This window comes from Bacillus sp. Hm123 (assembly GCF_051842975.2).
Taxonomy (GTDB): domain Bacteria; phylum Bacillota; class Bacilli; order Bacillales; family Domibacillaceae; genus Bacillus_CE.
In genome coordinates, this window is record NZ_CM200277.1 from 3,317,854 (window position 1) to 3,375,524 (window position 57,671).

General features: G+C 41.4%; 61 protein-coding genes and 1 pseudogene (2 of these 62 only partly in view). 7 read left to right on the forward strand and 55 right to left on the reverse strand.

Going from position 1 to position 57,671, the window contains the following annotated elements; translation table 11 throughout:
• On the forward strand, positions 1–893 hold the 3' portion of the coding sequence (murJ, locus tag ACSVDJ_RS17305) for a murein biosynthesis integral membrane protein MurJ (RefSeq protein ID WP_439167552.1). Its footprint begins 622 nt before the window's first position; the window shows 893 of its 1,515 coding nt (coding positions 623–1,515); its start codon lies off the left edge, out of view; it ends in the stop codon at positions 891–893.
• A gap of 161 nt (positions 894–1,054) precedes the next feature.
• Here the strand turns inward: murJ and ACSVDJ_RS17310 are convergent, their stop codons facing one another.
• The 6 genes from ACSVDJ_RS17310 to ACSVDJ_RS17335 all read right to left on the reverse strand — a co-directional run bounded on the left by ACSVDJ_RS17310 (position 1,055) and on the right by ACSVDJ_RS17335 (position 11,882).
• On the reverse strand, positions 1,055–2,998 hold the full coding sequence (locus ACSVDJ_RS17310; RefSeq protein WP_439167554.1) for an S-layer homology domain-containing protein: 1,944 nt from the start codon (positions 2,996–2,998) through the stop codon (positions 1,055–1,057).
• A 232-nt stretch (positions 2,999–3,230) separates the two neighbouring features.
• Positions 3,231–5,252 (reverse strand): S-layer homology domain-containing protein, encoded by a 2,022-nt coding sequence (locus ACSVDJ_RS17315; RefSeq protein ID WP_439167556.1) that lies wholly within the window; start codon positions 5,250–5,252, stop codon positions 3,231–3,233.
• 136 nt (positions 5,253–5,388) lie between these two features.
• Entirely contained in the window at positions 5,389–6,378 is a 990-nt protein-coding gene (locus ACSVDJ_RS17320; RefSeq protein WP_439167558.1) for a C40 family peptidase, read from the reverse strand.
• A 299-nt stretch (positions 6,379–6,677) separates the two neighbouring features.
• Positions 6,678–8,600 (reverse strand): S8 family peptidase, encoded by a 1,923-nt coding sequence (locus ACSVDJ_RS17325; RefSeq protein WP_439167927.1) that lies wholly within the window; start codon positions 8,598–8,600, stop codon positions 6,678–6,680.
• A gap of 111 nt (positions 8,601–8,711) precedes the next feature.
• The gene (locus ACSVDJ_RS17330) at positions 8,712–10,157 is read right to left on the reverse strand and encodes an N-acetylmuramoyl-L-alanine amidase (protein WP_439167559.1); all 1,446 of its coding nucleotides are present in this window, start codon (positions 10,155–10,157) and stop codon (positions 8,712–8,714) included.
• A 270-nt stretch (positions 10,158–10,427) separates the two neighbouring features.
• Positions 10,428–11,882, reverse strand: coding sequence for an N-acetylmuramoyl-L-alanine amidase (locus ACSVDJ_RS17335; RefSeq protein WP_439167560.1), 1,455 nt, complete (start codon positions 11,880–11,882; stop codon positions 10,428–10,430).
• A gap of 273 nt (positions 11,883–12,155) precedes the next feature.
• Between ACSVDJ_RS17335 and ACSVDJ_RS17340 the strand changes: the two genes are divergently transcribed.
• Together ACSVDJ_RS17340 and ACSVDJ_RS17345 are read left to right on the forward strand one after the other, a co-directional pair.
• Positions 12,156–13,775, forward strand: coding sequence for a hypothetical protein (locus ACSVDJ_RS17340; RefSeq protein ID WP_439167562.1), 1,620 nt, complete (start codon positions 12,156–12,158; stop codon positions 13,773–13,775).
• Positions 13,768–16,560 carry a DEAD/DEAH box helicase gene (locus ACSVDJ_RS17345; protein WP_439167564.1) on the forward strand — a complete coding sequence of 931 codons (2,793 nt, stop codon included), beginning with the start codon at positions 13,768–13,770 and terminating at the stop codon, positions 16,558–16,560. Before ACSVDJ_RS17340 ends, ACSVDJ_RS17345 begins: the two co-directional genes overlap by 8 nt.
• 115 nt (positions 16,561–16,675) lie before the next feature.
• On the opposite strand, the gene ACSVDJ_RS17350 is transcribed toward ACSVDJ_RS17345, so the two are convergent.
• Positions 16,676–16,834: a hypothetical protein gene (locus ACSVDJ_RS17350; RefSeq protein WP_439167565.1), complete on the reverse strand. Its 159-nt coding sequence runs from the start codon at positions 16,832–16,834 to the stop codon at positions 16,676–16,678.
• 14 nt (positions 16,835–16,848) lie between these two features.
• A complete protein-coding gene (locus ACSVDJ_RS17355; RefSeq protein ID WP_439167929.1) occupies positions 16,849–17,217 on the reverse strand; it encodes a single-stranded DNA-binding protein in 369 nt (122 codons plus the stop codon).
• Between the two features lie 254 nt (positions 17,218–17,471).
• Here ACSVDJ_RS17355 and ACSVDJ_RS17360 point away from each other — a divergent pair, with 254 nt between their 5' ends.
• On the forward strand, positions 17,472–17,771 hold the full coding sequence (locus ACSVDJ_RS17360; protein ID WP_439167566.1) for a YwpF family protein: 300 nt from the start codon (positions 17,472–17,474) through the stop codon (positions 17,769–17,771).
• Between the two features lie 217 nt (positions 17,772–17,988).
• Here ACSVDJ_RS17360 and ACSVDJ_RS17365 read toward each other — a convergent pair whose 3' ends face one another.
• From ACSVDJ_RS17365 to spoIIQ, 9 genes are all read right to left on the reverse strand, one after another.
• Entirely contained in the window at positions 17,989–18,384 is a 396-nt protein-coding gene (locus ACSVDJ_RS17365; protein ID WP_439167567.1) for a hypothetical protein, read from the reverse strand.
• 131 nt (positions 18,385–18,515) lie between these two features.
• Positions 18,516–18,827: a hypothetical protein gene (locus tag ACSVDJ_RS17370; RefSeq protein WP_439167568.1), complete on the reverse strand. Its 312-nt coding sequence runs from the start codon at positions 18,825–18,827 to the stop codon at positions 18,516–18,518.
• A 94-nt stretch (positions 18,828–18,921) separates the two neighbouring features.
• Positions 18,922–19,344, reverse strand: a complete 423-nt coding sequence (fabZ, locus tag ACSVDJ_RS17375; protein WP_095480873.1) for a 3-hydroxyacyl-ACP dehydratase FabZ — start codon at positions 19,342–19,344, stop codon at positions 18,922–18,924.
• A gap of 13 nt (positions 19,345–19,357) precedes the next feature.
• The gene (locus tag ACSVDJ_RS17380; RefSeq protein WP_439167570.1) at positions 19,358–19,564 is read right to left on the reverse strand and encodes a DNA-directed RNA polymerase subunit beta; all 207 of its coding nucleotides are present in this window, start codon (positions 19,562–19,564) and stop codon (positions 19,358–19,360) included.
• A 15-nt stretch (positions 19,565–19,579) separates the two neighbouring features.
• Entirely contained in the window at positions 19,580–20,392 is an 813-nt protein-coding gene (locus ACSVDJ_RS17385; protein ID WP_439167571.1) for a flagellar hook-basal body protein, read from the reverse strand.
• Positions 20,393–20,409: 17 nt separating this feature from the next.
• Entirely contained in the window at positions 20,410–21,246 is an 837-nt protein-coding gene (locus tag ACSVDJ_RS17390; RefSeq protein ID WP_439167572.1) for a flagellar hook-basal body protein, read from the reverse strand.
• A 143-nt stretch (positions 21,247–21,389) separates the two neighbouring features.
• Complete coding sequence (gene mbl / locus ACSVDJ_RS17395) at positions 21,390–22,391, reverse strand: cell shape-determining protein Mbl (RefSeq protein ID WP_439167573.1); 1,002 nt, start codon at positions 22,389–22,391, stop codon at positions 21,390–21,392.
• A gap of 274 nt (positions 22,392–22,665) precedes the next feature.
• Positions 22,666–22,926 (reverse strand): sporulation transcriptional regulator SpoIIID, encoded by a 261-nt coding sequence (spoIIID, locus tag ACSVDJ_RS17400; protein WP_141212772.1) that lies wholly within the window; start codon positions 22,924–22,926, stop codon positions 22,666–22,668.
• 323 nt (positions 22,927–23,249) lie between these two features.
• Positions 23,250–24,083, reverse strand: a complete 834-nt coding sequence (gene spoIIQ / locus ACSVDJ_RS17405; RefSeq protein ID WP_518619531.1) for a stage II sporulation protein SpoIIQ — start codon at positions 24,081–24,083, stop codon at positions 23,250–23,252.
• Between the two features lie 158 nt (positions 24,084–24,241).
• Between spoIIQ and ACSVDJ_RS17410 the strand changes: the two genes are divergently transcribed.
• Entirely contained in the window at positions 24,242–24,676 is a 435-nt protein-coding gene (locus ACSVDJ_RS17410; RefSeq protein WP_439167575.1) for a VanZ family protein, read from the forward strand.
• A gap of 31 nt (positions 24,677–24,707) precedes the next feature.
• Here the strand turns inward: ACSVDJ_RS17410 and spoIID are convergent, their stop codons facing one another.
• The 28 genes and pseudogenes from spoIID to prfA all read right to left on the reverse strand — a co-directional run bounded on the left by spoIID (position 24,708) and on the right by prfA (position 47,292).
• Positions 24,708–25,715, reverse strand: a complete 1,008-nt coding sequence (gene spoIID, locus ACSVDJ_RS17415) for a stage II sporulation protein D (RefSeq protein ID WP_439167577.1) — start codon at positions 25,713–25,715, stop codon at positions 24,708–24,710.
• Between the two features lie 168 nt (positions 25,716–25,883).
• Positions 25,884–27,182 (reverse strand): UDP-N-acetylglucosamine 1-carboxyvinyltransferase, encoded by a 1,299-nt coding sequence (murA, locus tag ACSVDJ_RS17420; protein WP_439167578.1) that lies wholly within the window; start codon positions 27,180–27,182, stop codon positions 25,884–25,886.
• A gap of 29 nt (positions 27,183–27,211) precedes the next feature.
• Positions 27,212–27,931: a YwmB family TATA-box binding protein gene (locus tag ACSVDJ_RS17425; protein WP_439167580.1), complete on the reverse strand. Its 720-nt coding sequence runs from the start codon at positions 27,929–27,931 to the stop codon at positions 27,212–27,214.
• Positions 27,932–28,135: 204 nt separating this feature from the next.
• On the reverse strand, positions 28,136–28,372 hold the full coding sequence (locus ACSVDJ_RS17430; RefSeq protein WP_094833635.1) for a DUF1146 family protein: 237 nt from the start codon (positions 28,370–28,372) through the stop codon (positions 28,136–28,138).
• A gap of 91 nt (positions 28,373–28,463) precedes the next feature.
• A complete protein-coding gene (locus ACSVDJ_RS17435; protein WP_439167582.1) occupies positions 28,464–28,871 on the reverse strand; it encodes a F0F1 ATP synthase subunit epsilon in 408 nt (135 codons plus the stop codon).
• A gap of 22 nt (positions 28,872–28,893) precedes the next feature.
• Complete coding sequence (gene atpD / locus ACSVDJ_RS17440; RefSeq protein WP_439167584.1) at positions 28,894–30,312, reverse strand: F0F1 ATP synthase subunit beta; 1,419 nt, start codon at positions 30,310–30,312, stop codon at positions 28,894–28,896.
• Positions 30,313–30,338: 26 nt separating this feature from the next.
• Entirely contained in the window at positions 30,339–31,196 is an 858-nt protein-coding gene (locus tag ACSVDJ_RS17445) for a F0F1 ATP synthase subunit gamma (protein ID WP_439167586.1), read from the reverse strand.
• Positions 31,197–31,283: 87 nt separating this feature from the next.
• Positions 31,284–32,792, reverse strand: a complete 1,509-nt coding sequence (gene atpA, locus ACSVDJ_RS17450; protein ID WP_439167588.1) for a F0F1 ATP synthase subunit alpha — start codon at positions 32,790–32,792, stop codon at positions 31,284–31,286.
• 80 nt (positions 32,793–32,872) lie between these two features.
• Positions 32,873–33,412, reverse strand: coding sequence for a F0F1 ATP synthase subunit delta (locus ACSVDJ_RS17455; protein WP_439167589.1), 540 nt, complete (start codon positions 33,410–33,412; stop codon positions 32,873–32,875).
• Positions 33,409–33,927, reverse strand: a complete 519-nt coding sequence (locus ACSVDJ_RS17460; RefSeq protein WP_439167931.1) for a F0F1 ATP synthase subunit B — start codon at positions 33,925–33,927, stop codon at positions 33,409–33,411. Before ACSVDJ_RS17460 ends, ACSVDJ_RS17455 begins: the two co-directional genes overlap by 4 nt.
• Before the next feature lie 292 nt (positions 33,928–34,219).
• Positions 34,220–34,432 carry a F0F1 ATP synthase subunit C gene (gene atpE / locus ACSVDJ_RS17465; RefSeq protein ID WP_439167933.1) on the reverse strand — a complete coding sequence of 71 codons (213 nt, stop codon included), beginning with the start codon at positions 34,430–34,432 and terminating at the stop codon, positions 34,220–34,222.
• A gap of 90 nt (positions 34,433–34,522) precedes the next feature.
• Positions 34,523–35,251, reverse strand: coding sequence for a F0F1 ATP synthase subunit A (gene atpB / locus ACSVDJ_RS17470; RefSeq protein WP_439167591.1), 729 nt, complete (start codon positions 35,249–35,251; stop codon positions 34,523–34,525).
• A gap of 6 nt (positions 35,252–35,257) precedes the next feature.
• Complete coding sequence (locus ACSVDJ_RS17475; protein WP_439167592.1) at positions 35,258–35,644, reverse strand: ATP synthase subunit I; 387 nt, start codon at positions 35,642–35,644, stop codon at positions 35,258–35,260.
• 6 nt (positions 35,645–35,650) lie between these two features.
• Positions 35,651–35,869 (reverse strand): AtpZ/AtpI family protein, encoded by a 219-nt coding sequence (locus ACSVDJ_RS17480; RefSeq protein WP_439167593.1) that lies wholly within the window; start codon positions 35,867–35,869, stop codon positions 35,651–35,653.
• Positions 35,870–36,117: 248 nt separating this feature from the next.
• The gene (locus ACSVDJ_RS17485) at positions 36,118–36,327 is read right to left on the reverse strand and encodes a hypothetical protein (RefSeq protein WP_439167595.1); all 210 of its coding nucleotides are present in this window, start codon (positions 36,325–36,327) and stop codon (positions 36,118–36,120) included.
• A 62-nt stretch (positions 36,328–36,389) separates the two neighbouring features.
• Positions 36,390–37,529, reverse strand: a complete 1,140-nt coding sequence (wecB, locus tag ACSVDJ_RS17490) for a non-hydrolyzing UDP-N-acetylglucosamine 2-epimerase (RefSeq protein ID WP_439167596.1) — start codon at positions 37,527–37,529, stop codon at positions 36,390–36,392.
• Positions 37,530–37,552: 23 nt separating this feature from the next.
• Positions 37,553–38,182 carry a uracil phosphoribosyltransferase gene (gene upp, locus ACSVDJ_RS17495; protein WP_439167598.1) on the reverse strand — a complete coding sequence of 210 codons (630 nt, stop codon included), beginning with the start codon at positions 38,180–38,182 and terminating at the stop codon, positions 37,553–37,555.
• A gap of 157 nt (positions 38,183–38,339) precedes the next feature.
• Positions 38,340–39,575 (reverse strand): serine hydroxymethyltransferase, encoded by a 1,236-nt coding sequence (glyA, locus tag ACSVDJ_RS17500; RefSeq protein WP_439167600.1) that lies wholly within the window; start codon positions 39,573–39,575, stop codon positions 38,340–38,342.
• Positions 39,576–39,741: 166 nt separating this feature from the next.
• On the reverse strand, positions 39,742–40,314 hold the full coding sequence (locus tag ACSVDJ_RS17505) for a TIGR01440 family protein (protein WP_439167601.1): 573 nt from the start codon (positions 40,312–40,314) through the stop codon (positions 39,742–39,744).
• A 19-nt stretch (positions 40,315–40,333) separates the two neighbouring features.
• Complete coding sequence (gene rpiB / locus ACSVDJ_RS17510) at positions 40,334–40,771, reverse strand: ribose 5-phosphate isomerase B (RefSeq protein ID WP_439167603.1); 438 nt, start codon at positions 40,769–40,771, stop codon at positions 40,334–40,336.
• 79 nt (positions 40,772–40,850) lie between these two features.
• Positions 40,851–41,798, reverse strand: coding sequence for a methyl-accepting chemotaxis protein (locus ACSVDJ_RS17515; RefSeq protein ID WP_439167935.1), 948 nt, complete (start codon positions 41,796–41,798; stop codon positions 40,851–40,853).
• A pseudogene (locus tag ACSVDJ_RS17520) lies at positions 41,790–42,140 on the reverse strand (HAMP domain-containing protein); the annotation flags it as partial. The gene ACSVDJ_RS17515 and the pseudogene ACSVDJ_RS17520, both read right to left, overlap by 9 nt.
• A gap of 23 nt (positions 42,141–42,163) precedes the next feature.
• The gene (locus ACSVDJ_RS17525; protein ID WP_439167605.1) at positions 42,164–42,604 is read right to left on the reverse strand and encodes a low molecular weight protein arginine phosphatase; all 441 of its coding nucleotides are present in this window, start codon (positions 42,602–42,604) and stop codon (positions 42,164–42,166) included.
• 85 nt (positions 42,605–42,689) lie between these two features.
• Positions 42,690–43,232, reverse strand: a complete 543-nt coding sequence (locus ACSVDJ_RS17530; protein ID WP_439167608.1) for a manganese efflux pump MntP — start codon at positions 43,230–43,232, stop codon at positions 42,690–42,692.
• Positions 43,233–43,380: 148 nt separating this feature from the next.
• Positions 43,381–44,433: an L-threonylcarbamoyladenylate synthase gene (locus ACSVDJ_RS17535; RefSeq protein WP_439167610.1), complete on the reverse strand. Its 1,053-nt coding sequence runs from the start codon at positions 44,431–44,433 to the stop codon at positions 43,381–43,383.
• 193 nt (positions 44,434–44,626) lie between these two features.
• On the reverse strand, positions 44,627–45,298 hold the full coding sequence (gene spoIIR, locus ACSVDJ_RS17540; protein WP_439167613.1) for a stage II sporulation protein R: 672 nt from the start codon (positions 45,296–45,298) through the stop codon (positions 44,627–44,629).
• A gap of 60 nt (positions 45,299–45,358) precedes the next feature.
• Positions 45,359–46,216, reverse strand: a complete 858-nt coding sequence (gene prmC / locus ACSVDJ_RS17545) for a peptide chain release factor N(5)-glutamine methyltransferase (protein WP_439167614.1) — start codon at positions 46,214–46,216, stop codon at positions 45,359–45,361.
• Between the two features lie 5 nt (positions 46,217–46,221).
• Positions 46,222–47,292 (reverse strand): peptide chain release factor 1, encoded by a 1,071-nt coding sequence (gene prfA / locus ACSVDJ_RS17550; protein ID WP_439167616.1) that lies wholly within the window; start codon positions 47,290–47,292, stop codon positions 46,222–46,224.
• A 26-nt stretch (positions 47,293–47,318) separates the two neighbouring features.
• Between prfA and ACSVDJ_RS17555 the strand changes: the two genes are divergently transcribed.
• Positions 47,319–47,555, forward strand: a complete 237-nt coding sequence (locus ACSVDJ_RS17555) for a hypothetical protein (RefSeq protein ID WP_439167617.1) — start codon at positions 47,319–47,321, stop codon at positions 47,553–47,555.
• A 50-nt stretch (positions 47,556–47,605) separates the two neighbouring features.
• On the opposite strand, the gene ACSVDJ_RS17560 is transcribed toward ACSVDJ_RS17555, so the two are convergent.
• The 9 genes from ACSVDJ_RS17560 to ACSVDJ_RS17600 all read right to left on the reverse strand — a co-directional run bounded on the left by ACSVDJ_RS17560 (position 47,606) and on the right by ACSVDJ_RS17600 (position 55,303).
• On the reverse strand, positions 47,606–48,028 hold the full coding sequence (locus ACSVDJ_RS17560; protein ID WP_439167619.1) for a hypothetical protein: 423 nt from the start codon (positions 48,026–48,028) through the stop codon (positions 47,606–47,608).
• Positions 48,029–48,087: 59 nt separating this feature from the next.
• On the reverse strand, positions 48,088–48,687 hold the full coding sequence (locus ACSVDJ_RS17565) for a thymidine kinase (RefSeq protein WP_439167621.1): 600 nt from the start codon (positions 48,685–48,687) through the stop codon (positions 48,088–48,090).
• 84 nt (positions 48,688–48,771) lie between these two features.
• Complete coding sequence (gene rpmE, locus ACSVDJ_RS17570; RefSeq protein ID WP_439167623.1) at positions 48,772–48,978, reverse strand: 50S ribosomal protein L31; 207 nt, start codon at positions 48,976–48,978, stop codon at positions 48,772–48,774.
• A 136-nt stretch (positions 48,979–49,114) separates the two neighbouring features.
• Positions 49,115–50,398: a transcription termination factor Rho gene (gene rho / locus ACSVDJ_RS17575; RefSeq protein ID WP_439167625.1), complete on the reverse strand. Its 1,284-nt coding sequence runs from the start codon at positions 50,396–50,398 to the stop codon at positions 49,115–49,117.
• Positions 50,399–50,606: 208 nt separating this feature from the next.
• Entirely contained in the window at positions 50,607–51,572 is a 966-nt protein-coding gene (gene glpX, locus ACSVDJ_RS17580) for a class II fructose-bisphosphatase (RefSeq protein ID WP_439167627.1), read from the reverse strand.
• A gap of 100 nt (positions 51,573–51,672) precedes the next feature.
• Positions 51,673–52,956: a UDP-N-acetylglucosamine 1-carboxyvinyltransferase gene (gene murA / locus ACSVDJ_RS17585; RefSeq protein WP_439167628.1), complete on the reverse strand. Its 1,284-nt coding sequence runs from the start codon at positions 52,954–52,956 to the stop codon at positions 51,673–51,675.
• A gap of 124 nt (positions 52,957–53,080) precedes the next feature.
• Positions 53,081–53,728 carry a fructose-6-phosphate aldolase gene (fsa, locus tag ACSVDJ_RS17590; protein ID WP_439167629.1) on the reverse strand — a complete coding sequence of 216 codons (648 nt, stop codon included), beginning with the start codon at positions 53,726–53,728 and terminating at the stop codon, positions 53,081–53,083.
• Positions 53,729–53,828: 100 nt separating this feature from the next.
• Positions 53,829–54,692: a class II fructose-bisphosphate aldolase gene (locus ACSVDJ_RS17595; RefSeq protein ID WP_439167631.1), complete on the reverse strand. Its 864-nt coding sequence runs from the start codon at positions 54,690–54,692 to the stop codon at positions 53,829–53,831.
• 248 nt (positions 54,693–54,940) lie between these two features.
• Positions 54,941–55,303 (reverse strand): response regulator, encoded by a 363-nt coding sequence (locus tag ACSVDJ_RS17600; RefSeq protein ID WP_094833606.1) that lies wholly within the window; start codon positions 55,301–55,303, stop codon positions 54,941–54,943.
• 164 nt (positions 55,304–55,467) lie between these two features.
• Here ACSVDJ_RS17600 and ACSVDJ_RS17605 point away from each other — a divergent pair, with 164 nt between their 5' ends.
• Positions 55,468–55,992 (forward strand): DUF2529 family protein, encoded by a 525-nt coding sequence (locus tag ACSVDJ_RS17605; protein ID WP_439167937.1) that lies wholly within the window; start codon positions 55,468–55,470, stop codon positions 55,990–55,992.
• Between the two features lie 94 nt (positions 55,993–56,086).
• Here ACSVDJ_RS17605 and pyrG read toward each other — a convergent pair whose 3' ends face one another.
• Positions 56,087–57,671, reverse strand: partial view of a CTP synthase gene (pyrG, locus tag ACSVDJ_RS17610; RefSeq protein WP_439167632.1) — the 3' portion only. It continues 14 nt past the right edge of the window; only the last 1,585 of its 1,599 coding nucleotides appear in the window; its start codon lies off the right edge, out of view — the gene reads right to left on this strand; it ends in the stop codon at positions 56,087–56,089.

A 57,671-nucleotide genomic window follows, 5' to 3' on the forward strand; every position in this document is an offset into this window, starting at 1 on the left:
AATGGCAGCCGACACTTAAAGTAGAAGAAGAATTCCGGCGCTCCTTTCTTGTGTTGCTCGTGCCTTCGCTATTAAATGCCGGAGTTGGACAAATTAATATGTTTGTCAATAAAGCCTTTGCGGTGAGTACGGTTCCGGGGGCGGTCACTTATTTAAACAATGCGAGCTTGATTACGAGCATTCCGCATACGATTTATGGAACGACGATTGCCGTCGTGATTTTCACGCTATTGTCTGAACAAGTGAACAATAAGAAGAAGTTTCAAGATACGTTTTTCATGGGGATACAAATTTCTTTAGTGACGCTCGCTCCGATTGCGGCCGGCTTGTTCCTCGTTGGAGAAGAAGCGATTTCCTTTATTTTCGAGCGCGGGAAGTTCGGTGCGGATGACACGCATAATACGTATTTAGCACTAGTGTATTATTTGCCGATCGTTGTCGCGCAAGGTCTGCAGTACATCGTCTCGAAATCGATGTACGCTCAAGGGAAAACGAAGATTGTGTTCCGCATTAGTGTTACGACGATTGCATTGAATTTCTTTTTGAACTGGCTATTTGTCGAGCCGTTCGGCTACCCTGGCCTGGCGCTGACAGGCTCGTTTGTTTCCGTTTATTATTTAATCGTGAGTACGATTTTTGTTTATAAAGACTTCGAGAAAAAAGAAGCGACACGCTTATTTGGCTTAATCGCCCGAGTGACAGTTGTTACTGCGGTGATGGTCGGACCGCTTTATTTGTTAAAAGCGTATACGCCAATTTCTGAGCTGTATTCGCTTTGGCAACTAATGATCATCGTGCCGCTTGGAGTTGTGCTGTATATTGCTGGTTTGTTTGTATTTTATAAAGAAGGCTTCCGCCAGCTGTTGTCGATGGTGAAGCGGAAAGTTAAATAGTAGTGTGCGGTACTGGGTCGCATGACTAATTCGACATCGTTCTCGCCCAATTCGACACAATTCATGCCCAATTTAGCCTACGCCACGCCCAAAAACATGGCGTAGGTGACTAATTCTCCCCAAAAAAGCCTTTAAAGCGACCGCTTTAAAGGCTTTTTGACTTACTTTGCAATTGGTAATGGCGTTAAGTAGCGAGAATTGATATAGCCCTCGTTGTATCTCAAGTCGTCTGAGATAATTTTTTGCCAAGTTCTTGATTGACCAAGGTACGCAACTGGCATACCTTTTGACTTGTATTTATATCGAAGCGTGCCGTTTGGTGTCGCACGAACATTAAGTTCAGCGGCATTAGTTACACCTAGTTGATATTTGCCGAAGTCTTTACGTCCGAGCGCTTTGTCGATGCGGTACATATGTCCGCCGACTTTGGCGCCCCACCATGCATCAGAAGCGTATTTCACATTGATGCCGTTCGCTTTTGTTCCTGGTGCACTACCGTAAGCACGCCACGTATTCGGCATTAAGTAGCCACCCCGCCAATCGATATTCGCATTCATATATTGATCAGCCAATGCATACACACTTTCTGCTGGCGATTTAAATTTCGCCCCTTGATCCGGTGTGCTATCGTACACGGCGATGCCAAATAAGTTGTTGATAGTTTGTGCGTGTTTACTCATACCATAATCACTTTCATGATTGGCCATCGCTAGTATCATCAGCGCATTAACTCGCTTTTCTGCCTCTACTTTTTTCAATGTCTTACCGAGACCGATCAGCTTACTCTTCTTCGTCGCACCTTTATATTTGGCGAAACCTGTTGCTTCTTTTTCGGCGAGAACTTTTTTAATATAGCTATCTAGTTGAGCTGCTGTGTAGTTTGTTTTCGTTCTAGCAGATAGAAATTGGAAATATTGATAGGAAGTACCTACCTTCTTTCCTGCTCCGTTGTAAAAAATTGCACCATCAAAGCTATAGTACTTCTGATTTTTGCTCATAAATGAAGGAGCGACGCCTGCATTATACTTGATGTACGTATTCTTATCGTAGCTATAAAGATAGTGATAAAGCTCGCCATTCACATTTTCGTAGTAGTTGCGACCTTTCGCGCTTTCAAATGGAACAAGCAAGGTATCAGCCGGTTTCATATAGAATTTTTCCCCACCGATATATACTTGGACAAATTGATTTGTCGATGTCACGTACTTTAACTCAGTCGTTCCATATTTAGCAGAGCTAGGTACAGATGCTTTAACCGTTTTAAATTTTGGGTCCGTATATAAATTGACCGTCGCTGCTGATTTTGACTTGGCGTACACTAATCCACTGTGTGCTTTCATATAAATGATCTTCTTGTTGAGTGTGACGATTTCTTTCTTTTGGCTTGTCATCGCCTGTTTTGCTTCTTTAAACGAGTTATAAGAGGTAGACGTGTAAGTCAACTTTCCATTCTTATCAATATTAGCTACTTGATAAGGCTTGACTGGTTCTGGTTTGATGTCCTGTCCTGTTGCCTTTAACAAACGATAAATAAACGCCGCTGCGTGAGCACGAGTTGTTCGTTCGTCTGGACGAAACGTATATTTGTCATAACCTGAAATGATGTTAAGTGCTACATTTTTATGAATCGCACTTTTCTCATCTGAGCTTAAATGACTAATGTCGGAAAAAGAAGATTCTGTATATGTAACATCTACTTTTAAATAATCTAAAGAGTTGCTAATCATAACAGCGGCATCTTTTCTTGTCACGAATGCTCTTGGATTGAATTTTCCATTCGAATCTCCGCTCACAATGTTTGCTGCGGCCGCTGCGTTTATTCCATAAGCCAGTGAAGATCCAGGTGGCACATCAGTAAAAACTGGCTTGCCCTTTGGAAGCTTCAGTGCACGAGCGATAAAATTCACAAACTCCCCCCGTGTCACTTTTTTCCCCGGCTTATACACTCCATCGCCATAACCGTGCATAACTCCTGCTTCAACCATCGCCCGAAGTTCTTTTTCCAACGTAATCCCTGAAATATCATCTGCCTTTGCTGTTAAAGGAGAGAGGAATGGAAACAACAAAACTAGCGACATCATCATGGTGAAAAATTTCCTTAACATAAAAAATGATACTCCTTTCTATTTTTTACATACTTTTCTATTCTATCGTATCACAAATAGTAAATTAAGGGTTTAATAGAATTTTAGGGAAAACACAAAAGGGTTCGTGCCTAATCCGACATAAATCTCGCCCAATTCGACACGATTCACGCCCAATTTATCCTTCGCTACGCCCAAAAACATGGCATAATAGAAAAAACCTTTAAAGCGACTGCTTTAAAGGTTTTTTGACTTATTTTGCAATTGGTAATGTCGTTAAGTAACGGGAACTAACGTAGCCTTCTTGGTATCGTAAGTCGTCCGAGACGATTTTTTGCCAAGTTGTTCCTGCGCTTGCTGTTGTGCTACCAAGGTAAGCAACTGGCATTCCTTTTAGTTTGTATTGATATTGAATTGTGCCATTCGGTGTCGCGCGAACATTGAGTCCTTCAATGTTCGTTTGACCTAGCTTATATTTGTTAAAGTCTTTGCGTCCAAGCGCTTTGTCGATGCGATGCATATGACCGCCCACTTTAGAGCCCCACCATGCGTCGGAAGCATACTTGACATTGATGCCGTTCGCTTTCGTACCTGGTGCGCTACCGTATGATCGCCATGTGTTTGGCATTAAATAGCCGCCTCGCCAGTCGTTATTAGCATTCAAGTATTGATCAGCCAATGCATATACACTATCTCCTGGTGTTTTAAAACTTGCTCCTTGATCTGGTGTGCTATCGTACACAGCGATACCAAATAAGTTGTTAATTGTTAATGCATGTTTACTCATACCGTAATCACTTTCATGGTTGGCCATTGCTAGAATCATCAGCGCATTGATTCGTTTTTCCGCCTCTACTTTTTTCAATGTCTTACCGAGACCGATCAACTTACTTTTCTTCGTCGCATCTTTGTATTTGGCTAAACCTGTTGCTTCTTTTTCAGCTAGAACTTTCATAATATAGCTATCTAGTTCAGCTGCTGTGTAGTTCGATGTTGTTCTTGCAGATAGAAATTGGAAATATTGATAGGCTGTGCCTACTTTATTTCCTTGTTCATTGTAAAAGTTTGCACCATCAAAGCTGTAATATTTCTGATTGCTACCCATAAATGAAGGAGCGACTCCTGCATTATAAGAAGCATATTTACTTGTATCATAATTATAGAGATAATGATACAGCTCGCCATTGACATTTTTGTAGTAGCTACGACCTTTTGCCCCTTCAAATGGAACAAGTAAAGTGTCGCTCGGCTTCATATAATAGTCTTCTCCACCAATATTCACTTGAACATATTGTTCAGTGGACGTCACATATTTTAATTCGGTGGTTCCGTATGTAGCGGAACTAGATACATAGGTTTTCGCTGTTTTCAACACCGAATCGGTATATAAGTTAACCGTTGCCGCCGATTTTGGCTTGGCATATACTAATCCGCTGTTCTCTTTCATATAAATGATTTTTTGATTAAACGTGACTAATTCATTCCCTTGACTTGTCATCGCACGCTTTGCTTCTTCAAAAGAATCATAGGAAGTCGAAGCGTACGTTACCGTTCCAGTCGAATCGATATTGGCTACTTGATAAGGTTTGACTGGCTCTGGTTCTGGTTTCGGTTCTGGTTCTGGTTTTGGATCCGGATCTGGCTCGGGCGGCGGTGTTCCTCCCCCGTCCAAATTCTCTACAGCTTGTAGCATGCGGTAAATAAATGCGGCTGCATGGGCACGTGTTGCTTGATCATTTGGACGGAACGTGTTATCTGGAAATCCCGATATAATGTTAAGAGCCACGCTTTTACTGATCGCTTTCTTATGAGCGGAATTTAACCCTTCAATATCAGAAAAAGTCGCTATATTATACGTTGTATCTACATTTAAATAATTTAATGCGTTATTAATGATTAACGCCATATCTGTTCTTGTAATCAGGAATTGTGGATTAAACTTGCCATCTGTATATCCATTGACAATCTTTGCGGCGGCGGCTGCATTGATTCCAGAAGAAAGCTTAGAACTTGTTGGAACATCCGGAAAAATCGCTGGTCCTTCTGGAAGTTCTAATGCCCTAGAAATAAAAGTGGCAAACTCTCCTCTTGTTATTTGTTGGTTTGGTTTATAGACTCCGTTACCATAGCCTTTCATAATGCCCGCTTCTATCATTGCCCGCATTTCTTTTTCCAGTGTTATTCCGGTAATATCATCTGCTTTTACGTTTAAAGGAGATAAAAGGGGGAATAACAAAATTAGAGACATAATTACAGCAAAAAATTTTTTTTGCATAGAAGATGGTACTCCTTTCAATACCCGTTTTTTAACACTCTCTTATTCTATCTGATACAAAATGATAAATTAAGAGTTTTTAGGATTTTTTATGTAATTTCTAAAAAAAAGCCTTGGAAAGATTCCAAGACTTCACTTAAAAGTTCATAGCGTTATAAAGAGCGGCAGAGAATACAGCACGAGTCGCACGGTGAGACCCGTAATAGTTTTCCGTTTTAAATACGCCTGTTTCGTCAATTGATTTCATCGCTACAATTGCATCATGAGCCCAACTGCTAGAAGGAACATCTTTATAGCCATTGCTTGCTGCTGTTGCATCGCCTAGATTTAAATCAAATGCTCTTTTAGCGATAACTGCCATTTCCGTTCGAGTAATATAGGCATTTGGTCGATAAGTTCCATCTGGGTAACCATTAATAATGCCAGACTCACGCATCGCTGCAATGTCTTTTGCAAATCGATTAGATGATAATACATCTTTGAAATAAGAAACGTTTGCTGGTTGATTCTTCAACACTCGGTTAATAAGGGCTGCTGCTTGTCCGCGTGTAATAGGATCATTCGGTCTGAAAGTGTAATCATCAAAGCCTTGAATGATATTTTTATCAGTTAAATCATCAATCGCATCATAAGCTAGATGACTTTCTGATAAATCTTTGAATTTGCCATCAACTACACGTTTAGCTCCTGCATATTTCGGTCCCCAGTAAGAGTTACTTAAAGAAACAAGAGCAATCCCTTTACTAGTCGTTGCATTTAAAACTTGATTATTTCCTGCGTAAATCCCCACATGTGAAATCCCACGCTTATATGTATTTTTGAAGAAAACTAGATCCCCTGGCTTTAACTGACTCTTCGCAACAGAAGTTCCTACACGATATTGCTCTCCTGTCGTTCGCGGAATTGATATCCCATGTTTTTTATAAACATACTGAGTGAACCCTGAACAGTCAAATCCTCTTGGAGTGGTTCCGCCAAATACATAACGTACTCCCATGAAATTCTTACCGTAACTTACCATTGACTCCCCGATCGATGCTGCTTGCGTACGTGATGTTGGTAGGAAAATTGTCAATGTAAGCATAAAGGCAATAGAAAAAACCAAAAACTTCCTGTACCTATTCACTTACTAACCTCCTAAAATATCTCTCTCGTTTGATGTTGATTCTATTTTAACAAAAATATACCTAGCTTTCATTTACGGTTGTATTACATTACTATTTCGTCATGTAAATAAAAAAAGCCTGTTAAATCAAGCTTTTTCTACAAAACACCACATGTTTTTTTCATAATTCAACCATTTTAATATTTATTATCTATTTATATTACAAATACAAATAACTATGAAACATTATAGTTATTTTATGGAACAGAAATAAGTTCCTCATCTTCAAAAAAAGCTGCCCACATCGTGGACAGCTTTCGCTAGTTTGTCACTCTTAAGTCTTTATTTTTAGTTCTTGCTAGAAAGACAGAGAAGCTAGCACGATCAATCGTGCCATACGGGCGGAATGTTCCATCAAGATAGCCGCTGACAATATTTTCAGCCGCTAACGCGTTAATGTAGCCACTACCTGTTACACGTGAATTAATATCTTTAAAAGCATTATTTGTTTTAGGAGCCACTTCATAAGCTCTAGCTATAAGTATCGCCATTTGTGCGCGTGTCACTTGCTCATTTGGGCGGAATGTGCCATCAGGGTAACCACTTACGAAATTTTGAGTAGCTAACGCTTCGATGTATGGAGCACTAGCACCAACTTTTGCATCTTTAAACGTCGTTGGTCGTTTCGACGTGTCTAGTTCTAGCGCTCTAGCAATTAAAATTGACGCCTCGCCACGCGTAAGCAGCTTCGTTGGTCGAATGGTCTCATCAGGATACCCTTGCACAATCTTTTGGTGGTACAAATATGTTATGTAGCGATTGTACCAATGAGAAAGGGATAAGTCCTTAAAGGCTGGTCCAGGATTGTTCACTTCTAAATTAACAAAGTTCAATTCTCCTGATGGATCAGCTGAAGGATAAAAATGATACTCCACCGTTCCTTTTGATGCATAATCGACCACTTCGGTAGCTGTTACATTGCTAGCAATCAGCTTGCCAGCACGATACATATTAAAGCTATTGTATTTATTGATCAGTTGGCTAGTGTCAAACGTGATCTTTCCTTGACCGTCCGTTATGTATGGAACAGCGATCTCTCCATTCACTGATTGTTTATCTATTTGAGCCAAACCATAGCCGTAATAGATGTCACGACCTTTACCACCAAGGTCCATGGCATTTTTCTGTAGTAACATTCGAATTTGACGATTCGTCATTTCCGGATATTTCTCTTTATACAATGCGATAAGACCCGTCACATAAGGTGCGGCCATCGAAGTACCTGACATCGTCTCATAGCCACTCACATATAGTGAAGTCGGAACGGTGCTATAAATATTTTCACCTGGGGCAGCCAATTCCACTTCGCTACCGATAGAAGACAGTTCTCCAATTTGTTTCTTGTTATCGATCGAAGAAACGGCCATCACTTCATCGAACCTGGCTGGATACTGAACCGAGGATTGGTCTCCTGCCCATGGTGGACCTTCATTTCCTGCTGCTGCGACAATGATTACACCACGATCATAGGCTTGTTTCACCATTCGTTCTAATGCTTCATCATATCGAGGAGCTGTAATACTAATATTCAACACATCGATGTCTCGCTCAATCGCCCATTCAATACCTGCCATAATCGTTGAAGTTGTACCTATTCCTCTTTTATCCAACACTTTAATGGAATAGAGCTGGGCTTGCGGTGCGACTCCTACTACGCCGATGCTGTTATTTTTTGCTCCGATAACGCCTGCAACATGGGTTCCATGCCCCGCATCGTCATTGTAAGAATTACTACAACCTCGTATATCAATGATTCTCATCATACAAGCCCCGCCTGCAATGCGTAAATCCGGATGCTTCGTATCGACACCTGAATCAATAATACCGATTTTGACCCCTTTACCGCTTAAAGTAGATGGAACTCGCTTGTCAGCTCCGATCATTTTATAGCCGTAAGGAATGATCTGACCGCTTTTTTCTATTGGTTGGTCGTATTGAATCATTTGAATGTCTGGATGGCTTGCAAGTAATTGTTTCTGATCTTCTGTCACGTTCACTGCTGCGGCAGGTAGTTCATCAAAGATAAAATTAATCTCTTCAGTGTTTTCTTCTAATAATGCCCGATTGACTTCATTATGAAAAAACACGATCGCTCTTTTCTCTTCAATCGTGTTTGCATTGGAAATGGATGGGGTAATAGAAAAGAAGAATAGTGCAGCAAAGAATAGAAGATAGCATTTCATGTCTTTCACAACATTCACCTCTCTCTTTTTGTAAAAAAATAAAAGGAAGACTATTAAGCCTCCCTTTCATTTTAACGTGAATGCGATGATTATTCTATTTTATTTTATTTACTATTTTGCGACAGAATATAACGAGTCGACTTTATATCCTTTTGCTTTATAGTAATCTAAAGTACCATAGTAAATCGCTTTCGCTGCTGCATTTTGCCAGTAGTCTGATTTCAGCTTGGCATTATCTTTCTTGTTGTCAATGAAGCCTAACTCTAGCAAAGTAGCCGGCATATTGTTTTCACGGATGACGTGTAAACTCTTCGTTTTGACGCCACGATCCTGTAAGTTCCACGCCGCGATCAGACGTTTTTGAATCTTCGTTGCTAGCAATTTACTATCTGCTGTATGCGGGTTTTTTCTAGAAGCATAATAGTATGTTTCTGTTCCATTTGCTGATCCATTAAACGCATTCGCGTGAATACTAATAAATGTATTTCCTTTCACTGCTTGCGCATAGCTTACGCGCCCACTAAGAGACACATATTTATCAGTCGAACGTGTCATCTTTACTTGGAAAGGTGATTTCTTGAAAATTTCGTTGACCTTTAAACCTGTTGCTAGTACAACGTCTTTTTCTTTAATACCGTAACCAATCGCACCAGGGTCACTGCCCCCGTGACCAGGGTCAAGAACAATCACTTGGTCCTTAATTCGCGGATCGTAGTTGCCTGTTGGTGGTTCTGGTTTCGGATCCGGATTCGTTGCCCCTCCAGAGTCCCCTTTTCCATCTAAGTAATTGCCGTGTACAAAACCTTTAATAGAGCCTGCTTTTATGTAGTACCATGCTCCTACTGAATAAGCACCTTGTACAGCTAACCCTTTGTTCAATGAACCAACCTTTCCGTAAGCTGAATTCGGACCCTTTCGTACATTCAGGTTATTTGTGTTCACTGTAAGGTCTTGGTCGAATTTAACCGTATTTGCTTTCACACGGTAGTCAGGGTTGATCGCTCTCGCTAAAAAGACGGAAAAATCCGCTCGAATAATCGATTGATTAAAACCGAAAGACCCATCCGCTAAACCTTGAGCAATCCCTCGAGATAAAAGAGCTTGAGCTGCTCCACTACTTGAATTATTAAACGAGTAGCCAAATGCCTTACTAATCATGATCGCCATTTCACCGCGTGTCACTACTTTACCCGGCTTGAAACTACCATCTCCATATCCAGAAACAATTCCTTTGTCTACAGCTGATTGGATATAGCCAGAAGCAAATATCCCTGAACCAACATCTGTAAAGCTTGTTGATCTCTGTGTACCATTTAATTGAAGTGCACGTCCAATTAATGCGACTGCCTCTGCACGAGTAACAGTTTTGCTAGGGCTAAATCGAGAACTAGATACCCCGTTAGCAATTCCTCCATCAACTAAATAATTAATCTCTTTCGCTGCGCGATGTGAGCTTGGCACATCTGAGAAAGTACTAGCAAATGCAGTACTTTTTACCCCTAACATAGGAATGACTAAAAGAAACGACAAAAAAACTAAAAAAGCCCTTCTCTTCACACTCCTACCTCCCTTCTTATTTGCCTTCATTCTAACATATCTATTTTAAAATCGAATCCCCTTCTACGAAGCTATTATTTACATTACATGGGGCGATATGATTAAACCAATAGTTTATGGGTTGTATTACCAAAAAAATTTAATATTTGTAACGGCAATGAAATGTTTAGAAATAACTGAAATCTCTCTCTTTCTCGCCATTTAAATGGTCATCCTCAAAAAAATAGAAGGGGGATATTGAACATCCCCCTTCTATATATACCGATTATTCTATTTTGCAACAGAGTATAGTGAGTCTACTTTATATCCTTTTGCTTTATAGTAGTCTAGCACTCCATAATAAATCGCTTTTGCTGCTTCGTTTTGCCAGTAATCGGATTTCAACTTTTGATTTTCACTCTTGTTGCTAATGAAACCTAGCTCTAATAAAGTAGATGGCATCGTAGTTTTGCGAATAACGTAGAAATCTGCCGTTTTAACCTTACGATCCTTTAAGTTCCAAGCTTCAAGCAAACGTTTTTGAATCTTCGTTGCTAACAATTTACTATCGTCCGTACGAGAATTCTTTCTTGAAGCATAGTAGTATGTTTCTGTCCCATTCGCGGATTCTTTTGAGTGCGAGTTGGCATGAATACTAACGAATATATCTCCGTTCACCTGTTGGGCATACTTGACACGATTTGCAAGTGATATATATTTATCTGTCGAGCGAGTCATCTTTACTTGGAGAGGTGATTTCTTGAAAATTTCGTTCGCCTTTAAACCCACTGCTAGAACCACATCTTTCTCTCTAACACCATAAGCCATCGCACCAGGGTGCTTGCCGCCATGACCAGGGTCAAGAATAACCACTTGATCTTTAATTCGCGGATCGTAATTGCCTGTCGGTGGTTCTGGTTTCGGTTTCGGATCTGGATTCGTTGCCCCTCCAGAGTCCCCTTTTCCATCTAAGTAATGACCATGTACAAAACCTTTAATAGAGCCTGCTTTTATGTAGTACCATGCTCCTACTGAATAAGCACCTTGTACAGCTAACCCTTTATTCAATGAGCCTACCTTTCCGTAAGCTGAATTCGGACCCTTTCGTACATTCAAATCATTTGTGTTCACTTTAAGGTCTTGGTCGAATTTAACCGTGTTTGCTTTCACACGGAAGTCAGGGTTGATCGCTCTCGCTAAAAAGACGGAAAAATCCGCTCGAATAATCGATTGATTGAAGCCGAAAGAACCATCCGCTAAACCTTGAGCAATCCCTCGAGATAAAAGAGCTTGAGCCGCTCCGCTACTTGAATTATTAAACGAGTAGCCAAACGCCTTGCTAATCATGATCGCCATTTCACCGCGTGTCACTACTTTGCTCGGTTTAAAGCTACCATCCCCATATCCAGAAACAATTCCTTTGTCTACAGCTGATTGAATATAACCAGAAGCAAACATCCCTGAACCAACATCCTTGAAACTCGTTGAGCGTTGTATGCCGTCTAGTTGTAGCGCACGTCCAATGAAGGCAACCGCTTCTGCCCGTGTCAATACTTTGTTCGGACTGAACCGCCCATCAATTCCCCCGTTAACAATACCACCTTGAGATAAATAACTAATCTCTTTCGCTCCTCGATGTGAGCTTGGCACATCTACAAAATTACTCGCCAAAGCTGTATGTTTAAAGCTTGCTGTAGAGAGGATTAAAAGAAACGACAAAAAAACTAAAAAAACTCCTTTCCTCACACACTTACCTCCTTTATCATTTTCTACCATTCTATCAGATATATCCCAAATGCAAATCCCCCCTCGGCAAAGGTTCGAGCAATGTTACAGCAAATAACGCAATAGAACTAACAATTTGCGAGTTATATTGACAAAAAATTTAATGTTTGTAATATAAACGAAATCACTGAAACCAAATGAAATGTATTAATTGATTTAGGATTCACATTTTTTATTTAAGAGATTTGTTCTATAATGAGGGGATACGAGTAAATACGAACGGAGGCCCTATCTATGCATGCAAACAGTGAAGCACTGAAGGAACAATTGGATGCTTTCGGTTCAGAATTAAAATTAGAGCTCAGCCCGGCGCTACCTAAAGATCGAGCAGTCGTGACTAAAGGCTTTGAGTTACTGGAAAATGCTCAAGTAAAAACGTTTAATGAAACACTACTATCTGGTTCCGTTTGGACATATACAGAAACATATGAAGTAGGAATTGATCTTGATTTCCCCTCCTTCAGTACGTGCTCTTGTTCTCAAGAGTCTTGGTGCCCTCATAAAATTGCCCTTTTTTTTCAAGCATATCAAGACATCGAGACGGCAGCAAAATGGTTGGAGGATTGGCTCTCTTCAAAAGCCGAGTTAACGGATATTCCTGGGGTCATGCGAGCGAGTGATCTATTAAGCCATCGAGTAACAGCGCAAGATGGGCCGAAAGCTTGGATGACAACCGTCCATCGAATAATCCAAAAAAAGCTGGCGTTTGATGTGATTCAAGCTAATCCTTATGCGCTTGAATTTGAAGGAAGAAAAGTGCTTGAAGCGTTGTTGAAACAAAAACCGTCGAAGCGTGAATGGCAGCCGCTGTATGAGTTATATGTTAACTTTGGCCTGTTGACCTACATGATGAAGCTATTTAATGATTCAAACATCTCTCCAGAAATATGGCAACGGTCAGGGGCCTCCTTTTTATACTATTTAGTGGAAGAAGCTGCGGATGCTGCCGCAAGCATGAGTGTCCATGCCCTTCCTTTTGAGTTTGACGATTACATTCACTATTTACAGCAAGAAACAGCCAACATCATCTCTCCTAAGTGGCATGTATTTGAGGAGCAACGAATCGACCTTTATCGTTATTTATGGAATGATCTGTTCAAACGAGAAGCGTGGCGAAAAGAGGAACGCCTACGGCTGGAGCAATTGACTAGACCACCGAAAGATGTCGCTCTGTCGATCGCTTATTTGCACCAGCTTCTACTAGCGAACCAGCTTGAATTATTTGCAAAAGTAGCGTCTGAGCTTGAGGAGGATGCGCTTGAATATTATATGTTTTGGTTACATGATGTGTTTTCTGCCAAGCAATATGAAAAAGTGCGCGTATTAATCACATTACTTGAACAAAAACTAGAAGCTTATTTACAACACCTCGGAGATAGCTTTCATTGCCGCCGGTTTGTCAATTGGCTACTCACCTATTGTGATCGAGAATGGTTGATGATGAAAGAGCCGCTACTCTATCGAAGCTTACTAGAGCGAATGCTTCCATATAGTTATTCTGAATTAAGTATGTATTTATTAACTATGGACCAAGTTCAAGAATGGGTCGAGCTGCAATCATGGGTTGGTTATGACTTAACTGAGCTAGATCATGTCGGTTTAAAAGAAGCGCAAAAATCGGCGCCGCAAGAAGTACTTCCACTCTATCATCATGGAATTGATTTATTAGTGAATCAACGCAACCGAGATAGCTATAAAAAAGCGGTCCGCTATTTAAAACGACTGCGCACACTATACAAAAAGTTAAAACGTACCGACCGCTGGGAACAATATGTAACGGCACTATTAGCAGAAACGAAGCGTTTGCGAGCGTTTCAAGAAGAGTGCAGAAAGGGTAAGCTGATCGATGGTTAAAACGAGAACAATGATGATTCATATGACCTTGACAGAAAATAAACAGTTCTTTCTCTATGCAGAAAATGAATCTAGTCAGAATATCCCACCTGAACAATGGGTGAAGCAGCTATTTTTGCGACATGACGAAAGCTTCTACGGTTCACGCTTGCCTCACACTGTCTATGAAGGTAAGCATGGTGTATTACTTTCGCCGTGGCACTGGGTCACTTTATTTCAAAGCGAACAATTTAATCGCTTCATTCACTGGGAGTGGAATGAACTTGGTCACTTCAGCTTAGCCGCTGCTCCTGTCTTATATGAAACGATCATCGATGGAGAATTTTCCCCTGAATTTAAAGAAGAAGAGATCATCTGGAAAGTGCCCGATGTCGTTTGGGATGAATTCTCCACTACCTTTTGGGATGAGCATGTGTTAGATGTGAGCAACCGCGAGTTGGTGACAATGCTATTCCAACACTGTGCCGAAGAAGTATTCAATAATATGACGAACCAACACCTGCTGCACCAACTGACAACGACTGCGTTAACGGCTGAGGAATTGAATCTCTATTTTGACAAGGCTCGCTTTCGTGAATGGATCGGCACAGAAGAGAGCGATACCCCTTTCCATATCGGTCTTCGCTTAACGGAGCCTGCCGAGGACGGAGAGGATTGGGCGCTTGAAACGGTGCTCATTCATAAAAAGAAAGAGGAGAAAATCTATCCTCTCACAGGAAGAATACCGAAAACGTGGACACCTTTTTTAACAGAAGTGGATGAGGAGAAAGCTCGTTGGCTACGAGTCTTTCCTTGGCTTGAAGAACATGGAGAGCTACGAACACGGCTTTCAGAGGAAATGGCTTTTTTATTTCTAACAGAAGCAAGTGAGAAATTGATGCAGCTCGGCGTTCATATCTTGTTGCCTTCTTGGTGGGAGTCGATTCGTAAAGCCTCGCTGTCGTTATCTGCGAAGGTGTCGTCACAAAGCGCAAGCCATCGCCCTTCCTTCGTTGGATTGCAAGCGATTGTCGATTTCAACTGGCGCTTATCGATGAATGGCGCGGAATTGTCCGAAGATGAATTCACAAAGCTCACGGAAGAGAATCGTCGGCTAGTGAAAGTGGATGGCGAGTGGATTCAACTCGATCCAGAGATGGTACGAAAAATTCAAGGTCTGATGCGGAAAGCGAAGAAGGAAGGCTTGCGCTTACAAGATTTGCTTGAGCAAGAGTTAGCGCCCGAAGAAGAGACACCAACGGATGATTTCGTTGATCCACGTCTGTTCGCGCAAATTCAAATCGATTTAAATCGTTCGTTCAAAAAAATGATCGCCCAACTAAAAGACGTATCAACAATTCCGCTTGAACCAGCTCCAGCCAAGCTAAATGCCGAGCTTCGTCCGTATCAGCAATTTGGGATGAGTTGGATGCTGTTTCTCCGCTCCTGTGGCTTCGGTGCTTGCTTAGCGGATGATATGGGACTTGGGAAAACGATTCAGTTGATTTCATACTTGCTTCATGTCAACGATCGGGAACAAATGGAGGCACCTGCTTTAATCATTTGTCCTACATCGGTACTCGGCAACTGGCAAAAGGAATTAGAACGATTTGCTCCTGATTTGCGCGTGATGCTTCATTACGGAAGCAATCGCGAACAAGAAGAGGCGTTTCAAGCGGCTGCTCGCAATGTGGATGTCGTATTAACCTCTTACGGGCTATCTCATCTTGATTTTGACACCCTTTCATCGATTGAATGGAGCACGGTCGCCTTAGACGAAGCACAAAATATCAAAAATGCCCATACAAAACAATCGAGAGCGATTCGGAAGCTGAAAGGGAAGCATCATATTGCCTTAACGGGAACACCGATGGAAAATCGCTTATCAGAACTGTGGGCGATCTTTGACTTTACGAATCACGGCTACTTGAACAGCTTGCAGCAATTTCAGAAAAACTATATTGTGCCGATTGAAAAGGATAGCAACAAAGAGAAAGTAACGATGCTCCAATCGAAAATCCGCCCATTTTTACTACGCCGGACGAAAAAGGACCCAGAGGTGGAACTGAATTTACCGGATAAGCTAGAGCAGAAAGAATATTGTCCATTGACAGTGGAGCAAGCGGTGCTATATGAACAGCTCGTTAATGAGACGATGGAACAGATCAGCCAGCTATCAGCCTTTGAACGGCGCGGACTGATCTTGCAGATGTTAAATAAAATTAAACAGCTATGTAATCATCCAGCATTATATTTGAAAGAGGACGTACCGAACCATATCGTTGAACGCTCCGAGAAAATGAATAAGCTGATGGAGCTGATTGAAAACATTATCGAGCGACAAGAGGCTTGTTTAATTTTCACTCAATATATTGGGATGGGGGAAATGATTCAGCAGGAAATTGAAAAGCGCTTCGGTTTCTCTGTTCCGTTTTTAAACGGAAGTACTTCTAAAGAGCAACGCGATCAGCTAGTGAGGAAGTTCCAAGAAGGCGAGTTCCCTGTCTTTTTGCTTTCGTTAAAAGCAGGAGGCACTGGGCTGAATTTAACAGCGGCGAATCATGTCATCCATTATGATCGTTGGTGGAATCCTGCCGTGGAAAATCAAGCGACGGACCGCGCCTATCGAATTGGGCAAAACCGCTTTGTTCATGTGCATAAAATGATTACGACAGGAACGTTAGAGGAAAAAATCGATAGCATGCTTGAACAGAAACAGGCGTTAAACGATGAAATCATTAGCAGTGACCAATGGATCACCGAATTATCCGATCAAGATTTACAAGCCCTATTAACATTAACATGATAGATAGCCGGTTCTTGAGGAGAAGAACCGGCTATTACATTTGAGGCTGTAATGGAGATTCTGTTTTGTTGCGCAGAGCTTTTCAGCTTGATACGAGGAGATTCGTGGTCGTTTATTAACATAGAATTGATTGATTTTGTGGTTGTTCTTCGAGGTAGCGTTGTTCTAATTTAGCAACTCTTTCTTCTAATTCGCGGATTTTTACTAAGGCTTTTCCGAAGCGGTATGTCATTTCTTCTAATCTTCTCTCATATGTCGATTCAGATTGTGGCATCTGCTTTTCTCCCTTTATGGTATCGTCAAAATCGGCAACATGTCAGCCTCTATTGAATCATTACGCTTTTTGTCTAAGAAACGAATCGTGTTAACTAGTACTTCTGTCGCGTATACTCGCTTGCCGTCTTTATCGTCATACGTGCGAGTTTGAATCGTACCGAGCACGCCAACGAGCGAACCTTTTCGACAATACTTGGCCGTATTCTCAGCAGATTTGTTCCAAACGGTGCAGTAAATAAAATCAGTCTGTGATAGTCCCTCTTGATTTCGATATGGACGATTCACAGCCACCGTCATATTTAACAAAGCTCTACCGTCTGCTGTAAAGCGTACTTCGGGGTCCTTTGTCAATCGACCAACAAGTGTCACCTGATTAATAATCGTTACTCCCTCCCTTCTCTTAAGATGGCTTTATCATACTCTGAAGTCTCAAATGAAGTAAACTTGGGATATTGGACATTTATCTTCTCATTTCGTACATCCAAGCGCTCTTTTAACTCATAAACTAACAGTTCCTCTATGCTAAACGTAGGAAATCATTGATTTTTCATTTTTTAGAAATCTACTCGTTTGTTTTGGTCATTAGTCAAATCATGCTATAATTTGATTAAAAATAGAAAGGAGCTATACCTTTCATGAAAACCTTTAAAATAGCAGGATTTTTTATAAATGAATCTGCTCAGTTGCACGAGATTAAGCTAATCGATGGCTTAATCATCAACAAAGAAGATGAAAAACACACATGGCTAATTGAATTATTTGTGAGTAAAGATTATGAAGAAGTATTCTCCGATTATCAAAAACGAGAAGGTGAATTGAGCGTACAAATACTCATTTCCCACCCAAACAACGACCCAGCGATCTTTACCGCCGAAATGAGAGGTATGAAAACACTCGAAAATGGCATCACGGTCCTCCTTGAAGGAAAGCTCTAAAAAGGAATAAAAATAAGAGCCACTCCAATTCATGGAGCGGCTCTTTAATGTATATTGGAGGAGACCAGTTCGTCTTTTCCAGTTTCAAGCGTTTGTTGAAGCTTTTGAATAATATATTCAATATCCTGCTTACTATAAGATCGGTTGGGTAGCTCTTGATCATAGACATGATAATAAAGAAGAGCGGCAATCGTTAATTCTTTTTCGTCAGCTGGACTTAATTGTTCTTTTTTTTTAACTGAGCTGTTAAAAAGTCGATGTAGAATTTCGCTTCCGCTTTATAGGAATAGTCGTAATCTGTTCCTAGCTCTTTCTGTAGTTGATCAAGTGTATCGATTTGTTCAGGCGTTGGCACTTCTGATAAGATCTTTTTCACCACTTCGTTAATCTTCACTGCTAACTCTTCATGAAACTCAGGGCTAGATTTGATTTCATCATTCACTTTGTCGTACCACGAAGAACTAGTGCTAATATATTTTTGCCATTCTTGCATAAAGTCTTCAAATTTATAAGCATTCTCATCCCATAATATTCTCGCCATATAATGCTCAAATGCCGTCGTAATTGAACGTGTGATACTTATTTTAATTCCTTGTGATAAGTCGCTTAACATTTACAATAAGTACCTCCTAGAATGTCCTAGCTGAACTTCAATAAATTGATAATATCTTCTACTTTATCACACTGCCCAAGAGTTGACAAAGTTTTTTTCCCAAAACAAAAACAGGGGATCGTTCCCCTGTTTTACTCATCTTTATTATCCGCATCCTGCATATCATTTGTGTCTTCGATCGGATCTTCCGCTGGCGTATTATTATCTTTCGTCATATCACCATCACCTGGTACATTCTTGTCTTCCGATTCCGGATCATGCTCATCGTGCATTCCCTCGTTCACATCTTCGTTGATATTATTATTGTCTTGTTGCTCCATATTACCTTCGTCATTCACTGGGTTGTCATTATTAGCTGGCTCATTGTCAGTGCCACACCCTACTAACAACATGGCCATTAAAGCCGCTCCTCCTACCCATTTCAAAAATTTCTTGTCCATCATGAAAGCTCCCTTCTTTTTTCAATATCTGTACATAGCCTTCCCACCTCTTTGAAAAATATTCAAAAAAAACAAGCAGCGATAAGCTACTTGTTCTTTATTTCAATGCAAATGTAATTTCTGCTTCACAAGCTAATTCACCATTGACTGTCGCAACGGCTTTTCCTTTGCCAATCACGCCACGGAAGCGAAGCATTTCCACTTCTAATCGCAATTGATCACCTGGGCGAACTTGACGCTTAAAGCGACATTGATCAATCCCAGCAAAAAAGGCAAGCTTTCCACGATTTTCTTCTTTGATTAGCATCGCAACTGCTCCTACCTGAGCTAAAGCCTCCACGATTAGCACGCCAGGCATGACTGGGTAATCAGGAAAGTGACCGTTAAAAAATTCTTCATTCGCTGTTACATTTTTAATACCGACCGCTCGTTTTCCTTCTTCGACTTCAAGAATTTGATCAATCAGTAGAAATGGATAGCGATGCGGAATGATTTCTTTAATTTGCTGAATGTCTAACATATAATTTCCCACCTTAAAAAAAGCTATTATATAAAACTTCCACTAAATGAATCCATATTTGGGGATTAAACACTTCGAGTGGATGTCCCCCACCAATCACACTGTAGCCAATGATTGCCCCCATCGTAGCAGCGGCCCACAAAAAAAACATAGTCACAATAAAACGTCCAAAAGGAGTTAACTGTGTTTTTGTTTGCGTTCTTTTCCTTTGTTCAGCCAATACACTCAATCCCCTCTAGCGTACGCCGTTAATAAGCCCCAGCATTTGGTCGGCTAGCGAAATAGAGCGAGATTGGAACTGGTAGGCACGTTGGACGTTTGTCAAGTCAACCATTTCCTTCCCCATATCAACATTTGATTTTTCTAATGTGCTTTGTTGTAAGGAAATAACTCCGCGATCGGCATTTATTAAGTTTTGCAAAATTTGATCTTCCGGAACAGCTGGATTGTCAGGAAGCGTTAATAAATTCGATCCTTTTTGTTCTAGGAACTGTGGCTTGTTGATTGTTACCACTCCTAAATTAAACGTTTGATCGCCTGCACGAATGCGACCATTCGCTTCTAACGTGATCGGCCCATTGTTCGGATTAAAAGTGATTATTTCGTTATTTTCATCTAATACAGGTCGGCCCTCATTCGTCACGAGCATCACTTCATCGTCATTGACTGGTGTAAGTGAAAATGCCCCATCTCGTGTATAATGAACTTTGCCTTGTCCATTTTCTTGTACAAGCACTTTAAAGAATTGCTTTTCTTTAGAGAAAGCAAAATCAAGTAGACGTTCTGTCGTTTGCAAATTTCCTTGTGCTCCAACCATTTGAGACTGAGCAAGCTTAGCTCCTGCCCCAACTCGAATGCCTGCTGGCGTTAAGCGACCGATGTCATTTTGACGCATATTATTGACATTTTGATTAATTAATTCAGTGAAAGTCGCTTCACGTCTCTTATAGCCAGTTGTATCGACGTTACTAATATTATGGCTAACAATGTCTAGTTTTTTCTGTAATTGACTTAATGTATTAGCTGATGTAATCATCGTCTGATTCATACCCATTTCCTCCTGAGTTAATTCACTCGGCCTACTTCATTAGCAGCCTTTTCCATGCTGCGGTCGTAAGCAGTTAATATCTTTTGATTGGCTTCAAATGAACGATATGCAGACATCATATCTGTCATTGCACGAGCAGCGTCTGTATTTGATGCCTCTAAAAATCCTTGCTGGAAGCGAAATTGAATATTATTTTGTGTATACGCATTAGGAAGTGCCCCATTCTCTAAACGAAACAGTCCATCTCCCTGTTTAATTAACAAGTTCGGATTTTCTGCGTACCCAAGTCCGATTTGACCAGCTACCTGCCCATTTTCTATAATTTGTCCATCTTCTGAAATAACAAACTCATCAGAAGTGAGTTGAATGCGGTTACCTTGAGGGTCAAGAACATATAAGCCACTCGCTGTTGTTAAATATCCGTCTGCATCTTGCGTGAAATTCCCGTTACGTGTATAACGTTCTTGTCCATCGGCCCCTTGAATCGTATAAAAAACCATGCCCGCTTGATTCGTTTCTTCATTGACTGGCATATTTACATCTAGCAAGGCGACATCCGTCTTCAATCCCGTTTCCCTTAAATCCCCTTGGATAAACAACGGCTTCGTTTCTTGCATATACACGCCCGTGCCAAGAGCTCCAATCGGTTGAGTAGCAGTAAAGTTTGTCTTATTTTTTGTTGGTATAGATGATTGATCCATCCGCTGCAATAGCATTTCAGGAAATGCCCGCAGAGACGACTGATCTGCCTTATAACCAGGTGTATTCGCATTAGACACATTATTTGTTAACATTTCTGTGCGACGCTGTTGAGCGATCATTCCAGAAGCCGCTGTATAAAAACCACGAAACATTTTTCCACCTCAATTATCTTTATATGATTTATTTATTATATCATCATTCAGACGAAACGATAGGAATAATCCACAAGAACGTCAGTCGATTTTTTTACGGATAAAAGCGAGATGACCTCTGCATCTCGCTTTTATCCATTCAATTATATTAACTTCTTTTTAGAGATTCTATCTATATTCTCAAGCATTAAGCCCGTACCGATTGCCACACAGTCCATTGGATTATCTGCCACTAATACAGGTACCTTTAACTCCTCCGCAAGAAGAGTGTCAAGGCCGTGAAGAAGAGCGCCTCCACCTGTTATAATAACCCCGCGGTCGATAATATCCGCTGACAATTCAGGAGGTGTCTGCTCTAGTACATCTTTCGCAGCTTGTACAATGACCGCAATCGACTCTCTCAATGCCAATTCAATTTCTTTTGAGTGAACAGTCAAAACACGCGGAAGCCCCGAAACCATATCGCGACCGCGAATTTCCATCTCTTCATTACGACTATCTGGATAAACAGTAGCAATATTCTTTTTAATATCTTCTGCCGTTCTTTCCCCGATTAACAGCTTATATTCTTTCTTAATATAATTAAGAATTTCCATATCAAAATTGTCACCAGCCATTTTAATGGAAGCTGATGTCACGATTGATCCCATCGATAATACGGCGACATCTGTCGTCCCTCCACCGATATCTACCACCATATTTCCGCTCGGCTGGAAAATATCCATACCTGCTCCAATCGCCGCCACTTTTGGTTCCTCTTCTAAATAAACCGTTTTACCACCGCTTTTTTCTGCCGCTTCACGAATCGCCTTTTGCTCAACGCTCGTAATGTTTGTCGGACAGCAAATTAAAATGCGTGGCTTGGACATAAGCCCTTTTACATTTAATTTATTCATAAAGTGTTTAAGCATCGCTTCTGTAATATCAAAATCCGCAATAACACCATCCTTCAACGGACGAATGGCAACAATATTTCCTGGTGTTCTTCCGACCATGCGATGCGCTTCTTCTCCGACAGCGAGTACTTTATTTGTTGATTTATCAATTGCTACAACGGAAGGTTCATTTAATACAATTCCTTGACCTTTCATATGAATCAAAACATTCGCTGTTCCTAAGTCAATGCCAATATCTTTTGAAATCATTCAGGTAGTCCCCTTTTCATCAAAACTTTTTTATTTATTTTGCTACATTGATATGTCAATTTTCACATAATACGAATTTTAGTTTCCCAATTTTTTATTTTAGCACATTTTGACTAAAATTGAGGGAGATTTGTAAATTTTTTATGTCTTGAGCATGATTTCTCCAGCTTAAAGACTCGATTGATCGTCTTGTTCAATACTTTACAAAGTGATATATTAAAAAATCCGCCAATAGTGGCAGATTTATCTTTCTATGAGTAGACGAGCAATTCTCTCATTGAACCGCTTCTTCTTTAGCATACTTCCTTTTCGTTGCTTCCCCGCCGCGAAGGTGCCGAATCGACTTGTGATATTCAAGAATAGATTTCACGCGCTGAGCTAATTCTGGATGAACCTCTGGCAATCGCTCGGTTAAGTCTTTATGAACTGTACTTTTCGACACACCAAACTCTTTGGCAATCACTCGCACTGTTTTTTTCGTCTCCACGATATACTCTCCGATCTTGATTGTCCTCTCCTTGATGTAATCGTGCACACCGCTCGCCTCCTTCATTGGATGTGAGACATGTGAAATGAGACTCGCTTTCGCTTGAATGTAATCATATTGATCCGTATGTGGCACCTCACACGGAGCTTTGTTCGGCAACTAGTCTGCTCTGAGTGCTAATAGGTATTTTTTCGTCTAACGATCCCTCACCTCAAACAATCCCTTTTTCTTTGTACAGGTATTATTAACACTATATGATATTGTTTACAAAATATTCTTAGTAAAATGATTTAGCTGTTGGCATGTATGATTCCGTCGATTTTCCCAATTGATTACGCTAGAAAACGGTAGCAACGTAAAAAAACAGCCCATTATGAGCTGCTTTTTTCTTCTAATGATTGTTTTTGTTCATCTCCGCTATCCGGCGTTTCGACATTTTCTGTCTCTTCTGTATCGCTTGTTTCATCTGTAGCTTCTGTATTGTCCGTTTCTGATGTTGTTTCTTCATTTGACATATCAGCTTCTTCGATCGCTGACAGTGGTTTACCGAAGAAACTGTCTGGGTTTAAAGCCATTTGGTCTTTTCGTACTTCGAAATGGACGTGGATGCCTGCCTGTTCGTTAAACAAGCTTTTTCCTGCTTTCGCAATGACATCACCTTGGGAAATCGTGTCACCTTCCGCTACTTTTATATCCTTCACAGACTGATACGTTGTGACAATTCCATCGGCATGCTCAATTTCAATCACATTACCAAGCAAGGAATCTTCCATTACTTTCGTTACTTTTCCACTGAGAGCAGCAACGACGTGAAATGTTTGATTTTCTTTCATGCCAAACGCGATGCCTGTATTCGGCTGATACGTATTGTTATAGATGACTAAAGAAGCTTCTTGCTCTTTTTCAGATGCACTCTCTTCGTAAAAGCCCGTCTTGACAACTACTTCATCTGCATTCTTCACTGGCTTAATCATTTCTTCTACAGTAGAATTAACTTCTTCCGCCGGCTCATCAAATGCTCCTTCATTGAACATACCTTCTTGCGGCTCAAATCCTTGCTCGTTGTCTACTCCAGCCATTTGGTACCAGATAATCCCTGAAATTAATAGTGCGGCACTCATTAAATAGACAGCTGGAAATACCCAACGTTTCTTGAAAAATTGCTGAATTTTTTGGGGGATTGGTTTCTTTTCTCCCTTTCTCATGTTCATCACCTCAGCAACCAGTGTGAACAGATTACTACAAAACTATACATCATCATTTGGAAATTTTTTATTTTTCCTCAAAACGTAAAAAAAATGCCACAAAGCTCAAAAAAGTTCAAAATAAAACGTGATAAAATGGTGAAAAGGCGGTGATACGTATGAAAATGATCGCAAGAGGCTTGTCCACGATAGCCCCTTTCGCTTATATAGTCGCTATTTGGATCTTGTCTAGTTTACCTCACGATGCTATCCTCTCGCTTCCACAAAACCAAATAGACCTGTTATTTAAAGAATCTCTGCATTTAATTGAATTTGCCATATTGTATGGATTGATCGTCAACGCCTTGTTAGCGCACGGTCGATTTTCAAGTGCGACAAACTTAGCGGCCGCTCTGATCGCTTGCTTTTACGGATTCATTGATGAAATTCATCAAGCCTTTATTCCTTATCGCTCTGCTTCTATCATTGATGCGGTTAAGGATGTGACAGGTGTATTTATTTGCTACTTACTCGTCAGGTATAAATATTTTCAGCGACCCTCTAGCCGAATTCATCAATGGATGCAAAAATTCAGCCATTGGGTCAGTTCTTAACACTCCTTATTGCTCGCTACGCAATAAGGAGTTATTTTTTAGCCGTCATCATCTCATCCATATATCGATCCGCTTTGTCGATCTTTATTTGCTGATAATAATGATGAATAATTTGTTGATGATCCTTTCCTTCCTTCGCCATTCCGTTGGCTCCATACTGGCTCATCCCCACACCATGGCCGTAGCCTTTCGTTGAAACGACTACCTCATCCCCTTTTACGACCCAGCTAAAGTCCGAGGAAGGCAATTGAAGCTTTTCCCGCACTTCTCGTCCCGAAAACTCCTTATCACCAATTTTCACTGTCGCAATTCGCTGTCCTGATGTTCGCTTCGTAATCGTTCCAGCTTCCTGAGCTTTGTTCATAGAGACATCGAGCTTCTGTTCAAATTCACTAAGAGGTAAGCGCAATTGAGCGCGATATTTAGGTGATTGTTCATCCCATGGACTTTCCACGCTTTTTAAATAAGGAAGCGGCTGTCCCCAATAATCTTCCGAGTTTTCGGTGTAGCCGTTGCTCGTCGAGAAGAATGAAGCGGTAATAGGCGTTCCATCGTATGTGATAATTTCCCCCTTTGTTTCCTGTACAGCTTCATTAATCTTTTTCCATTTCCATGAGAAGTCGTTGCCCCACGTCTTTTCTAATTCCTTTTTCGTTTTAAACACTTGATGTTTCACCGTATCAGTGACATGTGCTTGACCGTTGCTCACTGTTTTGCCGTTCATCATATGTTGAATAATGAAAGTTCTTGCGGTGAGGGCTTGCGCCTTGAGGGCTTCTTTTTCAAACTCTGCAGGCATTTCAGCCGCCACGACACCTGCTACATATTGTTCTAATGGGAAGTTCTCTATTTGTTCGTTTCCTGAACGAAAGACAGCCACTTCTACCGCAGGTTCATCAGGTGGTTTTTTGTTCGTCTCTTTCATCGCTATCTCCCCTTCTTTAGGAGAAAAAACGAGCACAAGCAAGGAAGGAATAACGAGAGCCGTAAAAAATAGAGCAGCAATAACTAACCATAAAGAATGACGTTGTTTTTCCATGATTCCATTCCTCCATCGATAGATTGAGCAAAATACTTAATAGTATAAATATGGTGAACGATAGAGGTTTATCACGAAAAAATATTGTTTTTTTATGAATAAAAGCGAGGCAGTATGTATAAAAATATAAAAGAGCCTGACTGTAAATAGTCAGGCCCTTCATCATTATTAAGCGTTAATATCCGTTATCACTTTTTCAGTAACTACTTCTTCGCTAACACGTGTCACATCCGCACCAAGTGCTGCTAGCTTTCCATGGAAGTTCACATATCCACGATCTAAATGCTTCAGTTCTGTTACGCGAGTATAGCCGTCTCCGATTAATCCAGCAACAATTAATGCCGCTGCTGCACGAAGATCCGTTGCCGCTACTTCTGCGCCTTGAATCGTTGAAGGTCCATCGATCACAACAGAACGTCCTTCAATTTTAATATTGGCATTCATGCGACGGAATTCCTCTACATGCATAAAACGGTTTTCAAACACTGTTTCCGTAATCATGCTTGTGCCTTCCGCTTTCAACGCTAACGCCATCATTTGTGATTGCATATCTGTCGGGAAACCTGGGTGAGGCATCGTTTTAATGTCGACAGCTTTTAACTTTTCTGGGCCAATGATACGAAGACCTTCTTCTTCTTCGATTATCTGCACACCCATTTCTTTCATCTTAGCAATTAAAGAAGACATATGTTCAGGAACCGCATTTTGAATCAGCACGTTTCCGCCTGTGATCGCTGCAGCTGTCATAAAAGTACCTGCTTCAATGCGATCTGGAATGATGTTATGATCTGCTCCATGAAGCTCTTCTACACCTTCAATACGAATTGTTCCTGTACCAGCACCGACAACTTTTGCACCCATTTTATTTAGCAAGTTCGCTAAATCAACAATTTCCGGCTCCTTAGCACAGTTTTCAAGTATAGTCGTACCTTCCGCCAATGTAGCAGCCATCAAAATGTTTTCTGTTGCCCCTACACTTGGGAAGTCCAAATAAATTTTCGCACCTTTTAATCGTTTGCTGACTTCCGCTTCAATGAAACCATTTTCCACGCGAACGACAGCTCCCATTGCTTCAAATCCTTTTAAATGCTGATCAATTGGACGTGAGCCAATCGCACAGCCTCCAGGAAGCGCTACACGAGCTTTCCCAGTACGCGCTAACAATGAACCCATGACAAGTACAGACGCTCTCATTTTGCGTACATATTCAAAAGGAGCTTCAACGAATAATTCATCAGCTGCATCAACAGTTACTACATTGTTTTCAAATGCTACATGACAATTTAAATGGCGTAACACTTCATTAATTGTATATACATCAGAGAGAGTCGGCACATCCCGAATCACACTCTTTCCTTTACTAGCTAACAAAGTAGCGGCGATTACTGGCAGAACTGAATTTTTTGCTCCTTCTACTTTCACAGTTCCGCTTAACTTTTGTCCGCCGCGGACGATAATTTTATCCAAGGTATTCCCCTCCGCGTCCAATTTATATATTAATATTCAATCGTGATGATCGGCGTGCCTATCACAAAGTTTGTCTTAGCTCCCGATCCATTTTTTCTTAACCCTATTTGCACATTCATTTGCTTTGATGGCAACGGAAGGCCTTGATTGAAATGCTCTGAATACGCTGATACAGAATAAAAACCTTCTTCAGAAACAACTTCCAATTCGTTTGCTTTCCAACCATTCATTAATCCAGAAAACTGATTCGACAAAACTTCTTCAATTTTACCATCAAAACTCCCTTTAATACAAGTGAAAACTGGAGTGGATTCATGGAAAAAATGTGAATAAGTTTTCACAAATTCCCTTTTCATAAATGTTCTTATTCGATCCTCATCTGTAGAAATAACTGTATAGAGAAGAATATATTGCCCATCCTGTTGACCCGTAGATACGATCTGAATCTTTTGACGTAGCTTTCCCATTGAATGACTAGCAACAACTGCGTCATCATTTTTCGTGTCTACTGTAAATGTCCACTCAGATAAGTATTCTTGAAGTTTCAAAGCTACTTGCTTCATTTCCTGCTCGTTTAAACGCTCGCGCATATGTACGGTCCATTCTTCAATATGTCCTTTCTCTTTTTGTACGTCTTCTGTCAGCCGCACTAAGTGATTAGAAGTGGACGTCGCAATAGTGCTATTCCCGTAAACAATGACAATGAAACAAATTAACAAAAGGCATTTGATCATTCTGCTCATTTTCATTCTACTCATCTCCTTATCTGCTAGTATGACCTAGTAGATAAGAAACATACGAGAATTCAAACGACAAATGATCGAAGAAATCGACTCCACCTTGTTCAATGATTCACTTAAGTAGAAGCAGAAAACCTCTCTAAAAAAAGCATATACAAAATCAAAAAAAATTCAACGTGAAAGAAGTACTATCTATTATGCTTCGAGAAAAAATTATTGAAATAACAGTGGCAATTGGCGGGACCATAAGAAGTAATCAAGGAAGAAGTTGCTGACCGCAGATCCGATCGCAATCGATAACAAAATAAATAATAACCGTGCTTGAAACACATGATTTGCCTTGATTATTTGTTCATATCGGACAGCTTGTAATGCCCAAAAAGACAAACCTATAAATACAATATGAGACAAGATACTGATCAATGCCTCTTGTCCAAAATCAGAAACCATTTCATCCTCCTCCAATTTTCACAAAAAAATAGGGTATTCACTGTATGAATGATACATCAAAAACCTTCCGGATACGGAAGGTTTTTGATTATTACATTCTGCCTTCATAGATTTCAATGCGATTCATCGCACGTTGTAAAGCTAATTCGGCACGTTTAAAGTCTATATTCTCTTTCTTTTCGCCAAGCAGGCGTTCAGCGCGCATTTTGGCTTCTTTCGCCCGGGCAATATCAATATTTTTCGCTAGTTCAGCAGCTTGTGCTAAAATCGTCACTTGGTCTGGACGAACTTCTAAAAAGCCGCCGCTAATTGCTACCAAATCTGGTTTGCCAGCGCCTTTATTTAAACGGACAGCGCCAATTTGTAAAGGTGCGACCATCGGAATATGACCTGGTAAAATACCTAGCTCACCGCTTTGAGCTTTTGCACTAACCATTTCCACATCCGATTCATACGCTGGGCCGTCAGGAGTGACGATACTGACTTTAACTGTCTTCATTGTTTAACCCCCTGGTCCCTTATTATGCCTCTACACCCATCTCTTTAGCTTTAGCAACAACTTCTTCAATGCCACCAACTAGACGGAAAGCATCTTCTGGAAGATTATCGTATTTGCCGTCAAGAATTTCTTTAAACCCGCGAACTGTTTCTTTTACTGGTACATAAGAACCTGGTTGACCTGTAAACTGCTCAGCTACGTGGAAGTTTTGTGATAAGAAGAACTGGATACGACGCGCACGTTGTACAACAAGCTTGTCATCTTCTGAAAGCTCATCCATACCAAGGATTGCGATAATATCTTGAAGTTCTTTATAGCGTTGTAACGTTTGCTGTACTTGACGAGCTATACTGTAGTGCTCTTCGCCTACGATTTCTGGAGAAAGGGCACGTGAACTAGAAGCCAATGGATCTACCGCTGGATAAATACCCATCTCAGAAAGCTTACGCTCAAGGTTCGTTGTTGCATCTAAGTGAGCAAATGTTGTTGCTGGAGCCGGATCTGTATAGTCATCGGCTGGTACATAGATCGCTTGGATCGATGTAACAGAACCAACGTTTGTAGACGTGATACGCTCTTGTAATTGACCCATCTCTGTTGCAAGTGTTGGCTGGTAACCAACGGCAGAAGGCATACGACCTAATAGGGCAGAAACCTCAGAACCTGCTTGCGTGAAACGGAAGATGTTGTCGATGAAGAATAATACGTCTTGTCCTTGCTCATCACGGAAGTATTCCGCCATTGTTAATCCTGTTAAAGCTACACGCATACGCGCACCAGGTGGTTCGTTCATTTGACCGAATACCATCGCTGTTTTCTTAATAACCCCAGAATCACTCATCTCGTAGTAAAGGTCATTTCCTTCACGAGTACGCTCACCTACACCAGCGAATACTGAGATACCGCCGTGCTCTTGAGCAATGTTATTGATTAATTCTTGGATTAATACTGTTTTACCTACACCGGCACCACCGAACAGACCGATTTTACCACCTTTAATGTATGGAGCAAGTAAATCTACTACTTTGATCCCTGTTTCAAGGATTTCAACCTCTGTAGAAAGTTGGTCAAAAGTAGGAGCTTGACGGTGAATGCCATCACGGCGTGCATCAGCAGAAATCTCTTCGTTTAAGTCAATTGTTTCACCTAGTACGTTAAATACACGTCCTAAAGTAATATCTCCAACTGGTACAGAGATTGCTTGACCCATGTCTAATACTTCTATGTTACGTTGCAACCCGTCAGTTGATGCCATTGCAATCGTACGTACTGTATCATCACCTAAATGAACCGCTACTTCTAAAGTTAATTCAGAAGCTTCTTTACCCGCTTGTGCAGGAACCTGCACTTTTAACGCATTATAGATATCAGGAAGTTGACCGCTTTCGAACTTAACGTCAACAACTGGACCCATAACTTGAAGAACGCGTCCTTTGTTCATTTCTTTCCCTCCTAACTAGCTTTTCACTACTCTAAAGCCGCTACGCCGCCGACGATCTCAGTGATCTCCTGTGTGATCGCTGCTTGACGTGCACGGTTGTATGAAAGCGATAAAGAATCAATTAATTCTTTCGCATTGTCTGTTGCTGATTTCATTGCTGACATACGAGCCGCATGTTCACTTGCTTTACCGTCAAGTAAAGCACCGTAAATTAAGCTTTCCGCATATTGAGGAAGTAACACTTCCAAAATCTCTTCAGCTGATGGTTCAAATTCATAAGAAGTCAATTTATTAGAAGATGCAATCTCCGTCAATGGTAGCACTTTTTTCTCTGTTGCGTCCTGTTGAATCGGACTAACGAAGTGATTGTAGTACATATACAGTTCGTCATATGTGCCATCAGCAAACATGCCGACTGTTTGATTCACAATCGCTTTAATATCAGCGAACGAAGGCTGATCAGGAAGTCCTACAACATCTAGTGCAACATTCATTCCACGATTTTTAAAGAAATCGCGGCCTATGCGACCAACGGCAATAATAACATACTCGTCATTGGATTTATGGCGTTCTTTAATCAAATTATGAACAAGACGCAAAATGCTGCTGTTATATGCTCCCGCCAAACCGCGGTCAGAGGTAATAACCAAATACCCGGTTTTCTTAACGGGGCGGGAGATGAGCATCGGATGTGTTACATCTTTGCTTCCAAGAGCAATGGATGCGACCACTTCCTGAATTTTCTCCATGTAAGGAACAAATTTCTTCGCATTTGTTTCTGCACGGTTTAATTTAGAAGCGGAAACCATTTCCATCGCTTTTGTGATTTGGCTCGTCTTCTTAGTAGAATTAATCCGAGTCTGTATATCGCGTAACGATGCCACTGGTTCTCACCACCCTTTTTAATGTTAGAAGTAACGAAAGGGGAAGACCGTTAACGGTCTATTCCCACTTTCAAAGATTCCGAAAAATTATTCAGATTTCGCAAACGTCTTTTTGAACTCGTTGATTGCTGCTTTCATCTCATCATCAGAAGCAAGTTCTTTCGTTGTGCGAATATGCTCTAACACATTTGTGTGGTTGTGATCTAACCAGCTTAATAACTCATCTTCAAAACGGCGAATATCCGTTACTGGAATATCATCTAAATGGCCACGAGTTAATGCATAAAGGATAACAACTTGTTTTTCAACCTTAAGTGGTTTATTCAAGTCTTGCTTTAATACTTCAACTGTACGCGCACCACGGTTTAGTTTCGCTTGAGTGGCTTTATCAAGGTCAGAACCGAACTGAGCAAATGCTTCTAGTTCACGGTATGCTGCTAAGTCTAGACGAAGTGTACCAGCAACCTTCTTCATCGCTTTAATTTGAGCAGACCCACCTACACGGGATACAGAAAGACCGGCATTGATCGCAGGACGTACACCTGAGAAGAATAAGTCAGACTGTAAGAAGATTTGTCCGTCAGTGATTGAGATAACGTTCGTTGGAATGTAAGCAGAGATATCGCCCGCTTGTGTTTCAACGAATGGAAGAGCAGTGATTGAACCTGCACCTAACGTGTCATTTAACTTTGCTGCACGCTCTAGCAAGCGAGAGTGTAAGTAGAAAACGTCACCAGGATAAGCTTCACGACCTGGAGGACGACGTAATAATAGGGAAAGCTCACGGTATGCTGCTGCTTGTTTTGATAGATCATCATATACAATCAGAACATGTTTGCCGTTGAACATAAATTCTTCACCCATTGTTACTCCAGCATAAGGAGCAAGGAATAACATTGGAGCTGGTTGTGATGCAGATGCTGTTACGACGATTGTGTAATCTAGGGCACCATGTTTACGAAGAGTTTCTACTGCATTACGAACAGTAGATTCTTTTTGTCCGATGGCTACATAGATACAAACCATATCTTGATCTTTTTGGTTAAGAATTGTATCGATCGCTACAGATGTTTTACCTGTTTGGCGGTCACCGATGATCAATTCACGTTGTCCACGACCAATTGGTACAAGAGCGTCAATCGCTTTAATACCTGTTTGTAATGGTTCATGAACAGATTTACGATCCATAACCCCTGTTGCTGGGCTTTCGATTGGACGTGTTTTCGTTGTGTTAATCGGGCCAAGACCGTCAACCGGCTGTCCTAGAGAGTTAACAACGCGTCCGATTAATTCTTCTCCTACTGGAACTTGCATAATGCGTCCAGTACGGCGAACTTCATCACCTTCACGAATATCCTTGTAAGGTCCAAGAATAACGATACCTACGTTGTTTTCTTCCAAGTTTTGTGCCATACCCATGACACCGTTTGAGAACTCAAGAAGCTCTCCAGCCATAACGTTGTCGAGGCCATGAGCACGAGCGATACCGTCACCAATTTGGATAACCGTACCAACATCGCTTACTTTCATATCGGACTGGAAGTTTTCAATCTGCTTTTTAATCAGCGCACTGATTTCTTCAGCTTTGATGCTCATGAATTTCACCCCTCATAATATTAGTGGTCAAAGAGTAATTAATAGTTAGTATTAATTTACTCATTTACGTTTTGTTTTAATTAGTTAACGACTAATTGCTTTTGTAGACGATCTAGTTTACCACGAAGGCTACCATCATAAATACGGTTACCAATACGTACTTTCACGCCACCTAACAAATTAGTGTCTACTTCATTTGTAATTTTCAATGACTGCTTACCAACTTTTTTAGCGAACTGAGCAGAAATTTCCGCTTCTTCTGTCTCCGTTAATGGACGAACAGATACGACTGTTGCTGCTGCCACTCCGCGTTCTTCGTTTGCTAATTGTATGTAAGCATCTACTACATCAGTAATATACATTTCACGGTGACGCTCAGTTAAAAGCATCAACAGATTGACCGTATATGATGAAGCGTTAGTGAATGCTGACTGCAAAAGAGCTTTCTTTTGTTGGATCGTCATTTTTGGTGATTGTAACAAAGGAAGAAGTTCTTTGCTATCCGTAAATACGGCTTTCACTACATGAAGTTCCTCTTCAATTGCGTCTAGTTGCTTTTGTTCTTTGGCGATTTGGAAAAGAGCTAATGCATAGCGCTTAGCGACTACAGAGTTACTCATCGCTCTTCCCCTGCCTCTTTAATGTAATCATTGATTAATTTTTCTTGATCCGCCGCGCTCAATTCTTTTTCAATTACTTTAGAAGCAATTAAAACAGAAAGTGAGGCAACTTGTTCGCGAACCGCTGCCAACGCTTGTTCTTTCTGCTGATCGATTTCCATCTTTGCAGACTCTTTCAAACGTTCTGCTTCTGCACGAGCAGCCGCAATAATTTCATTCTTTTGATCGTCGCCGACTTTCTTCGCATTTTCAATGATTGATTGTGCTTCTTGGCGAGATGCTTTTAATTCTGCACGTGTTTCATCTAATAATTTATTAGCTTCTACACGGCTTTTTTCAGCTGATTCGATCTCTGAGGCAATATGCTCTTCACGCTGTTGCATGATTCCCATAAGTGGACCCCAGGCGAACTTTTTAATCAACGCAAGTAAAACGATAAACATTACTAATTGGAACAAAATATCTCCTTCATTAAGGCCCTCAGATGCTCCTAGTACAAATGCGTTTGCTAACACGCCTACTTCACTCCCTTCAAGAGTCTCCATCCTCTCTTAAGTAGAGAAGATTCTATTAAACGAAATGCTTTTTTAAAGATTGAACATAAAGGAATGGCGAAGGTTCGCTTGGAATGATCTTCGCCATTTGGAACAAAATCCCGAAATATAATATAGCTTCTAGTGTTAAAAACAAACACCTTTAGCTATTTTTATGATCGAGCTTTAACGACCAAACTACTGAACATATACAAAGCTTGCTATGTAGCAATCTTGCTTATGACAATATTTAAGTAGTCGTTTCTTGAAGTTATTATTTACCTACAACCATGAATGCGATAACTACTCCAATGATCGGAAGTGCCTCAACTAATGCAACCCCGATAAACATTGTTGTTTGAAGCATACCGCGAGCTTCTGGTTGACGAGCGATCCCCTCAACTGTTTTTGAAACGATTAAACCGTTACCAATACCTGCACCAAGTCCTGCTAAACCAATCGCAATTGCTGCTGCTAATAGACCAATTGAACCTGTCATTGTAAAATTTCCTCCTTTTAATGTATGAATAAAATATTTTTCACATAGTTCTGTTCATATAAAATGAACAAATTATAATTAATGGTCTTGACTCACTTTGTGGGCCAGGTAAACCATTGTTAACATAGTAAAGATAAACGCCTGAATTCCTCCGATAAAGACGGAGAATCCTTGCCAAGCAAGTGTCGGAATGATCGCAGCGATTGTGCCACCTATTCCTGATGCTGCCATGCTTCCTGCTAGTAAACCTAACAGAATCTCACCTGCGAAGATGTTTCCGTAAAGCCGGAGACCAAGAGTGAGCGTGTTGGCAAACTCCTCAATGATTTTCAATGGGAATAAGAACCACATTGGACGGAAGAAATCCTTCCCATATTCACTGAAGCCTTTCATTTTAATTCCATAATAATGTGACAAACCAACAACCATTGCAGCAAGTGTTAATGTAATCACTGGATCTGCTGTTGGTGATTTCCACCAAAGCGTGCCATCATATACGACTGCGAATGGAAGTCCTAAGAAGTTGGAAATCGCAATGTAAAGGAATAAGGTCAAACCAAGAACATGAAAGCGCCCCCCTGTTTTCCAGTCCATATTACTTTGGATAATCCCTTTCACGAAGTCCATGATCCACTCAAAAAAGTTTTGCAGCCCAGTAGGCTTCATCGCTAACTTTCTCGTAGAAATGACGGCAATAAGAAAGACAATCGCACTAGCCACTGTAATCATTAACACGTTAGCTAAGTTAAATGTCAGTGAAAAGCCATCAAAAACTTCCCATGTAAACGTTGGATTTTTATGATGCAACTTTTTTCACCTCTCTTCCCCGGTTTTATTTATTAAAAAATGAATAAAAAAATCTATCATAATGACAAGATAGGATGTCATTAATCCCAAAACTGTGAAAATAAGATGGATATGCTCAGGATAGCGTAAGGCAATGAGCGTAGCTAATCCCGCTGAAGCCATTCTAGATAAAGTACCGAGCGATTTCACTTTTTCGCCTTTATCGATCGCATCGCTAAAACGGTTCATTCGATTAACCATTAACCAATGGTTGAAAAAACTTAAGCTTGTCCCAAGGATGAGGCCTGCGAACACAGGCTTATAGGGCGTAATTCCCCAGCAGAAGACAAAAACGGAGAGCAAGTAGATTATGTACTTTCGATGCCTAGCGTATGTGTGCTGAAGTTCCGGCATAGTAATTTAATCTCCCGAATTAAAATAGCGGACTGATTGTAACATTAAAAAAATGCCAATGGTTAAACCCAGTAGCAGTCCGATGATTAAACAAAGTGGGTCGGTGTTCCAATTTCCATCAAGCCAGCGTCCAGCAAATATCCCCATAAGGATCGAGCCTGCTAACTGTGCTAGAATGGAACTGTACAAGGCCATTGCTCGAAAAGGGCTTTTTCGACTTTTCATACGAAAACACCTCTATTCTAGAATGGTTTACTTGACATGACAAAAACGGTTACAATTGTTTGTTCCTTACCCTTTGTTAGCATACAATAGGGGTTTTTCAATGTCAATGTGTTTAGAGTGAAAAAGATCACAATTTGTAACGAATCTTTCACAAAATGATCAAAAAATAGGAACTGTTATAAGTTTTTCTTATTATATAGAAGAAGCGTGATTTTTTTCCAAAGGTTTGGTGATGCTTCTTTGACTTTTTATGGCTTTTCTTCGATCTTACGTGACATTTCTTCGACCTTCCAAACTTTTCTTCGACCTTGCGCCGCACTTCTTCGACTTTCCACGCTTTTCTTCGACCTTGCGCCGCACTTCTTCGACTTTCCACGCTTTTCTTCGACCTTACGCCACACTTCTTCGACTTTCCACGCTTTTCTTCGACCTTGCGCCGCACTTCTTCGACTTTCCACGCTTTTCTTCTATTAAAAAAGCCAGCTGTGCGATGCCCAGCTGGCTTTTGCTTTTTGTAAATTTAGAATCGTTCTGGCTTTTGATCCGTCGCTTTGAAATGGTAGCGAATCGCTTCGCAAATGCGGCGAGATGCTTCTCCATCGCCGTACGGGTTAGAGGCTTTCGCCATTTTTTCATATTCAGCTTGGTTCGTTAACAGCTCTGTTGCTAATTTGTAAATCGTTTCTTCTTCCACACCTGCAAGCTTTAATGTTCCCGCCTCGATTCCTTCTGGTCGCTCTGTTGTGTCACGCAACACGAGAACCGGTACGCCAAGTGATGGTGCTTCTTCTTGCACCCCACCGGAATCGGTTAAAATCAAGTGCGCTCTTGAGGCAAAATTGTGGAAATCAATCACATCAAGCGGTTCGATTAAGTGAATGCGCGGGTCGTTGCCAAGGATTTCGTCAGCAATTTCTCGAACCGCTGGATTTAAATGCACCGGATACACGACTTGAATGTCGCTATTTTCTTCAACAAGACGCTTGATTGCTGAGAACATGTTACGCATCGGTTGCCCAAGATTTTCACGACGGTGAGCGGTCATTAATACGAGACGGTCACTACCGACACGCTCTAGTACTTCATGATTGTATTCTTCTTTCACCGTTGTTTTCAGCGCATCGATCGCTGTATTTCCTGTCACGAAAATCGCTTCTGCTTTTTTATCTTCATTTAACAGGTTGCGTTCCGCTTGATCCGTCGGTGAGAAGTGAAGATCCGCGATCACACCTGTGAGCTGGCGGTTCATCTCCTCTGGAAACGGAGAGTATTTATTCCACGTACGCAAACCTGCTTCAACATGGCCAACCGCAATTTGATTGTAAAAAGCCGCTAAACTCGCGATAAATGTTGTCGTCGTATCACCGTGAACGAGCACGATATCCGGCTTGACTTCCTTCATCACGCGATCTAGCCCTTCTAATCCGCGAGTTGTCACGTCAATGAGTGTTTGGCGGTCTTTCATAATATTTAAGTCGTAGTCAGGCTGTACGTTGAAAATTTCAAGAACTTGGTCAAGCATTTGACGATGTTGAGCGGTCACGGTCACAATCGACTCAAAATGCTCTGGATGTTTTTGTAATTCAAGAACAAGTGGTGCCATCTTAATTGCTTCCGGACGTGTGCCGAAAATCGTCATCACTTTAATTGGGCGATTCATTTTACATGTACCTACCTTTTGAATTATTTTGTTCCGAATAGACGGTCTCCTGCATCTCCTAGACCTGGTACGATATAACCTTTTTCATTTAATTTCTCATCTAAAGCGGCGATGTAAATATCTACATCTGGATGTGCTTCCTTCATTGCTTCTACTCCTTCAGGGGCAGCCACTAAGCACATAAACTTCACGTTTTTCGCTCCACGCTTCTTCAAAGAGTTGATCGCTTCAACCGCAGAACCACCTGTTGCAAGCATTGGATCAACGACGATAAAGTCACGCTCTTCTACATCAGAAGGGAGCTTCACATAATACTCAACCGGCGTTAATGTTTGTGGATCACGATATAAGCCAACATGCCCTACTTTCGCGGCAGGAATTAACTTTAATACTCCTTCAACCATTCCAATACCGGCACGTAAAATCGGCACGATCCCTAATTTTTTACCTGCTAGCATTTTTGTCTTTGCTTCGCATACAGGTGTCTCAATGCTCACTTCCTCTAACGGCAAGTCGCGTGTAATTTCAAACGCCATCAATGTCGAAACCTCGTCCACAAGCTCACGGAATTCTTTTGTTCCTGTATTTTTATCACGAATCATTGTTAATTTGTGTTGAATTAATGGATGGTCAAACACATATACTTTTGCCAAAGTAATCGCTCCCTTATCTTTATGTACAAAAAATGCTCTGTTAGCAGCTATCACATAAACGGCAAAAAAAAACCGCATAAGCAGCAGATAGCGTTTATGCATTTTTCATTATTATAGTACAAAAAAACACCCGAGTACAACCGGGTGCTTAAACTGTTTAATTATATAATGGATATTTTGCTGTTAAGTCGGCTACACGTTGGCTAGATTTTTGTAGTGTTGCTTCATCTTCATGATTTTTCAACGTGTCAGCGATAATAGAAGCTATTTCGTCCATCGCTTCTAAATCGAAACCACGAGAAGTGACAGCTGCTGTTCCGATACGAATTCCACTTGTGACGAACGGGCTTTGTGGATCGAATGGGATCGTGTTTTTGTTAGCTGTGATTCCCACTTCGTCAAGTACATGTTCCGCTACTTTTCCTGTTAGGCCGAGAGATTGAAGGTCGATTAATAGCAGGTGGTTATCTGTACCGCCTGATACAAGACTGATGCCTTCTTTTGTTAATCCTTCACCTAGACGTTTCGCATTGTCGATGATGTTTTGTGCATATTCTTTAAAGCTTGGATTTAACGCTTCACCAAAAGCTACAGCTTTCGCAGAAATAACGTGCATTAATGGACCACCTTGGATACCAGGGAAAATCGCTTTATCAATTTTCTTCGCAAACTCTTCTTTACAAAGAATCATACCGCCGCGAGGACCACGGAGTGTTTTATGCGTCGTTGTTGTAACGAAATCAGCGTATGGCACTGGATTTTGGTGAAGGCCTGCTGCTACAAGACCAGCAATATGAGCCATATCGACCATTAAGTACGCGCCTACTTCATCAGCGATTTCACGGAATTTCGCAAAATCAATGGCACGTGGGTACGCACTTGCACCCGCTACGATTAATTTCGGTTTGTTGTCGATCGCTTTTTGACGTACATCTTCGTAATCGATCATTTGTGATTCTTTATCGACACCATACTCGATGAAATTGTATTGTACCCCACTGAAGTTGACTGGACTACCGTGCGTTAAATGGCCACCATGAGAAAGATTCATCCCAAGAACTGTGTCACCCTGCTCTAAAATTGTAAAATAAACTGCCATGTTTGCTTGTGCACCAGAGTGAGGTTGCACGTTTGCATGTTCGGCACCGAAAATTTCTTTCGCACGATCACGAGCTAAATCTTCTACAACATCCACATGCTCACAGCCACCGTAATAACGCTTAGCAGGATAACCTTCTGCATATTTATTCGTTAACACTGAACCTTGTGCTTCCATCACTGCTTCACTAACAAAGTTTTCAGAGGCAATTAACTCAATTTTCGTTTGTTGACGTTTTAACTCATCTTGGATTGCTGCAAAAACTGCTGAATCTTGAACTTGAAGTTTGCTCATTTTCAATCCCCTTCCGTTTTATAGGACTTATTTTTCAACTTTATGTAGTGCCAATTTTATAAATTCTTTTATATTCTATCACGTTTCGGCCATCTTTCAAATAAATTAACGAATTTTTTTATAAAAAAACCGACTTTCATAATAAAAAGCCGGTTATATCCTAACATTAACTAGTGCAACTTTCGTTTATATTCGTTTTTTCATAGACCGCTCGAACGCCACCGATTAATTTCGGTCGTGTTTTCGCCATCGTTACATGAGCATGTCCCACTTGCTTCACGCTCGTACGTAGCGGAACTGCGACATGCTTTAAATGCATTCCGATCAATGTATCACCGAGATCGATTCCAGCATCGACTTTAATATATTCAACGACAGCGCTGTTCGAGTTTTGCTCATAAGCATAGGTAGCCATTGACCCGCCCGCTTGCCGAACAGGGATGACCTCGACTTCTTCAAGATGCAAACGCCCAATCAGCTCACGATCAACGACTAGCGCCCGATTTAAATGTTCACAGCATTGAAAAGCCAAGTGAACACCGTGTTCATCCGCCCATGTTTTCACTTGACGATAGACCATTTCAGCAATCTCTAACGTGCCCGCTGTGCCAATTTTTTCGCCAGCAATTTCCGAAGTCGAGCAGCCAATGACGACCGTTTGCTCTCGTTGAAGGTTAGCCTGTTGCTGAAACTCTTGTAACAGTCGGTGTAAGTCTCGTTCCCACTCTTTTAATAACACAGGGCTTCACCTCGCCTTATTATTGTTCGTATGCTTTAATTTTACCCACACGATTTTCGTGGCGGCCACCTTCGTAATCCGTCATTAACCAAACTTTCGCGATTTCACGAGCCAATCCAGGACCAATGACGCGCTCTCCCATCGCCAGCATATTGCTGTCATTATGTTCTCTCGTTGCTTTAGCACTAAACAAATCATGAACAAGCGCACAACGAATGCCTGTTACTTTATTAGCAGCAATGCTCATGCCAATGCCTGTTCCACAAATTAAAATCCCACGGTCAAAGTCACCATTCGCTACTTTTTCCGCCACTGGAAGCGCGTAATCTGGGTAATCAACAGATGTACCACATTCACAGCCGAAGTCCTCAAACTCAATGCCAAGTTCTTCTAGTAAGCTCTTTATTTCCTCACGAATATTTACTCCACCATGATCCGAAGCAATTGCTACTTTCATTTGTACAATCCCCTTTCAATTAGGTATCTGTTTGTATTTTGTCATAGAACGATATCTCAGGCAAGCAACCGACAGTTGGCTATAAACGAAAACGAGTGATCGTTGATTTCAATTCCTCCGCTTGTGTTTTCAGCTGGATGATGTCTTGTTCGATATGGTTCATGACTTTCGTTTGATCTTTCGTCACACGTGTCACTTCTAATGCGCCTGCTGACGTTTCCTCAGCAATCGCAGCGACTTCTTGCGACTGTCTAGACGTCAGTTCAATACTATCCATCTGCTTGTTTACTAAATTAAAAATCATCTGGACATCATCTGCCACGACAAGAATTTTGTCTGTCATCATTTCAATCGCTTCGTTCGCTTTTGATCCCTTCTGCACTTCAGTGTTTACGCTTTCAACTTGAGAAGAAATTTGCTGCACTACTTGATCAACTTCCCGCTGCATTTGTTGAATCAGCTCAGAAATCCCTTGAACTGCTGTGCCGCTTTCATCTGCTAGTTTGCGAACTTCTTCTGCCACAACCGCAAAGCCTTTTCCATGCTCTCCTGCTCGCGCCGCTTCAATCGAAGCATTTAATGCTAGTAAATTCGTTTGTGCCGCAATCGCTCCCACTAGTTGAATAATATCGCCCACTTTACGAGCATTTTCTTCTAACCCTCGCACAGCTCGCAAAGAATGTTTGTTTTCAGTGGATAACCGTTCCATACCTGAAATCAGCGACTGAAACACCTCTTTACTTTCTTCAAGATCGCGAACCATTTCTTCCGCTTGAACAGCTGAAGTTTTCGCTTTTCGTTGCACCTCACCCGCTAGGTGAGTCACATCCTCTACCGACTCCGCTGTAGACTGGATCGCAACAGCAGAATTTTCGGCTCCCGCTGAAATCTCATCCACCGTGCGGAAAATATCCTCTGCCTTTTGTGAAGCTATCGCTGCTTCCTTTGAAATTTGTTGTACACTTTCATTCGTCAACGAAAAATTATTTTCAATGCTATGAACCATTTGTCTTAAATTAGCGAGCATTTTATTAAAAGCCTGGGCTAGTGATCGGACTTCATCTTGACCATTTGGCAACTCTACATCTTTTTCAATATTTCCAGTAGCCGCTTCTAGAGCAACGACTTCTAACTGTTGCAGTGGCTTAACAAAATAGCCTCCCACAATGTAAGCTAAAATGCCAGACCACATAATTCCCATTAGTAACGTCATAATCGTAAATAATGTTTCATTCATTGTGGAAAAAAACGCAGGATATAAGTAGTAAATAAAAAAAGCGCTAGTGGAATATGTAACGATTGCCAACACAGTCACAAGCGCCACAAGTTTCTTTCCTACCCCAAATGAGAATTTAGTATGATTTTCCATATTTTCCCCTTTCTACATAAACACTATTCTAAACTGTTAGGTATCCCTTCAATAAACTGATCAATCAATTGCTCTAGTTCATTATACGTGTCTCGATAGTCTTCAATGGAACCACCGAATGGGTCGCGAACATCCGCTAAACTTCCAGTCACATATCGTTTGAACACACGAGTCTTCGCTCTTAATTCTGGGGATTGAGAGACTAGCATCTGTTCATGAGAAGCTGTCATTGTCAAAATAATATCCGCCCAATGAACTAATTCTTTAGATATTGCTTGGGAAATATGATTGATCGGAACGTTAGCCTCCTCTAACACGCGCCTAGCCTGTTCAGAAGCTGGACTGCCAGCTGCCGCAAAGATCCCGGCTGATTTCACTTCCCATTGCGGACGTTTATGCTTTAGCAACGCTTCAGCCATCGGACTTCTACACGTATTCCCTGTGCATATAAATAAAACCTTCAACTTCTCACCCCTCCTCATCTAAATATCTTTCTCCTATTATATAAGATTTTTTATTAATAGGGAAAAAAGATATACGTTTTATTTATTAAATCGGAAATAGTAATTTAATACCAAAGATCAGCAAAATACACCCACCAAACATTTCACTATATGAACCGAGCAAACCCCTTGTTTTTTTGCCGAGTAAGAGCCCACTCCAAGTTAGCATAGCTGCTATTCCTCCAAAAAGAGACAATGCGATCACCGTACTTGCTCCATAAATACCGAGGGTCAAACCGACCGAGAAGCTGTCAAGGCTCACAATGATCGCAAATAAAATTAAACTCCACCCAGAAAGGATTGATCGCTCTGATTCCTCCTCTTTTAAGACCGCTACAATCATTTGCACACCAGCGATCATTAATAAAATGCCCCCAATGATGTTAGCCACTTCCCCGAACTCATTTGATAACACCCTGCCCGTTACCATCCCGACAAGTGGAAATCCAACATGCAATGCGCCAACGATTAACCCTATATAAAAGATCCGCTTTAGCCTAATTGGTGCCATACCAAGACTTAAACTAGCCGAAAATGCGTCCATCCCTAAAGCTAATGCCATCATCGTTAATGTGAGAATTTCCCCCATTCTCCTCTTCACTTCCTTCTCTTTTGGACGTGCCTTTTTTCAAACATATGCAAGCACGAAAGAGAATTGCACGATCTGTTGCTTTTTCATACAAAAAAAGGGCTGACACCGAAACACCATATGATGTTACGTGTCAGCCCTTGATAGGTCAATTTTCTTTTTGTTTACGCCACTGATGAGAAGCGGCTTTTTCTAATCGATTCATAACGGCTAGTCCTACTCCTTCATATGGAAAAGCCTCTGAAAAAATGATATCGACGTCAACTTCATTAAATGCGCGAAGAACATCGTAAAGAGAATGAGCGACAGTCGTTAAATCCGCACGATTTCCACAGGGCAAAATCACATCGGCCTCGTATAAGGATACCACTTCCTCCGTTGTTAACAGCCCGACCGTTTTGCCTTTCGCCCGCTCCTCGTCAATCTGTTGCTGGATCCATTCACGGCTACCATCAACTAAAATCATCGGCGCATTCGGAGCGTAATGCTTATATTTCATTCCCGGAGACTTCGGCTGCTCGTTCGCATTTTTTAAAGCCGGATCAAGCGCCACTTCCCCAACGACCACTTCAAGTTCTTCCTTTGTAATTCCGCCCGGCCGTAAAATGACTGGAATATCCGTTGTACAATCAACAACTGTGGACTCGACACCTACACCTGTTTCACCACCATCAAGAATTCCGGCCACTTGACCATCGAGATCATCTAACACATGCTTGGCTGACGTCGGACTTGGTTTGCCGGAGCGATTAGCACTCGGAGCAGCCAATGGTAATTGCGATTCACGAATCAACTGCAAAGCTAGCGGATGATCCGGCATCCGAATCGCTACGGTATCTAATCCAGCCGTTACGTTATCAGCAAACACACCTTGCTTTTTCTTAAAAATGATCGTCAACGGTCCCGGCCAAAAAGCCGCCATCAGCTTTTCCGCTTGCCTTGGTATTTCCTCAACTAACCGCTTTAATTGCTGCGAATCAGCGATGTGGACAATAAGTGGATTATCACTCGGTCTGCCCTTTGCTGCAAAAATTTTCGCGGTAGCTTCATTCGAACAGGCATTAGCTCCTAGACCATAGACCGTTTCTGTTGGAAAAGCCACGACTTCATTGTTTGTTAATAACTCGGCTGCTTCTTTCACTTGTGGATAACTATTCACACAATCCACATTTTTATCCACAAACCAATAAGTTGTTTTCATTCCGCTCACCTTTTTCATTTCTCCATTTTCCGCTATATTTCTCGTATTCTATTCACAAATATACCGAAGTTACCCACAAACTGTGTATAATTCTTCATGAAATGTTGATAAGTCTGTGGACAAATGTGGATAGTTTTCTGAAAATAATAAATTTATATACCTCGCTATCCACATGTGAATAATTCTTTCTACACTACTCGCCGCCTTTAAATAGTTCGACAAGCATAAATTTTATTTCCGGTGTTTCTTCTTCACCCTCGGCATACACTGGCTCGACTTGCTCTGTTTCCTCTTCAACGTCTTCCGTTACAGAAGATTCGACCTCTTCTTCTAGCTCTATCGGTTCTTCTACCCCAGGACTAACGGCCATTCCACTAGAAAAGTCCACAAAGCAAAGTGGCGGATAGAGCACACACCACCAGTTTGCTCCCTGCCCTTCCCCAATCGTAATAATAATGGCTTCGTATTCTCCTGCCGGGTATAGAAAATTGCCATATAACTTCGTCGGAAACTTCGCTTGGCCAAATTCCACTTTGATTGCTTCCGTTGCCCCTTCTTTTTGCGCTCGTTTTAACGCAATCTGTTGGATTTCAGGTAGCTTTTCTTTCAACAACTGACGTGCTTTCGGTAGCGATTCTAGATCTGCTACCCATTTCGTAATCTCTTTATTTACATCGTCTCTAATCTTTCTTTTTAATTGCTGATCTTTCGCCTCATCGCTATTCGCTAAAATTCTAAGCCGAATCGCTTCCTTTGGAATGATGATCGTTTCATCCGCTTGAGCGGCTTGTTCGGGTATATATAAACTAACAATCGTGGCAATGGATAATGTGAATAAATAAAGTCCTGCTAATAATTTGTTCATCGTTTTCCCCTCCCATCCATCATTCTGTCCAGGTCAGGAAAAACTTAAACAATGTATCTATCACATTTGCAAAAATACCATCCGATCTTTGCCGTTAATGTCGTACTCGATTCGAACCGATGCGTGTGGGAAGGCTTGCTGCAATAGCTGTTGCACCGCTTCACCTTGTCCAACTCCCACTTCAAAGCCAACGATCGCTTTTTCTTTTAACACTTTAGGTAGCTGCTCACAAAAACGCCGATACAAATCAAGTCCGTCTTCTCCGCCAAACAAAGCGAGGTGAGGCTCATGATCCACAACGACTGTGGATAACTCTTTTTTATCCGACAGCGGAATATACGGCGGATTAGATAATAACATATCTACTTGGATGCCCGCTTCAATGAGCGGCTGCAATAAGTCACCGTGCAACCATTTCACATCGGCTTGCAATGATTCACCATTTGCTTTCGCTGTTTCTAATGCTTTTTCCGATAAATCAACTGCATAAACAGTGAGATCCGGCTGTTCTAACTTCATCGTAATAGCAATAATGCCACTACCTGTCCCGATATCAGCCATCGTTAACGGTTCGTTTTTCGGGAAATATTGTTTGATCCCATTCAACGCATGCCACACAAGTTCTTCTGTTTCCGGTCGAGGAATTAACACATCAGAGTTCACCCGAAAGCTTCTGCCGTAAAACTCCTCTGTGCCTATCATGTGCTGAATAGGGATTCCTTGTGCATGCTTCTGTACTTTTTCTATCCATTGCTCCTGCTGCTGCTCTGTTAATGGTAAATGTAAGTTTGCCAAAAGCTCTGACCGACTCATCTTTAACACATGCTGCAGAAGAATTTCACCCGCGTTCGCATCCCGCTCATGCTCCGCTAAAAAAGAAGAAGCCCAATTGAGGGCTTCGTATACTTTTTTTGTCAAGGGATCTATCCCTCTAAACTTTCAAGCTTCGACGATTGCTCTTCCATAATTAACGCATTGAGCACTTCGTCTAACTTACCTTCTAAAATTTGATCTAGCTTTTGAATCGTTAAGCCGATTCGATGATCCGTCACACGATTTTGCGGGAAATTATACGTGCGAATACGTTCGGAACGATCACCAGAACCAACCGCAGATTTACGCTGCGCATCATATTCTGCTTGCGCTTCCTGTTGAAACTTATCGTACACACGGGCGCGCAGAACTTTCATCGCCTTCTCTTTGTTTTTGATTTGTGATTTCTCATCCTGACAAGACACAACTGTCCCCGTCGGAAGATGCGTTAAACGAACCGCAGACATCGTTGTATTAACACTTTGTCCCCCTGGTCCACTTGAAGCAAACGTATCGACACGAATATCTTTTTCATGAATGTCGATTTCCACATCCTCCGCTTCCGGTAAACAAGCAACCGTCGCTGTCGATGTATGAATACGTCCACCTGATTCTGTTTCCGGTACACGTTGCACACGATGAGCGCCATTTTCAAACTTCATTTTCGAAAAAGCGCCCTTTCCATTAATCATAAAGATAATTTCTTTATAACCGCCCAATCCAGTCGGGCTCGCTTCAATTACTTCTGTTTTCCAGCCTTGTACTTCTGCATAACGGCTGTACATCCGATAAAGATTCCCAGCAAACAACGCCGCTTCGTCTCCTCCAGCTGCGCCACGAATCTCCATAATCACGTTTTTATCATCATTCGGATCTTTCGGGATAAGCAAAATTTTCAATTGCTCTTCATATGTTTCGAGATTCCTCTCTAACTCATGCAGCTCCTCTTTCACCATCTCGCGCATCTCAGCGTCCAGCTTCTCCTCAAGCATCACCTTCGCATCTTGATGCTGTGATTTCGCTTCCTTATACTCACGATACACTTCAACCGTTTCCTGAATATCCGATTGTTCCTTCGAATAATCCCTTAGCTTCTTCGGATCATTCACAATCTCCGGATCACTCAAAAGCTCATTTAACTTCTCATAACGGTCCTCAACCGCCTGCAACCGATCAAACATAACGTCACCTCAACTATTCGTCCATAATGTTACTATTATATAATACCAAAAAAAACAGAACAACACCGAAAAGCGAAAGGCGCTGCTCAGCGACGTATGGACTGGAGCGATCCGATCGAGATAAAGGAAACACGATGAACGCTAGTGAATCGATGTTGACTTATCGCAAGGAGGAGCGTGGAAGTCCACTAGTCGCTAGCGCCTGGAGCTGGACAACACCGAAAAGCGGAAGGCGCTGTTCAGCGACGTATGGACTGGAATGATCCGATCGAGATAAAAAACCTTTTCCAGCCAAGCTGAAAAAGGCAACGATCTATTTTATTCGCATTTCGATTTCGTATCTTGGCAAGGCAGCGACTAGACTTTCATAAGCGGCTTTCGCTTCGGCTTCTGTGTAGTTATGACCTTGTTTTTCGTGAACAGTGACTCGCATTTTTCCACCGTTAATCCATACAGAACCTGGTTCGTATGGAGTGAAACGCTCGATGACGTCTCTAGCATGATCAGTATCTGTTCCACGAGTGGGTTGCTGTGGTGATAAATCTAGAAAGTTCGGATTTTGATTAGTGTTGACTGGGTCATTTTGCTTCGCTTCATCTGCACGTGTTTTCGTTATATTATCAGGAGCAAACTCTTTTCCTTGCTGATTTTCATTCCAACTTTCATTAGAAGCTTCTTTGTCTCCACACGCTCCTAAGGCAAAGGCTAACAAGATCGCCATTAGAAAAAAACGCATAAAAAAACCTCCTTTACATGTAGGTTGACCTGTTTAAAGGAGGTTTATCCGACTTCGAACTATTTTTTCTCTAACTGATGAACTGCTTTAGGTACTTCATGGTGATGGCGGCAACGCGGTTCATAGCTTTCCGATGCACCAACTAAAATGATCGGGTCATCATACTTAGCTGGTTGTCCATTGATTAAACGTTGCGTACGGCTAGCTGGTGATCCACAAACAGCACAAACGGCTTGTAGTTTCGTCACAAGCTCAGCCGCGGCCATTAAAGCGGGCATCGGACCGAAGGGTTCACCACGAAAATCTTGATCCAATCCAGCCAAGATCACTCGATGTCCTCGATTCGCCAATGTTTGCGCTACATTTGTAATATCATCATCAAAAAACTGCGCTTCATCGATCGCCACTATATCTACATCAGACATCACTTCTGCCAAGATGTCTGCACTGCTTTGAATCGGTTTCGCAACAACGGAAGAACCATTGTGAGAAACAACAGATTCTTCACTATAACGATTATCGATCGCCGGTTTAAACACCATGATCGTTTGTTTAGCAAATTGAGCGCGGCGAACACGGCGAATCAACTCCTCTGATTTCCCCGAGAACATACTGCCACAAACCACTTCTAACCATCCAGTTTGTTTCATTACATACATGAAAGAAAACCCTCACTTTCATCACTTTAAAAAACAAAAAAAGGCAAGCAGTTAATTGTTAACTCCTTGCCCGTTTTGTTATTTTCATTGGTTTTTGATGCCGTATTTTTTGTTGAAACGGTCAACACGTCCGCCTGCATCAGCGAATTTTTGACGACCAGTGTAGAATGGATGGCACGCAGAGCAAACCTCAACTTTGATTTCCTCGTTTACAGAACCAGTTTCAAACTCGTTTCCGCACGCACACTTTACCATTGCTTTTTTGTAATTCGGGTGAATTCCTGCTTTCATTCTTGTCATCTCCTTCCGCCCTGAATCATTTCGAAACAGAGTAAGTATATACGAAGTACGGCTAAAAAACACCGAACTTAATTACTAAACACACATCAACATTATAACAAGCCTATAAATAAAAATCAATTAGGAATTATAAAATTCGTTTCGATGGTCCATTTGTTTTAATTTCAGCAATTAATTGCTCGATGAAATCAGCATTTACTTTCGTTTGTCGTAATCGACGAAGGAATTTCTCAACAAGGTCTGGTGAATCCGACATCGTTTTACGAATCGACCAAATCATTTCAAGCTGTCCTTTTTCAATGAGCAATTCTTCTTTACGAGTACCTGAACGTTTAATGTCAATTGACGGGAAGACCCGGCGTTCAGCAAGCGAACGATCGAGATGAAGCTCCATATTCCCTGTTCCTTTAAATTCTTCATAAATGACATCATCCATACGAGAACCTGTATCGACAAGAGCTGTAGCTAAAATCGTTAAACTGCCGCCTTCTTCAATATTGCGGGCCGCACCGAAAAAGCGTTTTGGACGATGGAAAGCAGCAGGGTCAATCCCTCCAGACAATGTTCGTCCACTTGGCGGAATAACAAGATTATACGCTCTAGCAAGTCTTGTAATACTATCCATTAAAATAATGACGTCACGCTTATGCTCAACTAGACGCATCGCACGTTCTAGCACAAGTTCAGCGACTTTAATATGGTTTTCAGGCACTTCGTCAAATGTGGAACTAACGACTTCTGCTTGTACGGAACGCTCAATATCCGTCACTTCTTCCGGGCGCTCATCAATTAAAAGCACGATCAGCTCTGTCTCCGGATGATTCGTTGTAATCGAATTAGCAATTTCTTTTAACAACATCGTTTTTCCAGCTTTCGGCGGAGCGACGATGAGTCCACGTTGTCCAAAGCCAACAGGCGAAATTAAATCCATAATACGAGTAGAAAGATTTTTAGGGTTCGTTTCGAGTAAGATTTGACGATCTGGAAACAAAGGAGTCAACGCTGGGAAGTGAACACGCTCTTTTGCTGTTTCCGGGTCATCACCATTAACTGCCTCTACATGAAGGAGACCATAATAGCGTTCATTTTCTTTAGGAGGTCGTACCTTTCCAGATACTTTGTCACCGTTTCTTAAATCGAAGCGGCGAATTTGCGAAGCAGAGATGTAAATATCTTCGGAGCTAGGTGAATAATTGATTGGGCGCAAGAAGCCAAAACCTTCTGATTGAATAATTTCTAAAACGCCTTCCATGAAGAAATAGCCTTGCTCTTCTGCGCGCGCTTTTAAAATCGCGAAAATTAATTCTTTTTTCGTCAATTTACTATAATAGGAAATTTTATATGTACGCGCAAGTTCATAAAGCTCTTTCAGCTTTAAATTTTCTAAATACGATATTGTTAACTCTTCCATTTTGGCACCACACTTTAGTTTAATTCTCCCCTATGATCATAGAGAGCCATTCTTATCAAAACATACCTATTTTAACTGTTAGGGATGATTGAATCAATCATTAAATAAGTCGTAAAGGAAGGAAAAATTGTTGTAGTAATGGTCGTGGATTACAAAAATGAAACAGCAGAAACGGGCAAGTTCACCCGTTCCTACTGTTCTTTTGCTATTAAGGCTTAATGACTAAATTTGGTTTCTTACTCAAGCTGTGACGGCCGTCAACAAAACGAACCGTACCAGATTTTGCTCTCATCACAATAGAATGAGTCTCACCGTAAGAGCCTTTGAATTGAACTCCTCGCATTAACTCTCCATCCGTTACGCCTGTTGCAGCAAAGATCGCATCATCACCGCGAACGAGGTCTTCCATGCGAAGTACTCTATTCACATCAAGACCCATGCCTTCGCAACGCTTAATTTCCGCTTCATCTTGTGGAAGTAAACGTCCTTGGATTTCTCCTCCAAGACATTTTAAAGCAACAGCGGCAATAACGCCTTCTGGAGCACCACCAGAACCGAATAAAATATCTACACCTGTTTGATCAAATGCCGTGTTAATCGCTCCTGCTACATCACCATCATTAATCAATTTAATACGAGCACCTGCTTCGCGCAATTGAGCAATAATTTCTTCATGACGCGGACGATTTAATACAGTAGCTACAACATCTTGAATGTCTTTATTTTTCGCTTTAGCAACAGCTTTTAAATTATCTAATACTGATGCATTAATATCAATTTGACCAACCGCTTCAGGTCCAACGGCGATCTTGTCCATATACATATCCGGCGCATGCAAAAGGTTGCCATGATCAGCTACAGCTAGTACAGCTAAAGCATTCCAACCACCTGATGCCACAATATTTGTTCCTTCCAGGGGATCTACAGCTATATCCACTCTCGGACCGTAGCCAGTACCAAGCTTTTCTCCAATGTATAGCATTGGAGCCTCGTCCATCTCACCTTCACCGATGACCACTGTTCCTTTCATCGGGATCGTATCGAACACGTCACGCATCGCAGAAGTCGCCGCGTCATCCGCCTCATTTTTCTTTCCTCGTCCCATCCAGCGAGCGGAAGCTAAAGCTGCGGCCTCCGTTACACGGACAAGCTCCATTGATAAACTTCTTTCCATTTTGGTTTTCCTCCTGTATTACAACTGCAATTTTTAATCCGTATATCACATTAACATATATATTGTAACACATACATAGGAAATTGCGGGAAACAATTGTTTAGCTTTTTATTTGTTCTAGCTCTTCTTCGGATAATTTTTCGCGCCAAAGCTCCGCTCCGATATCACTAAGCTTTTCAACGAGCCTACTATACCCTCGATCAATATGTTCTAATCCTGTAATTTCTGTAATCCCTTCTGCCATCAACCCTGCAATAACGAGAGCGGCCCCCGCGCGTAAATCACTTGCCTTCACCTTCGCGCCGTGGAGTTGTACAGGACCATTAACAACCGCTGAACGCCCTTCCACTTTCATATTGGCATTCATCCGGCGCAGTTCATCTACATGTTTAAATCGAGCAGAATAGATCGTATCCGTAACTACAGCCGATCCTTCCGCTTTAGTTAATAGAGAGGTAAAAGGTTGTTGGAGATCTGTTGGAAAACCGGGATAAACGAGTGTTTTAATGTCCACTGCTTTTAATCGATCCGCTTTTCCAACAAAAATTTTATCGTCGGCCATTTCAATCGGGATGTTCATTTCTCGTAGCTTGGCTGTTAAAGATTCTAAATGGAGGGGAATGACATTGTCTATGACAAGCCCACCGCCGACAGCAGCAGCAAGAATCATAAAAGTACCGGCTTCAATACGATCGGGGATAATCGTATGACGGCACCCATTTAAGTGTTCAACTCCGTCAATCCGAATAATATCTGTGCCTGCTCCTTTAATCTTTGCACCCATATTGTTTAGCAATGTAGCTACATCAATAATCTCTGGCTCTTTTGCCGCATTTTCAATGACCGTTTGTCCTTTAGCTTTGACAGCAGCCAGCATAATATTAATCGTAGCCCCTACACTGACTACATCTAAATAAATTCTCGCACCGCGGAGCTCTTTCGCTCGCAAGTAAATGGCCCCTTGCTCGTTTGTAACTTCCGCTCCAAGCGCTTCAAACCCTTTAATATGCTGATCGATCGGGCGAGGACCTAAATGACAGCCTCCTGGAAGGCCAATGACCGCTTTCTTAAACTTCCCGAGCATAGCTCCCATCAAATAATAAGAAGCTCTTAGCTTTTTGACACGACCATTCGGAAGCGGCATCGCAATCATATTCGTAGGATCGACCTGCATTTCGCCATCCTTAAAGGTGACTTCACCACCAATTTCCTCTAGTAGCCCTTTTAGCATATGAATATCCGATATATCCGGCAGCCCTTCAATTGTGACTGGAGACTCCGCCAAAATGGTGGCAGGGACAAGAGCAACCGCACTATTCTTCGCTCCGTCAACCTTAATCGTTCCTTTTAATGGACGGCCTCCTACAATTTTCAGCTTTTCCATGTTTGACTCCCTTCTTTCACGCACTGACTAAGCATCGAAAAGGAATAGTACCTAGATGTTTGAACAGCAAATTTAATAGTTAATAGTTTATCCCATTGTAGGTAAATCATGTAATAAATATTGATTATTTTGCTTTGCGTTGTTCCCAATCAGCAAGGAAAGCATCGATCCCTTTATCTGTTAATGGATGTTTGAACATTTGTTGTAGCACTTTAAATGGAGTCGTAGAAATATGTGCTCCACGAAGAGCCGCTTGAGTGACATGCTGCGGATGACGAATGGATGCAGCAATAATTTCCGTTTCAATTCCATGAATCGCGAAGATACTTGCAATCTCTTCAATCAAAGCTAAACCATCCGTACCAATATCATCAAGACGACCTAAAAACGGCGATACGTATGTAGCACCTGCACGAGCAGCTAATAAGGCTTGATTCGCACTGAAAATTAACGTCACATTCGTTTTAATGCCTTCTTTAGCAAAAATCGCTACAGCTTTCAATCCTTCTGGTGTCATCGGTACTTTTACAGTAATATTCGGAGCGATTTTCGCTAGTTCACGACCTTCTTCGACCATTCCCTCTGCATCAAGAGCAATAACTTCAGCGCTGACAGAATCGCTAACTAAGTCCGTAATTTCACGAAGGCGATCATGGAACGGAACATCTTCCTTTGCAACTAAAGAAGGGTTCGTTGTCACTCCGGACAAAATCCCCCATGAGTGGGCTTCTCTAATCTCTTCCATATTAGCTGTATCGATAAATAATTTCATAAATCAACTCTCCTTTATAGTAAATATGAATTGTTAAAAAATATGCACGGAAACCGCCTTACTAAATAAGGCGGTTTCAATCGTACTTTTGATGTATTTTTTACGCTCTACCTGAAGAACCAAATTCACGCATTTTGCCTTTAACTGTTTCTTTAATCGTTTCGCGTGCAGGTCCTAAGTATTTGCGCGGATCATATAGATCTGGCTTTTCAGCTAACACTTCGCGAACGGTTTTCGCAGAAGTAATTTGGTTTTCTGTATTCACATTAATTTTCGCTGTTCCTAAAGAGATGGCTCTTTGGATATCTTTTGTTGGAATACCTGTTCCACCATGAAGAACTAACGGTACTCCTGTTAAATTCATGACTTCTTCCATGCGCTCAAAACCAAGGTTCGGTTCACCTTTGTAAGGTCCATGGACAGAGCCTAATGCAGGTGCAAAGCAGTCTACACCCGTTTCACGAACTAATTGATCACACTCAGAAGGAATCGCATACATCGCTTCGGCATCATCAACAATAAGGTCATCTTCTTGACCGCCAATGCGTCCAAGCTCAGCCTCTACAGATACGCCATGAATATGCGCAAGCTCAACTACTTTTTTCGTTAATTCAATATTTTCCTCTAACGGATGATGAGATCCATCGATCATAACAGAAGTAAATCCTGCCTGAATTGCTTTCGCACACATTTCAAAGCTTGAGCCATGGTCTAAATGAATAGCCACTGGCACAGTTACATTGTACTCTTCCATTAAGGCTTCCACCATAGCAACGACCAATTTAAACCCACCCATGTAACGGGCAGCGCCTTCAGAAACCCCAAGAATTACAGGTGATTTTTCTTCTTCTGCTGCTTGTAAAATCGCTTGCGTGAACTCAAGGTTGTTTAAGTTAAATTGTCCTACAGCGTACTTTTCTTCCTTTGCTTTGTTAAGCATGTCCGTCATGGAAACTAAAGGCATAAATATTTTCCTCCTTGATCATCTGTTGTCAGCACTCTGACCTATTCATTTCTCACTCTGTATCATACCAAAATAACTTGGAAAACAAAAGCGGAAGGCGCCGTTTATCGGCGACAAGCAAAAGACGAGCCGGCTGAAAGGTTGCTCTTTAACCTTTTGGACGGATTGGCTTTTGACCTCGAGCCGATGGCGTCTGGAGCTAGCCGAAACAAAAGCGGAAGACGCCGTTTATCGGCGACAAGCAAAACTCAGTAAGCGATGTACTCCTTCACCGTTTGGCGAATATCATCAATATCAAATGGTTTAGCAAAATGAGTGAGGGCTCCGAGATTTTTCGCCTCTTGAATCATGTCGAGCTCTCCGTAAGCAGTCATAATGATGACCCGGATATCGCTATTTTTTTGTTTCATCCGCTTTAAAATCTCGATTCCATCCATTCCGGGAATCTTCATATCTAATAGAACTAAGTCCGGTTTATGCTCATCCGCGATCTCCAATGCTTGAACCCCATTTGCCGCTTGAAAAGTTTCATATCCTTCTTTTTGCAATACCTCATTTAATAAAATGCGAATTCCAAATTGATCATCAACAATTAATATTTTCTCACTCACATTTATTCCTCCTACTATGTACGCATTTCTTATTCTGTATTTCTTTTCCTACCATCAAAATTCCTGCTTGTTCCACTAATTAATTTACAATATACACCTGTTTTGCCCTCAAAATGAAACCACTGTATAATAGTTAGCGAAAAGGAGGAATTGTTTTGTTGAAAATGTTCTCTACTCAATTAAATGGACTACTCCAACGGATTGCTGATAAAGAGGCTGAACAAATCGAAGACGGTGCTCGTTTACTTGCACAAGCAGCAATCGGCGACGGAGCTATTTTTATAAAAGGATTCAATGAAATGAAGGCCGTAGAAGCGGAAGCGATATATGGTGCCGAGCCCCTCATCCACGCTACACCACTTTCGTCGATTAATGAAGTGACAGAGACCGATCGCCTTCTCCTCGTTAGTCGCTTTGCCGATGACGAAGAGGCTTTGATGGTCGCTAAGGAATTGCAGAAGAAAAACGTCCCGTTTATCGCTATTGCTGGTGCTAGATCGACAGAAAATGAATCATTGGAAAGTTTAGCAGATATCTTTATCAACACGAAGTTGTTGAAAGGCTTACTGCCAAATGAACAAGGTGAACGCACCGCCTTTCCGTCTAGCATCGCCGCTCTTTATATTTTCTTTTTATTAAAACTAACGATGGATGAAATTTTACTAGACAATGATGAAGCTGCCGTTTAATGACGGTAGCTTTTTTCATCTTGAGGACAGCTAAACTCACGCAAAAAAAGCCGTTAAAACGCAGAGCTGCGTTTTAACGACTTCTATATCACCATTATTTTCCTTGTAAGGATGCTTCAATGAAGTCACGGAACAATGGTTGTGGACGAGTTGGTCGAGAAATGAATTCTGGGTGGAATTGAGCAGCCACAAACCAAGGATGGTCTTTCAACTCAATGATTTCCACTAGACGGCCATCTGGACTTGTGCCAGAGAAGATGAATCCTTTTTTCTCCATCTCTTCACGGAATTCATTATTGAACTCGTAACGATGACGGTGACGCTCATACACTACTGTCTCATTGTAAGCATCGAACGCTTTTGTGCCTTTTTGAAGTTTACATGGATATAAGCCTAGACGCAATGTACCGCCAAGATCTTCTACGTCTTTTTGTTCTGGTAAAAGATCAATAATTGGGTACTTAGTTGCCGGGTCGATTTCTGAAGAATGCGCCCCTTCAAAGTTTAACACATTTCGTGCAAACTCAATTGAAGCTAACTGCATACCTAAGCAAATACCGAAGAATGGCACTTGGTTTTCACGAGCATATTGAATTGCCGCTAGTTTTCCTTCAATTCCACGGTCACCAAATCCACCAGGAACTAAAATACCGTCTGCTTCTTTTAAGTGATCCGCTACGTTTTCCGCTGTTATTTCAGCTGCGTTGACCCAGTCAATTTCAATATCGGCATCGAATGTGTAACCTGCATGCTTTAATGATTCAACAACAGAAATGTACGCATCTTGAAGCTCAACATATTTACCAACGAGAGCAATTCTTGTTTTACGTGACAAGTTGCGCACTTTATCAACAAGCGCTGTCCACTCTGTCATTTCTGCATCGTGGCATTGAAGTTTTAAATGATTGCACACTAAATCATCCATCTTTTGATCTTGTAACGATAATGGAACGGCATATAAAGTATCAGCATCCATCGCTTCAATAACCGCTTCTGGTGCAATGTCACAGAATAGAGCTAGCTTGTCTTTCATATCTTGAGAAACAGGCATTTCTGTACGAACGACGATAATGTTTGGCTGAATACCAAGGCTACGAAGCTCTTTTACACTGTGCTGAGTTGGCTTTGTCTTCATTTCGCCAGCCGCTTTTAAGTAAGGAATTAACGTACAATGGATATACATGACGTTATCTGAACCAAGGTCGCTCTTAATTTGACGGATCGCTTCAAGGAAAGGAAGTGATTCGATATCCCCTACTGTTCCGCCGATTTCAGTGATGACCACATCTGCGTTCGTTTCTTTACCAGCACGCATCACGCGTTCTTTAATTTCATTCGTAATATGTGGAATAACTTGAACTGTTCCACCTAAGTACTCACCGCGACGCTCTTTACGAAGTACGGTCGAATAGATTTTTCCTGTTGTCACGTTGCTATATTTAGACAAATTAATGTCGATAAAACGCTCGTAGTGACCTAAGTCTAAATCTGTTTCCGCACCATCATCAGTAACGAATACTTCCCCGTGTTGATAAGGACTCATCGTTCCCGGGTCTACGTTAATGTACGGGTCAAACTTTTGAATCGTTACCTTTAATCCTCGATTTTTTAACAAACGGCCAAGAGATGCAGCTGTAATTCCTTTACCTAAGGAGGACACAACCCCACCTGTTACAAAA

What these genes read in the sequence shown, in the direction of transcription:
- spoIIR (WP_439167613.1), bottom strand. Translation starts at nt 45,298, where the DNA reads ATGAACAAATTATTAGCAGGACTTTATTTATTCACATTATCCATTGCC.
- ACSVDJ_RS17480 (WP_439167593.1), bottom strand. Translation starts at nt 35,869, where the DNA reads ATGAAAAGTCGAAAAAGCCCTTTTCGAGCAATGGCCTTGTACAGTTCC.
- ACSVDJ_RS17560 (WP_439167619.1), bottom strand. Translation starts at nt 48,028, where the DNA reads ATGCGTTTTTTTCTAATGGCGATCTTGTTAGCCTTTGCCTTAGGAGCG.
- ACSVDJ_RS17310 (WP_439167554.1), bottom strand. Translation starts at nt 2,998, where the DNA reads ATGTTAAGGAAATTTTTCACCATGATGATGTCGCTAGTTTTGTTGTTT.
- spoIIQ (WP_518619531.1), bottom strand. Translation starts at nt 24,083, where the DNA reads ATGAGAAAGGGAGAAAAGAAACCAATCCCCCAAAAAATTCAGCAATTT.
- ACSVDJ_RS17315 (WP_439167556.1), bottom strand. Translation starts at nt 5,252, where the DNA reads ATGCAAAAAAAATTTTTTGCTGTAATTATGTCTCTAATTTTGTTATTC.
- ACSVDJ_RS17385 (WP_439167571.1), bottom strand. Translation starts at nt 20,392, where the DNA reads ATGAATCAGACGATGATTACATCAGCTAATACATTAAGTCAATTACAG.
- rpmE (WP_439167623.1), bottom strand. Translation starts at nt 48,978, where the DNA reads ATGAAAGCAGGAATTCACCCGAATTACAAAAAAGCAATGGTAAAGTGT.
- glyA (WP_439167600.1), bottom strand. Translation starts at nt 39,575, where the DNA reads ATGAGCAAACTTCAAGTTCAAGATTCAGCAGTTTTTGCAGCAATCCAA.
- ACSVDJ_RS17565 (WP_439167621.1), bottom strand. Translation starts at nt 48,687, where the DNA reads ATGTATGTAATGAAACAAACTGGATGGTTAGAAGTGGTTTGTGGCAGT.
- atpA (WP_439167588.1), bottom strand. Translation starts at nt 32,792, where the DNA reads ATGAGCATCAAAGCTGAAGAAATCAGTGCGCTGATTAAAAAGCAGATT.
- ACSVDJ_RS17360 (WP_439167566.1), top strand. Translation starts at nt 17,472, where the DNA reads ATGAAAACCTTTAAAATAGCAGGATTTTTTATAAATGAATCTGCTCAG.
- ACSVDJ_RS17530 (WP_439167608.1), bottom strand. Translation starts at nt 43,232, where the DNA reads ATGGGGGAAATTCTCACATTAACGATGATGGCATTAGCTTTAGGGATG.
- ACSVDJ_RS17390 (WP_439167572.1), bottom strand. Translation starts at nt 21,246, where the DNA reads ATGTTTCGTGGTTTTTATACAGCGGCTTCTGGAATGATCGCTCAACAG.
- wecB (WP_439167596.1), bottom strand. Translation starts at nt 37,529, where the DNA reads ATGAATCGCCCAATTAAAGTGATGACGATTTTCGGCACACGTCCGGAA.
- ACSVDJ_RS17425 (WP_439167580.1), bottom strand. Translation starts at nt 27,931, where the DNA reads ATGAAAATGAGCAGAATGATCAAATGCCTTTTGTTAATTTGTTTCATT.
- fsa (WP_439167629.1), bottom strand. Translation starts at nt 53,728, where the DNA reads ATGAAATTATTTATCGATACAGCTAATATGGAAGAGATTAGAGAAGCC.
- spoIID (WP_439167577.1), bottom strand. Translation starts at nt 25,715, where the DNA reads ATGGAAAAACAACGTCATTCTTTATGGTTAGTTATTGCTGCTCTATTT.
- ACSVDJ_RS17345 (WP_439167564.1), top strand. Translation starts at nt 13,768, where the DNA reads ATGGTTAAAACGAGAACAATGATGATTCATATGACCTTGACAGAAAAT.
- ACSVDJ_RS17455 (WP_439167589.1), bottom strand. Translation starts at nt 33,412, where the DNA reads ATGAGTAACTCTGTAGTCGCTAAGCGCTATGCATTAGCTCTTTTCCAA.
- rho (WP_439167625.1), bottom strand. Translation starts at nt 50,398, where the DNA reads ATGGAAGAGTTAACAATATCGTATTTAGAAAATTTAAAGCTGAAAGAG.
- ACSVDJ_RS17370 (WP_439167568.1), bottom strand. Translation starts at nt 18,827, where the DNA reads ATGATGGACAAGAAATTTTTGAAATGGGTAGGAGGAGCGGCTTTAATG.
- ACSVDJ_RS17475 (WP_439167592.1), bottom strand. Translation starts at nt 35,644, where the DNA reads ATGCCGGAACTTCAGCACACATACGCTAGGCATCGAAAGTACATAATC.
- mbl (WP_439167573.1), bottom strand. Translation starts at nt 22,391, where the DNA reads ATGATTTCAAAAGATATTGGCATTGACTTAGGAACAGCGAATGTTTTG.
- ACSVDJ_RS17325 (WP_439167927.1), bottom strand. Translation starts at nt 8,600, where the DNA reads ATGAAATGCTATCTTCTATTCTTTGCTGCACTATTCTTCTTTTCTATT.
- ACSVDJ_RS17435 (WP_439167582.1), bottom strand. Translation starts at nt 28,871, where the DNA reads ATGAAGACAGTTAAAGTCAGTATCGTCACTCCTGACGGCCCAGCGTAT.
- ACSVDJ_RS17595 (WP_439167631.1), bottom strand. Translation starts at nt 54,692, where the DNA reads ATGCCTTTAGTTTCCATGACGGACATGCTTAACAAAGCAAAGGAAGAA.
- ACSVDJ_RS17410 (WP_439167575.1), top strand. Translation starts at nt 24,242, where the DNA reads ATGAAAATGATCGCAAGAGGCTTGTCCACGATAGCCCCTTTCGCTTAT.
- glpX (WP_439167627.1), bottom strand. Translation starts at nt 51,572, where the DNA reads ATGGAAAGAAGTTTATCAATGGAGCTTGTCCGTGTAACGGAGGCCGCA.
- murA (WP_439167628.1), bottom strand. Translation starts at nt 52,956, where the DNA reads ATGGAAAAGCTGAAAATTGTAGGAGGCCGTCCATTAAAAGGAACGATT.
- ACSVDJ_RS17350 (WP_439167565.1), bottom strand. Translation starts at nt 16,834, where the DNA reads ATGCCACAATCTGAATCGACATATGAGAGAAGATTAGAAGAAATGACA.
- ACSVDJ_RS17515 (WP_439167935.1), bottom strand. Translation starts at nt 41,798, where the DNA reads ATGCTCGCTAATTTAAGACAAATGGTTCATAGCATTGAAAATAATTTT.
- fabZ (WP_095480873.1), bottom strand. Translation starts at nt 19,344, where the DNA reads ATGTTAGACATTCAGCAAATTAAAGAAATCATTCCGCATCGCTATCCA.
- rpiB (WP_439167603.1), bottom strand. Translation starts at nt 40,771, where the DNA reads ATGAAAGTAGCAATTGCTTCGGATCATGGTGGAGTAAATATTCGTGAG.
- ACSVDJ_RS17535 (WP_439167610.1), bottom strand. Translation starts at nt 44,433, where the DNA reads ATGAAAACAACTTATTGGTTTGTGGATAAAAATGTGGATTGTGTGAAT.
- atpD (WP_439167584.1), bottom strand. Translation starts at nt 30,312, where the DNA reads ATGAACAAAGGACGCGTTCTTCAAGTTATGGGTCCAGTTGTTGACGTT.
- ACSVDJ_RS17365 (WP_439167567.1), bottom strand. Translation starts at nt 18,384, where the DNA reads ATGTTAAGCGACTTATCACAAGGAATTAAAATAAGTATCACACGTTCA.
- prfA (WP_439167616.1), bottom strand. Translation starts at nt 47,292, where the DNA reads ATGTTTGATCGGTTGCAGGCGGTTGAGGACCGTTATGAGAAGTTAAAT.
- ACSVDJ_RS17555 (WP_439167617.1), top strand. Translation starts at nt 47,319, where the DNA reads ATGTTACTATTATATAATACCAAAAAAAACAGAACAACACCGAAAAGC.
- ACSVDJ_RS17430 (WP_094833635.1), bottom strand. Translation starts at nt 28,372, where the DNA reads ATGGTTTCTGATTTTGGACAAGAGGCATTGATCAGTATCTTGTCTCAT.
- ACSVDJ_RS17605 (WP_439167937.1), top strand. Translation starts at nt 55,468, where the DNA reads ATGTTCTCTACTCAATTAAATGGACTACTCCAACGGATTGCTGATAAA.
- ACSVDJ_RS17340 (WP_439167562.1), top strand. Translation starts at nt 12,156, where the DNA reads ATGCATGCAAACAGTGAAGCACTGAAGGAACAATTGGATGCTTTCGGT.